Origin of the sequence: Paludisphaera mucosa, from assembly GCF_029589435.1 — a bacterium.
Lineage (GTDB): Bacteria > Planctomycetota > Planctomycetia > Isosphaerales > Isosphaeraceae > Paludisphaera > Paludisphaera mucosa.
On record NZ_JARRAG010000004.1, the window covers coordinates 1 to 57,671 of the forward strand.

At 69.1% G+C, this 57,671-nt stretch carries 37 protein-coding genes and 1 pseudogene (1 of these 38 running past the window's edge); 24 read left to right on the forward strand and 14 right to left on the reverse strand.

The features are described 5' to 3' along the window. The 4 genes and pseudogenes from PZE19_RS30990 to PZE19_RS31000 all read right to left on the reverse strand — a co-directional run. Positions 1-2,981 (reverse strand): tetratricopeptide repeat protein (locus PZE19_RS30990; protein WP_277864543.1); only part of this gene is annotated, 2,981 nt, incomplete at its 3' end. 90 nt (positions 2,982-3,071) lie between these two features. Beyond that, positions 3,072-3,353: pseudogene (locus PZE19_RS33310) on the reverse strand (hypothetical protein); the annotation flags it as partial. Positions 3,354-3,774: 421 nt separating this feature from the next. Further along, positions 3,775-7,149 (reverse strand): WD40 repeat domain-containing serine/threonine-protein kinase, encoded by a 3,375-nt coding sequence (locus PZE19_RS30995; protein WP_277864544.1) that lies wholly within the window; start codon positions 7,147-7,149, stop codon positions 3,775-3,777. Further along, positions 7,146-7,745, reverse strand: a complete 600-nt coding sequence (locus PZE19_RS31000) for a sigma-70 family RNA polymerase sigma factor (protein WP_277864545.1) — start codon at positions 7,743-7,745, stop codon at positions 7,146-7,148. The genes PZE19_RS30995 and PZE19_RS31000 overlap by 4 nt, the downstream gene beginning before the upstream one ends. Before the next feature lie 527 nt (positions 7,746-8,272). Here PZE19_RS31000 and PZE19_RS31005 point away from each other — a divergent pair. From PZE19_RS31005 to PZE19_RS31025, 5 genes are all read left to right on the forward strand, one after another. After that, complete coding sequence (locus PZE19_RS31005; protein ID WP_277864546.1) at positions 8,273-9,280, forward strand: DUF1559 domain-containing protein; 1,008 nt, start codon at positions 8,273-8,275, stop codon at positions 9,278-9,280. An 85-nt stretch (positions 9,281-9,365) separates the two neighbouring features. After that, the gene (locus tag PZE19_RS31010; RefSeq protein WP_277864547.1) at positions 9,366-9,869 is read left to right on the forward strand and encodes an Ig-like domain-containing protein; all 504 of its coding nucleotides are present in this window, start codon (positions 9,366-9,368) and stop codon (positions 9,867-9,869) included. Between the two features lie 196 nt (positions 9,870-10,065). After that, the gene (locus PZE19_RS31015) at positions 10,066-12,939 is read left to right on the forward strand and encodes a PSD1 and planctomycete cytochrome C domain-containing protein (RefSeq protein WP_277864548.1); all 2,874 of its coding nucleotides are present in this window, start codon (positions 10,066-10,068) and stop codon (positions 12,937-12,939) included. A gap of 38 nt (positions 12,940-12,977) precedes the next feature. Beyond that, positions 12,978-14,417 carry a DUF1501 domain-containing protein gene (locus tag PZE19_RS31020; RefSeq protein ID WP_277864549.1) on the forward strand — a complete coding sequence of 480 codons (1,440 nt, stop codon included), beginning with the start codon at positions 12,978-12,980 and terminating at the stop codon, positions 14,415-14,417. Between the two features lie 356 nt (positions 14,418-14,773). Beyond that, positions 14,774-19,399, forward strand: coding sequence for a neutral/alkaline non-lysosomal ceramidase N-terminal domain-containing protein (locus tag PZE19_RS31025; RefSeq protein ID WP_277864550.1), 4,626 nt, complete (start codon positions 14,774-14,776; stop codon positions 19,397-19,399). Between the two features lie 58 nt (positions 19,400-19,457). On the opposite strand, the gene PZE19_RS31030 is transcribed toward PZE19_RS31025, so the two are convergent. The 4 genes from PZE19_RS31030 to PZE19_RS31045 all read right to left on the reverse strand — a co-directional run bounded on the left by PZE19_RS31030 (position 19,458) and on the right by PZE19_RS31045 (position 22,405). Further along, entirely contained in the window at positions 19,458-19,802 is a 345-nt protein-coding gene (locus PZE19_RS31030; RefSeq protein ID WP_438270004.1) for a hypothetical protein, read from the reverse strand. A gap of 521 nt (positions 19,803-20,323) precedes the next feature. Continuing rightward, positions 20,324-20,824 (reverse strand): helix-turn-helix domain-containing protein, encoded by a 501-nt coding sequence (locus PZE19_RS31035; protein WP_277864551.1) that lies wholly within the window; start codon positions 20,822-20,824, stop codon positions 20,324-20,326. Then, positions 20,821-21,150, reverse strand: coding sequence for a type II toxin-antitoxin system HigB family toxin (locus tag PZE19_RS31040; protein ID WP_277864552.1), 330 nt, complete (start codon positions 21,148-21,150; stop codon positions 20,821-20,823). The genes PZE19_RS31035 and PZE19_RS31040 overlap by 4 nt, the downstream gene beginning before the upstream one ends. A 361-nt stretch (positions 21,151-21,511) precedes the next feature. Next, the gene (locus PZE19_RS31045) at positions 21,512-22,405 is read right to left on the reverse strand and encodes an ice-binding family protein (protein WP_277864553.1); all 894 of its coding nucleotides are present in this window, start codon (positions 22,403-22,405) and stop codon (positions 21,512-21,514) included. A gap of 425 nt (positions 22,406-22,830) precedes the next feature. Here PZE19_RS31045 and PZE19_RS31050 point away from each other — a divergent pair, with 425 nt between their 5' ends. Continuing rightward, positions 22,831-23,133 (forward strand): hypothetical protein, encoded by a 303-nt coding sequence (locus tag PZE19_RS31050; RefSeq protein WP_277864554.1) that lies wholly within the window; start codon positions 22,831-22,833, stop codon positions 23,131-23,133. Between the two features lie 110 nt (positions 23,134-23,243). Here PZE19_RS31050 and PZE19_RS31055 read toward each other — a convergent pair whose 3' ends face one another. After that, complete coding sequence (locus PZE19_RS31055) at positions 23,244-23,390, reverse strand: hypothetical protein (RefSeq protein WP_277864555.1); 147 nt, start codon at positions 23,388-23,390, stop codon at positions 23,244-23,246. Positions 23,391-23,595: 205 nt separating this feature from the next. On the opposite strand from PZE19_RS31055, the gene PZE19_RS31060 reads away from it, so the two are divergent. Beyond that, positions 23,596-24,372 carry a PEP-CTERM sorting domain-containing protein gene (locus PZE19_RS31060; protein WP_277864556.1) on the forward strand — a complete coding sequence of 259 codons (777 nt, stop codon included), beginning with the start codon at positions 23,596-23,598 and terminating at the stop codon, positions 24,370-24,372. Between the two features lie 226 nt (positions 24,373-24,598). On the opposite strand, the gene PZE19_RS31065 is transcribed toward PZE19_RS31060, so the two are convergent. After that, positions 24,599-24,844 (reverse strand): hypothetical protein, encoded by a 246-nt coding sequence (locus tag PZE19_RS31065; protein WP_277864557.1) that lies wholly within the window; start codon positions 24,842-24,844, stop codon positions 24,599-24,601. A gap of 636 nt (positions 24,845-25,480) precedes the next feature. Between PZE19_RS31065 and PZE19_RS31070 the strand changes: the two genes are divergently transcribed. Next, positions 25,481-29,395, forward strand: a complete 3,915-nt coding sequence (locus PZE19_RS31070; protein ID WP_277864558.1) for a 3-keto-alpha-glucoside-1,2-lyase-like domain-containing protein — start codon at positions 25,481-25,483, stop codon at positions 29,393-29,395. Positions 29,396-29,516: 121 nt separating this feature from the next. Next, the gene (locus PZE19_RS31075) at positions 29,517-30,164 is read left to right on the forward strand and encodes a 3-keto-disaccharide hydrolase (protein ID WP_277864559.1); all 648 of its coding nucleotides are present in this window, start codon (positions 29,517-29,519) and stop codon (positions 30,162-30,164) included. A gap of 24 nt (positions 30,165-30,188) precedes the next feature. On the opposite strand, the gene PZE19_RS31080 is transcribed toward PZE19_RS31075, so the two are convergent. After that, positions 30,189-30,395 (reverse strand): hypothetical protein, encoded by a 207-nt coding sequence (locus PZE19_RS31080; RefSeq protein WP_277864560.1) that lies wholly within the window; start codon positions 30,393-30,395, stop codon positions 30,189-30,191. 203 nt (positions 30,396-30,598) lie between these two features. On the opposite strand from PZE19_RS31080, the gene PZE19_RS31085 reads away from it, so the two are divergent. After that, a complete protein-coding gene (locus PZE19_RS31085) occupies positions 30,599-34,201 on the forward strand; it encodes a PAS domain-containing hybrid sensor histidine kinase/response regulator (protein WP_277864561.1) in 3,603 nt (1,200 codons plus the stop codon). An 88-nt stretch (positions 34,202-34,289) separates the two neighbouring features. Here the strand turns inward: PZE19_RS31085 and PZE19_RS31090 are convergent, their stop codons facing one another. The 3 genes from PZE19_RS31090 to PZE19_RS31100 form a co-directional block, all read right to left on the reverse strand. After that, positions 34,290-35,411: a Gfo/Idh/MocA family protein gene (locus PZE19_RS31090; RefSeq protein WP_277864562.1), complete on the reverse strand. Its 1,122-nt coding sequence runs from the start codon at positions 35,409-35,411 to the stop codon at positions 34,290-34,292. Between the two features lie 227 nt (positions 35,412-35,638). Beyond that, complete coding sequence (locus PZE19_RS31095; RefSeq protein ID WP_277864563.1) at positions 35,639-37,264, reverse strand: methyl-accepting chemotaxis protein; 1,626 nt, start codon at positions 37,262-37,264, stop codon at positions 35,639-35,641. A 182-nt stretch (positions 37,265-37,446) separates the two neighbouring features. Continuing rightward, positions 37,447-37,941 (reverse strand): hypothetical protein, encoded by a 495-nt coding sequence (locus tag PZE19_RS31100; protein ID WP_277864564.1) that lies wholly within the window; start codon positions 37,939-37,941, stop codon positions 37,447-37,449. Positions 37,942-38,241: 300 nt separating this feature from the next. Here PZE19_RS31100 and PZE19_RS31105 point away from each other — a divergent pair, with 300 nt between their 5' ends. From PZE19_RS31105 to PZE19_RS31170, 14 genes are all read left to right on the forward strand, one after another. Beyond that, a complete protein-coding gene (locus PZE19_RS31105) occupies positions 38,242-38,748 on the forward strand; it encodes a chemotaxis protein CheW (protein ID WP_277864565.1) in 507 nt (168 codons plus the stop codon). Positions 38,749-38,833: 85 nt separating this feature from the next. Continuing rightward, on the forward strand, positions 38,834-41,338 hold the full coding sequence (locus PZE19_RS31110; RefSeq protein WP_277864566.1) for a methyl-accepting chemotaxis protein: 2,505 nt from the start codon (positions 38,834-38,836) through the stop codon (positions 41,336-41,338). 57 nt (positions 41,339-41,395) lie between these two features. Continuing rightward, on the forward strand, positions 41,396-41,791 hold the full coding sequence (locus PZE19_RS31115) for an Imm10 family immunity protein (RefSeq protein ID WP_277864567.1): 396 nt from the start codon (positions 41,396-41,398) through the stop codon (positions 41,789-41,791). 34 nt (positions 41,792-41,825) lie between these two features. Then, positions 41,826-42,653, forward strand: coding sequence for a CheR family methyltransferase (locus PZE19_RS31120; protein WP_277864568.1), 828 nt, complete (start codon positions 41,826-41,828; stop codon positions 42,651-42,653). Positions 42,654-42,663: 10 nt separating this feature from the next. Beyond that, positions 42,664-44,973: a chemotaxis protein CheA gene (locus PZE19_RS31125; protein WP_277864569.1), complete on the forward strand. Its 2,310-nt coding sequence runs from the start codon at positions 42,664-42,666 to the stop codon at positions 44,971-44,973. Further along, complete coding sequence (locus tag PZE19_RS31130; protein ID WP_277864570.1) at positions 44,970-45,629, forward strand: chemotaxis protein CheC; 660 nt, start codon at positions 44,970-44,972, stop codon at positions 45,627-45,629. The genes PZE19_RS31125 and PZE19_RS31130 overlap by 4 nt, the downstream gene beginning before the upstream one ends. 20 nt (positions 45,630-45,649) lie before the next feature. Further along, entirely contained in the window at positions 45,650-46,162 is a 513-nt protein-coding gene (locus PZE19_RS31135) for a chemotaxis protein CheD (protein WP_277864571.1), read from the forward strand. A gap of 54 nt (positions 46,163-46,216) precedes the next feature. Beyond that, entirely contained in the window at positions 46,217-46,585 is a 369-nt protein-coding gene (locus PZE19_RS31140; protein ID WP_277864572.1) for a response regulator, read from the forward strand. Between the two features lie 37 nt (positions 46,586-46,622). Then, positions 46,623-47,714: a protein-glutamate methylesterase/protein-glutamine glutaminase gene (locus PZE19_RS31145; RefSeq protein WP_277864573.1), complete on the forward strand. Its 1,092-nt coding sequence runs from the start codon at positions 46,623-46,625 to the stop codon at positions 47,712-47,714. 433 nt (positions 47,715-48,147) lie between these two features. Next, positions 48,148-49,590 (forward strand): replication initiator protein A, encoded by a 1,443-nt coding sequence (locus PZE19_RS31150; RefSeq protein ID WP_277864574.1) that lies wholly within the window; start codon positions 48,148-48,150, stop codon positions 49,588-49,590. Positions 49,591-49,771: 181 nt separating this feature from the next. Continuing rightward, on the forward strand, positions 49,772-50,392 hold the full coding sequence (locus PZE19_RS31155; protein WP_277864575.1) for a hypothetical protein: 621 nt from the start codon (positions 49,772-49,774) through the stop codon (positions 50,390-50,392). Between the two features lies 1 nt (position 50,393). Further along, positions 50,394-52,892, forward strand: a complete 2,499-nt coding sequence (locus tag PZE19_RS31160) for a putative bifunctional diguanylate cyclase/phosphodiesterase (protein WP_277864576.1) — start codon at positions 50,394-50,396, stop codon at positions 52,890-52,892. Positions 52,893-53,221: 329 nt separating this feature from the next. Further along, the gene (locus PZE19_RS31165; RefSeq protein ID WP_277864577.1) at positions 53,222-53,896 is read left to right on the forward strand and encodes a FadR/GntR family transcriptional regulator; all 675 of its coding nucleotides are present in this window, start codon (positions 53,222-53,224) and stop codon (positions 53,894-53,896) included. Beyond that, on the forward strand, positions 53,893-57,671 hold the 5' portion of the coding sequence (locus PZE19_RS31170) for a DUF1592 domain-containing protein (RefSeq protein WP_277864578.1). It continues 301 nt past the right edge of the window; the window shows 3,779 of its 4,080 coding nt (coding positions 1-3,779); it begins with the start codon at positions 53,893-53,895; the stop codon falls past the right edge of the window. Before PZE19_RS31165 ends, PZE19_RS31170 begins: the two co-directional genes overlap by 4 nt.

Below are 57,671 nucleotides of genomic sequence, written 5' to 3' on the forward strand. Positions count from 1 at the left end.
GGCATCGGCGCCGTCGGAGCGTCGCGGCCGCCGAGGAGGTTGCGGTAGAACCGGGTCATCAGCAGGGCGGTGGCGTCGTCGTCGACCTTCCAGAGGCTCAGGACCAGACTCCGCGCCCCTCTGACCAGGAGCGGCTGGGCGAAGCCGAGCAACCCCTCCCCGCCCGCCGCCTTGCCGAGCCCGCTCTCGCAGGCCGAGAGGACCACGAGGTCGGCGTCGAGTTCCCAGGTCCGCGCGATCTGCTCGGCGGTGATCTCTCCGTCGGACTCGAAGGCCTCGGGATCATCAGGGCGGTCGGGGTCGGGGGCAAGGATCAGGGCGGTGCGGAAGGCCGAGCGGGGATCGGTGCGACCGTGGGCGGCCAGGTGGAGGAATCGGAAAGCCTTCAGCCGGCCGGAGCGGGCCATCGCCTGCACGGTCGACTCGCGGGCCTGGTCGCCCAGGATGGTGGTGGCCTCGGGGAACAGCGCAGCGATCGCGGCGACCTCGCGGCGAGTGCCCGGCAGGCGGACCTGGGGTTCGCCCCGCGTCCGGAGCACCTCGGCGGCCGCCCTCCGAGCCGCCACGGCCTGAGCGGCAGGCCTGTCGTCGAGCTGCACCCCGAGAGGCCCGGCGGAGAGCTCGATGGAGCGCACGTCGCCGTCCCTCCAAACCCGCGCCATCGGCCGCCCCGGGCCGCCATCGGGATCGACCAGCTTGATATCGGCCGGCGAATTCAGGGGCGTCCCGTTATACTCGAGGATCACGTCGCCGGCGCGGAGGCCGTGGAGGTCCGCATTGGCATCGGGCGTGACCGCCACCACCGCCAACCCGTGGGCAGGCGACGCCGCGGCCTTCGCGATGTGGGAATTTACCTCGGGGTATGCCGGATCGCCCAGCGCCAGCAGTGTTGCGGGCCGGCCCGGAGGCCGGGCCTTCGCGGCCAGGTGGGCGAGCATCGAGGCGGAGGGGGCGTAGCCGACCGACGGTGCCGATGTCGCGTCGCGGTTCCGGGCCGCGAAGAGCGACTCGACCGGCACTCCAGCCAGCCCCGGCGACGTGAGGACGATCACACGCAGCACCCCCCGGAGGTGAGGTTCGATTGGGGCCAGTCGCTGACGCGCCACCGCCTCGGCCAGCGGACGCCAGGCCTCATCGGAGGCTGGCGACGCCAGCGCCTCGCGGAGCCGGCCAGCGAGCCCATCGTCCTCGTCGGTCCACGCCCCGCCCTGGCCGCCGCCGGGGATCGGCACCCAGGCAGGTTCGCCCGCTTGTCGCACCACGCAGGCCCAGTGCCGTCGGCCGACGTCGACCCAACCGACCAGGGCCGTCGATCCGTTGAGCATGGCACGTACGACCTCGAGCGACGCCGGCCGGCCGGCGAGCGGCCCATACTTCGCCTCGAACCGCGTCTGCATCTCCAGCGACCGACGTCGGACATCGCTGCCCTCACGGCGAAGCGCCTCCAGCGTCCGCTCGACCTCTTCCGGTGGCAGGGAGCGGGCCAGCAGGCGGCCGATCCGGTCATCGACGGACTGGGCCCGAGCGAGCAATTCAGCCTCCTCCCGCCGCTCTTCGGGGGTCAACGGTCGGGCGGCGCGGCCCGCTACCTCGTCGAGTAGGGCCCGGCCCAGCCCGCGCTCCCAGCGGTCCCAGGCTTCGGCCGGCCGGCCGGCAGAGGCCAGCAGCGAACAGAGGAGAGGGGCGGGGGCGTTGAGGTGGTTCGTCGTAGCGTCCTCAAGTCCGCGGTGGCTTGGACGTCGGGTCCGGCCTGCCTCGGCCGCCTCCAAGGCCCGGATCGCCTCTTCGGGGCGGTCGAGGTCGGCGAGGATCGCCCCGAGTGTGCGATAACTCGACGCCGCGTAGGGGTGGCTCTCCCCTAGGACCGCGACGCGGATGGCCACGGCCTTACGGATCATCTCCTCGGCGCCGGCCGAGTCGCCGCGCTCGTGCAGCACCCAGGCGAGGGCGGTGTAGGTCTGGGTGGTGAGGGGATGGCGCTCGCCCAGGGCGGCGAGGCGGATGGCCAGTGCCTTGCGGTACATCGCCTCGGCGCCGGCCGAGTCGCCGCGCTCGTGCAGCACCCAGGCGAGGTCGGAGTCGCTGAGCGCGATGTCAGGGTGGCGTTCGCCCAGGGCGGCGAGGCGTATGGCCAGGCCCTTGCGGATGGTCTCCTCGGCGCCGGCCAGGTTTCCGCCTGCCGCGAGCGCGCAGCCGAGTATGTTGTAACTGGCGGCGGTGTCGGAGTGGCTCTCTCCCACGGTCGCGAGCCAGATGGCGAGTCCACGGCGGCTCATCGCCTCGGCAACGACCAGATCGCCACGGGCCTGCAACACCACGGAAAGGTTGTCGTAGAATATGGCGGTGTCGACGTGGCGCTCGCCGAGGGCCGCGAGCTGGATGGCCAGGGCCTTGCGTATCATCGCCTCGGCGCCCGCCAGATCCCCACGCACTCGTAGCAGCCTGCCGAGGATGTTGTAGCTCGTGGCCGTGTCGGGGTGGTTCTCGCCCAGGGCCGCGCGCCGGACCTCCAGGACCTTCCGGCCGATCGTCTCGGCGCCGGCCAGGTCCCCCCGCTCGTGCAGCAGAGCGGCGAGGTTGCTGTAGGTTATGGAGGTGTCGGGGTGGCGCTCGCCGAGGGCCGCGAGTCGGATGTCCAGGGCCTTGCGGTGCATCGCCTCGGCGCCGTCCAGGTCCCCGCGGACGCGCAGCACCTCTGCGAGGTTATTGTAGCTCTCGGCGACGTCGGGATGGCGCTCGCCCAGGGCCGCGAGTCGGATGGACAGGCCCTTGCGGTGCGTCGCGTCGGAACCCTGCGGATCGCCACGGGCGAGCAACACGGCGGCGATGTTGTTGTAGCTCGTGGCGGTGTCGGGGTGTCGCTCGCCCAGCCACCGCCTGCAGGCCTCCAGGACGCTGCGGAAGCCGTCCAGGGCCTCTTCATATCGCGCCTCCTCGTAGGCTGCACCGGCCGCCTCATCGGCGGCCGGGACGTCGGCCATGGCCGCTCGGCCTTCGGGGGACAGCCCGATGATCGTCCTGATGGTCTCCACTCGACGCCGATGATGTTCCGCCTGCCAATGGCCGACTCCCAGCATCTCCTCACAGATCGACGCCGCTTGGCGCTCCGGCTCGACCGCCTCCGCAAATCTGCCGGCCCGCCACAAGGCGTCGACTTTCGCCTCCAACTCCCTCACCCGCTTATCGTCCGCCTCGGTGAGCGCCTTTGGCAGGCTCGACGCCGCCGGAACCGTAGGGGCAGCGGAGGAGGCCTGGGAGCAGGCCTGGACGGAGTCCACCGGGGTCGAGGTCAACAGGGCCAACAGGGTCATGCCACGGATGAGGTAGTCGGGAGCTTCTGCGCGTCGCGACATGCGGCCTCCGATCGAAAGTGAGCGAGAGAATCGACCTCATGCCCCCCTCCGGGGAACGAGCGAACCGCCCGCGCGGTACCACCCGCCGGCGGAGGAGCGATGCGGCATCATGCGGCCTTCCCGGCGGCCTACATCCTAGCTGTGCCAGCCCGACCCAGCAGTATTCGGGCGCGGAATTCACTCATCAGGCATCCTGACTAAGTTTTGTGCAGGATAACCCCCCTGTATCCTACCGATAATCCGACGGTCAGCTTTTGAAAATAACCGCCATTATAGGACGCAGCGGCGGGGTGGGCACTTAAAAGCTCGGGGCCTATGTGAGGCGGCGACCCATAGGCTGAAAATTCTGACGCCCAGCATGGCCGGCTCGGCCGCTTGCCGCTTCGTGCGGAGCTGAGAGCTGATACCAGGCCGCGACGGCTCATCGCCGATCGGTGGTTGCATCTTCGGGGGAAGCGACGACCTCCGAGCTCAGGCCCATCGACTTGAGTCGCCGGCGGATACGCCGCAGGTCCCAATAGTTCACCGTCCTGGACAGGCCTGAGATCGCGACGAGCCTCGCGCCGTCGGTCGTGAATCCCAGCCATCGCGTCCGGTCCGAATGAGGCGCCTCGAGCCGCATCACGGTCCGACCCGTCGTGCCGTCGATCAGGTGAATGACGCCCGGCGACGACTCCAGGGCAGCGGTCCTGAGGTCCGGAGAGAACGCCACGTCGCTCGGAAAGGAGACGATGTCGCGGCCGATCCGCCGGACGACCTCGAAGGAGACCGAGTCGATGAGGTTGAACTCGTAGGCGTTGCTCACGACCAGCGTGCGACCGTCCATCGAGTACGCCGCGTGATTCATGCGGCCGAGGGGGAATTGCTTGACGCAGGCGCCCGACCGGACGTCCCACACCCTGGCGAACGGGGTATGCCAGCCGCTCGTCGTCGCCCAGCGGCCGTCGGGGCTCAGGGCCGCCCGGGTCAGCGCCGGATGGGGGCCCAGGACGCGTCGCCGCGACTCGTCGTCCAGGTCGATGACCAGGGCCTCTCCCGAGGCCTCGCACGCGACGACGATCTGGTTCGCGTTCTTGGCGACGTTCATGGTGCTCGGGACGAATGGAAGGTCGATCGTCCTGGGCTCTCCGAGCCTCAGACGTTCGCCGCCCGCCTCGCCCTCGACGATCGGCCATCGGCGAATCCCGCCGGCGCCGCACGTGAGCAGTTCAAGGCCCGAGCGCCCTCGGATGAATCGGGCCGACACCGTGTCGCCGATCGCGAATGAGGCCTCCACGCGGCCCGAGTCCAGGTCCCAGGCGCGGACGCCGTCGACGGTCCCGACGACGAGGAGCCCGTCCTCGTCGATGTCTCCTTCGGCCGGACCCTTCGGGACGTCGCAGATCGGCGTCCGGTAATCCCGCGCGTCGGAGGCTTCGATCAGCCGAGCCTCGCCGTCGATCACGGTGCACCCGCAGAGGGTCCCGTCGCGGCTGAAGCGGGCCCCGAAGATCGTGCTTGGCCAGAAGAGCAGCGGTCGCCCGGTCCTGACCTCCCAGATCCGCCCCGTCCCGTCCCAGGAGAGGGTCAGCAGGAGGTGACCCTCGGGGTGGAACACGACGCGTTCGACGTCTTGCGTATGCCCCTCCATGGTGGCGATCGGCCGGCCGGAGGCGACGTCCCAGACCTGCGCGACGTTCCGGGGCAGTCCGAAACCGATCGCCAGGAGTCGGCCTCCGGGGTCCCAGGCGATCCTGCGGATCGCCCAGCCGGCGTCGGTTTCGAATGAAGAGATCCGAGATCCGGTCTCGGAATCCCAGACGACGACCAGGCCGGATTCGCCGACGTCGGCCGCCGTCGCGAGCCGTCGGCCGTCCGGGTGGAATGCGATGAGGCGCGGGGGCCTCGCCGGCGATGGGAGGCGTCGCGCCTCGCTTCCGGACGGCAGGTCGTGGATCCTGATCGAGCCGTCCGCGGAGACGAAGGCGAAGCGCCCGCCGTCCTCGGAGAAGGCGAGGGTCGCGCCGGCGAGCGGCCCGGGGAAGAGCGGTCGCGCCGCATCGACGCCCCAGATCCTCAGCCCCTCGCCCGCCGACCCGATGGCGAGGAATCGGCCGTCCGGGCTGAACTGGAAGTCCACCAGCTCCCGTCCCAGGGGGGGGATCTTCAGGATTTCGGCGTCGTCCTCCATCCGACGGACGCTGGCGCCGCCCGCCTCGTCGAGTCGGGCGTAGCGATCGTACGAGGAGGGGAATTCGATCGTGCGGGTCCCGTCGGGCCATGGGATGGAGCGTCGACCCGGCCGGAGGTCGGGCAACGCCATGCAGGCGACGGCCTCGTCGCGGAGGGCCTCGAGGGTCTCGGCGGGCATATCCATCGCCTTGGCGATCCGGGTCGCTTCGGCGATGGCTTCCAGGCCTCCGAGCCGCTGCCCGGGCCTTCGGCCGTAGCGTCCCGCCTGGGCCCGTGCGAGCTGCGACTGGACGAGTTTCTCCAGCGCGTCGCGCTTGGCGTCGCGCTCGGCCTGCCGGGCCATGCCGGTCCGCTCCAGCTGGTCGTTCAGCCGCCCGGCCGAGAGGACCGCGCCCACGGCGACGAGCAGCAGCAAGGCGAGGGCGGAGGCGACGGCCGTCGATAGCGCGGGGTTCCGTCGGCAGGATCGCCAGGCCCGTTCGGGCGGCGTGGCCCGACGGGCCGCGATCGGCCGGTCCCCGAGGAATCGGCCCAGGTCGTCGCGGAGCTCCGAGGCCGACCTGTAGCGGCGACGCGGGTCCTTGGCGATCGCCTTCAGGATGATCGTCTCGAGGTCGCGGGGGATGGTCGGGATCAGCTTCCTCGGCCGCGGCGGCTCTTCGTCGAGGATACGCCGGACGAGCCGACCGCGAGGCCCCCCGGGAAAAGCCGGCCGCAGGGTGAGCAATTCGTACAGGGTCAGTCCCAGGCCGTAGACGTCGCTGCCGGGCTCGGTGCTCCCGTTGAGTCGCTCGGGGGCGAGGTATCGGACCGTCCCGACGAGGTCCCCCGACATGGTCAAGTCGGCGGCGTCCACGAGCTTGGCCAGGCCGAAGTCCGTCACCCATGCCGTCCCCTGGGCGTCGAGCAGCAAATTGGCGGGCTTGACGTCGCGGTGGAGCACGCCCTGCTGGTGGGCGTAGGCGAGCGCGTCCGCGACCTGGACCCCGATCCGAGCGACGTCGTGGTAGTAGCACGGCTTCCTTCCGGCCGCGGCGTCGACCTCGGGCCCGTCGCCGGAATCCGGCAGCAAGGCGTGCGGGGAGGCCTCGCCGGCCCGGAGGGCCTCGAGCAGCGACGCCAGGTTGCGTCCCTGGATGAACTGCATGGCGAAATAGTGGATGCCGTCCGACTCGCCGACGCCGAACACCGGGACGATGTTGGTGTGATGGAGCTGCGCGGCGATGCGGGCCTCGCGGCGGAATCGCTCGAGCGCCCGCGCGTCGAGAGTCAGTCGCATCGGCAGGACCTTCAGCGCGACGTGGCGGCCGAGCGATTCCTGCACCGCCTCGTATACGACGCCCATGCCCCCCTGGCCGATCTCGCGGACGATCCTGTACTCTCCCAGCCGACCGGGAGGAGGCGGAGGCACCAGGCGAGGGCCGCCGTCGAGATGGCGCTCCAGCAGGATCATCGCCGGGAACAGCTGGTGGATCCGCTCGGCCTCGTGGGGGAATCGCTCCGCAAATTCAGAGAGGGATGGTTGCTCGCCCCGGCGATGCCGCTCTGCGAACTCCCCCGCGAGCTCGATCAGCGGATCGGCCTCCGACCCCGCATCTCCGTCGTCGCGAGGAGCCGCGCTCAACTCCGGGGCCCCAGCAGGTCCCGCAAGCGGCCCAGGGCGCGTAGGTATCGCTTGCCGGCCGCAGCGGAAGAGATCCCGAGGATCTCGGCCACCTGGGCGTTGGTCATGTGGCCGAAATGGCGAAGGAGCAGGATTTCGCGTTCGGACGGTTCGAGGCGATCGAGCGCCCCATGCAAGGCTTCCCCTTCCTCGACCCGCATGGCCGCTTCGCTCGGCGTGCCGAGGCCGGGGACGACCGCAGCTTCGGGCCGATGGATGGGCACCTCCCGCCTCGGGTCGCGGGCCGAGGTCCCGAGGTGGAACCGTCGAAGCTCGAGGATCTTGTGAGAGGCGATCCCGAGCAGCCAGTAGACCAGCGGGCTCCGCGGCTCGCGGAGATAAGCCTCGAGGCTCCCCGACGCGGCGACGTGGGCCTCCTGAACGACGTCCGAGGGATCGATGCGGCCTCGCAGCCTGGCGTCGAGCCGATGGGCGATGAGGTGGCGCAGCGGCCCCCGATGCCTCGAGAGCAACTTCCCCAGGCTGGAAGCATCCCCTTCCCTACACAACCCCAGCAGCCGATTCGTCTCGCTCGAATTCTCGCCGGTCCTGGTCATGGAAGTCCTCACAGCGATCGGCCCGGCGGTGCGGCGCCGGGATGCGTGGTTCGCCTGGTTGCGACGCGAGCGGCCGGTGAGGGAGGGGGCTCGCCAGAGGCCTCGCCAAATTTTCCATCGATTCATGTCTTGGGGTCGGGGCGAACTGCAATTAGATACATGTAAACGAACCATCGACCTCGTTCAAGACACAAAGAGGCCCACCCGGAAAAGCACGCCTCGACGTTCGATGGAACCCATCTCGCCAAGGGAACCACTGACCTCGATCGCGACGGAACTCCGCCCCGAGATCGAACGGCCGTCGCCGTCGGTCCCGTCCGGCGTCGGCGATGGGTGCGCCCATCATCGCCCGCCGGAAGTCGATCACGTTCGCCTCCCCTTGCGACACGACAACGCCGGCCGTCGCCCCTCCGACGTCCACGGCGAGATCCAGCACGAAATCCAGGTCGAAGGCGAAATCGCCCTGGATCGCACGAACCTCTCGATCCTCATTTCCGAAACGTCGTCTCGTCGATTCGAGGTGCCCCATGAAACCGAAGTCCGGCTTCACGTTGATCGAGCTGCTGGTCGTAATCGCCATCATCGCGGTCCTGATCGCCCTGCTGCTGCCCGCGGTGCAGTCGGCCCGAGAGGCCGCCCGTCGCGCCCAGTGCGTGAACAACCTCAAGCAGATCGGGCTGGCCATGCACAATTACCACAGCGCGAACGACTCGTTCCCGCCGCCCAAGATCTACTCCGGGAGCTGCGCCGACCAGTCCAACGGCGGACAGGGGCTCGTCCTCAACACCACGGCGTTCGTGATGATCCTGGGGAATCTGGAGCAGACCCCGCTCATGAACGCCTACAATTTCAGCCAGGCCTCGAGCGACTCCGCATGGGGGGGGTACGCCGGCGTCAACGTAAACCTGCTCGGAGATGCGGCCGCGAACTCGACCGTCGTCGGTACGATGGTCGCCGGCTACACGTGTCCGTCCGACGAAGACCCGGAGGTCGTCACATACGAGCCTTCCAACCCCGCGGCGATCTACTCCCGCATGAACGCGCGGAGGAGCAACTACGGCCTGAGTTCCGCCGGGTACACCGACTACGAGTGCGGTCCGCCCAACACTTCCTGGCTGGGGGCCTTCTACGCCGAGAAGGCGTCGTCCATCGCCAAGCTCCAGGACGGCAGCTCCAATACCATCCTGACCGGCGAGATGCATCAACGGCACGCCCAGGACTGGTTCGGACCATACTGGGGATCCGGCACCCACACCTCGACGTTCGCCCGCGTCGCGCGCAGAGGGCAGTGGATGTGGCAGTTTTATTATCCCAATGCACCCTGGGGCGACAACGATTGCCCGGGGAACCGCGCGGCCTGCAACCCGCGGAACCTGACCTACGCATGGGTCTACGCCAGCCGCCATCCCGGGGGCGTCAACGTGGGGATGGGCGACGGCAGCGTGCGCTTCATCAAGAACACGATCAACTACGACACCTTCTACTCCCTCACGACCATCCAGGGCGGCGAGATCGTCAGCGCCGACGCATTCTGACGGAGCCCGGACCCGGGACGAACCCGGCCCATGGGCAAGACGGACGCAGGAAACAACCTTGACGATATCCACGGAGCATTCAGACGTGAGATTTTACAAGGCCGTCGTCGTCCTGGGGCTCGCGATCGTCGCCGGCTGCTCCGGAGGCGGGGGCGAGGAGGACTCCTACTCGCTCGTCCCCGTCGAGGGCAAGTTGACGCTCGACGGGAAGCCGCTGGAAGGGGCGTCGATCACGTTCAACGCCTCTCAGGGTAACAACCCGCCGACCGACGGGGGCGACGTGACCGGCGCCGACGGGACCTTCTCGGCGAAGTATCGCAACCGCTCCGGGCTCGCGCCGGGGACCTACAAGATCACGGTCCATCAGCCGAAGGCGGCCCTCCCGGGAAAGCCGGCGCCCCCCGATCTCGACCCGTTCATGATGAGCCTGGCGATCGACGCCGCCAACAAAAAGAAGGGTCCCAGGAAAACGGCCGCGATCGATCAGCCCTGGATCTACAGCGAAATCGACCGCACCCCGCTCTCCCACCAGGTCTCCGTGGGAGGCGACGTCGACCTCGTGTTCGACCTCAAATCGACTCTGAAGTGACGGCCCGCGGGACTCACCCGACGACGTCGACGGGTCGGGCGGCCATCCGTCCCCGCCCGCCGACGTCGCGGTGCGTCCTTTCGGCCGCCGGCCTGGGCGCTCGGGTCGGGGGGCGCGAAGGCCGATCGGGCTTCAGAATCACCACATGCGACGCAGGCCCTTTCGGCCCCCTAATCGACAGGGAAACGATACGCTCATGACTTCCGAACGATCGTCGTTCGCGGACGCTGAACGGGCCGCGTCGTCGATGAACGTCCTGTTCGCCCTCGGCGGATCGTCCTTGCAGGCGTCCTTCGTCATCGCCTTTCTGGCCCTCCTCGGCGCGGCCGTCCACGCGGGCGACGGCGCGGAGCGGGAAGCCTTCTTCGAGGCGAAGGTCCGGCCGATCCTGGCGGACCGCTGCTTCGGCTGCCACTCGGCGAAGGCGGGGAGGATCAAGGGCAACCTCGCGCTCGACTCGCTCGAAGGGCTTTTCAAAGGGGGAGACCTCGGGCCGGCCGTCCAGCCGGGGCGGCCCGAAGAAAGTCTCCTCGTCCAGGCGATCGGATATCAGGACGACTCGGTGAAGATGCCGCCGAAGCAGAAGCTGTCGGAGGAGGAGATCGCCGTCCTCCGACGATGGGTGGCCGAGGGCCCGACCTTCCCGAAGTCGGCCGCGTCGCCGGCCGCCAGGGCCCCGGGGATCGATTTCGCCAGGGCTCGAGGCCACTGGGCGTACCAACCCTTCAGCCGCCGAGAACCCCCGCCGGTCGAGGATGAAGCGTGGCCCTCGACCCCCGTCGACCCGTTCGTATTGGCGAAGCTGGAGGCCGCCGGCCTCTCCCCGTCGCCGCCGGCCGACCGCCGCACGCTCCTGCGACGGGCCTATTACGACCTGATCGGCCTGCCGCCGACCGCCGAGGAGATCGCCGCGTTCGAGGCCGACCGATCGGACGACGCCTTCGCGAAGGTCGTCGACCGGCTGCTGGCCTCGCCCCGCTACGGCGAGCGCTGGGGGCGGCACTGGCTGGACGTCGCCCGCTACGCCGACTCGAAGGACGGCGTGCTCATGTACGGCGACGACCGGATCCGGCCCTACGCCTACACCTATCGCGACTATGTCGTGCGGTCGTTCAACGAGGACGCGCCTTTCGATCGGATGATCCGCGAACAGCTCGCGGCCGACGCGGTCGCGCCCAAGGACGAGCCCTGGCGGCTCGCGGCGATGGGCTTCCTGACGCTGGGCCGGGCCTTCGACAACAACGTCCACGACCAGATCGACGACAAAATCGACGTCGTGAGCCGCGGCCTGCTCGGCCTGACGGTCGCCTGCGCCCGCTGCCACGACCACAAGTACGACCCGATCCCCACCGCCGATTACTATTCGCTCTACGGCGTCTTCGCCGGTGCCGAGGCCCCGCTCGAGCTTCCCGCGATCGACGACCCCGAGCGGACGCCCGACCGCAAGGCGTTCGAGGACTCGGCGAACGTCAAGCGCTCCGAGATCCGGAGGTTCCTCGACGATCAGTACGTGATGCTCTCCGAGGAGGCCGCCAGGCGGTCCGGCGACTATCTGATCCAGGCCGCGACCACGCCCCCCGACCCGCTGGAGACGGCCGTCTTCTTCATGTCCCTCGACCGCGAACAGCTCCGCCCGCCGCTCGTCGCCCGTTGGCGACGCCTCCTCAAGCGTCGCGCCGACCCGGCCGATCCCGTCTTCGGTCCGCTGTCGCAACTGATGAAGCTCGACGACGAGGCGGTCGCCGACCGATCGGCCGCGATCCTCGCGAGTTGGGCCGAACGACCCGCGGGGACCGGGCTCGACGCCCTCAATCCGCTCGTATCCTCGGCCCTGAAGGCCGGCCTGCTTCGATGCCGGTCCGACGTGGCCCGCGCCTACGCCGACCTCTTCCGCCGGACCTACGAGGAATCCAGGTCGGCGCCTGACGGCCTGGCCGACGACGCGGCTCGGCGGCAGATCCTCGACGTCATCCGCGGCTCGGAGAGCCCGTCCCACATCACGCGCGGCCAGACGGTGGCGTTCATGTCGCGCGTCGACATCGACGCTTACGGCCCCAAGATCGTCGAGCTGGATCGGATGACCGTGAAGGCGTCGGACCCCGCGCCGCGGGCGATGGTCCTGGTCGACGCCGAACAACCCTACGCGCCGAGGGTCTTCGTCCGGGGCAACCCCGCCCAGCCGGGCGACGCGGTGCCTCGGCGGTTCTTGCACATCCTCTCCGGCGACGATGCAAAGCCCTTCGCCCGCGGCGGCGGCCGGCTCGACCTCGCGGAGGCGATCGCCGACCCGAAGAATCCGCTCACGGGTCGCGTGATCGTCAATCGCGTCTGGATGCACCACTTCGGCGAGCCCCTCGTCTCCACCCCCAGCGACTTCGGCGAGCGCAGCACACCCCCGACCCACCCCGAACTCCTCGACGACCTCGCCGCGCGATTCGTCGAGGGGGGCTGGTCCGTCAAGTCCCTCCACCGCCTGATCGTGCTCTCCAGCACCTACCGGCAGTCGAGCGCCGATCGCCCCGAATGCCGGAAGGTCGACCCCGAGAACAGGCTCATGTGGCGTGCGAACCGCCGTCGGCTCGACTTCGAGGCCATGCGCGACACGCTCCTGGCCGTCTCGGGCCGGCTCGACGCCACGATGTACGGCCGGCCGGTCGACGTCGCGAACGACCCCGGGAACGCCCGCCGCTCGGTCTATGGTCTGATAGACCGCCAGAGTTTCCCGGCCGTCTTCCGCGCTTTCGACCTCGCCAGCCCCGACGTCTCCGCCGAGCGCCGGCCGATGACGACGGTCCCCCAGCAGGCCCTCTTCGGCATGAATGCGCCTCTGGTCGCCGAACAGGCGAAGGCCCTCGCCGCCCGACCCGAAATCGCCGCCGCGGATCCGCGCGACGCGGTCCGGGCCCTCTATCGGCTGATCCTCGCCCGCGCCGCAGGCGGCGACGAGGTCGAGTCGGCGGCCCGCTTCCTCCGCAGCCTGGACGACGATCCGGGCGAGCCGGGGCTCGCCCCCCTGGCCCAGCTCGCCCAGGTGCTCCTGATCTCGAACGAGGCCATGTTCGTCGATTGATTTATCAACGCCCTTTCTACCCCCGCGGGACGTACGCCATGAACGCCGACTACCGGCCCCCCCTATCGCGACGCCAGGCCATCCAGCGACTCGGGACCGGCTTCGGCATGCTCGGCCTGTCGGCGATGCTGGACGAGGCCGGGCTGATGGGCCTCACCGCGGCTCGCGCGTCGACGCCCGAGGCCCCTCGTACGCCGCTCGCCCCCAGGCCCCCCCACTTCGCCCCCAGGGCGAAGCGGGTGATCCACATCTACCTGAACGGCGGCCCGAGCCAAGTCGACACCTTCGACCCGAAGCCGACGCTCACGAGGTACGACGGCAGGCCGCTCCCGCAAGGCAACCTCTCCACCGAGCAGCGGACCGGGGCGGCGATGGGCTCGCCCTTCAAGTTCCGCAAGTACGGCGAGAGCGGACTCCCGATCAGCGAGATCTTCGAGCGCACCGCGGCGCACGCCGACGACCTCTGCGTCATCCGCTCGATGCAGGCCGACACGCCAAACCACGAGCAGTCGATGCGGCTGATGAACTGCGGGGACGAACGGCTGCCTCGGCCCAGCATGGGTTCCTGGTTGACGTACGGCCTCGGCTCGGAGAATGAGAACCTGCCGGCGTACGTCTCGATGTGCCCCGGCCTCCCCGTCGCCGACGTCTCGAACTGGCGGTCGGCCTTCCTGCCGGGCGTTTATCAGGGGACGTACGTCGACAGTCGCAAGGAGAAGGCCGAGGACCTGATCGAGGACATCCGCAACGCCCGCCTTTCCGCTCGCGAGCAGCGCCGGCAGCTCGATCTCCTGGCCGAAATGAATCGACGTCATCGGGAATCGCGCGCCGAGGATGATGCGCTCGACGCCCGGATCGCCAGCTTCGAACTGGCCTACCGAATGCAGATGGAAGCGACCGACGCCTTCGACGTCGAGCAGGAACCGCGACACGTCCGCGATATGTACGGCCCCGGCGTCCAAGCCCGCCAACTCCTTATCGCCCGCCGCTTGATCGAACGCGGCGTACGGTTCGTCCAGCTCTTCCACGGCGACGTCCAACCCTGGGACAACCACGACAAGCTCCCGGCCGGCCACCGAAAACTCGGCCTCGAATGCGACCAGGGGATCGCGGCCCTGCTGACCGACCTCAAGCGTCGCGGCCTGTTCGAAGACACGCTGGTCCTCTGCGGCGGCGAATTCGGCCGCACTCCGACGGTGGAGATGGTCAAGGGGAAGGCCGGGACGGGTCGCGACCACAATCACTGGGGCTTCTCGGTCTGGCTCGCCGGCGGCGGCGTCAAGGGTGGTCATATCCACGGCGCGACCGACGACGTCGGATACAAGGCCGTGGAATCCCCGGTCCACATCCATGACCTCCACGCCACGATCCTCCACCTTCTCGGCCTCGACCACACGCGGCTCACCTATCGCCACGCCGGCCGCGACTTCCGCCTGACCGACGTCCACGGGAGCGTCGTCGAAGGGATCCTGGCTTGACGGGGGTGACACCCGCCGCACCAGGTGCGGTCATCTCACGATGAGGCGACCGCGTCTGTCGTCGCGGCCGAAAGGCGAGACGATCAGGCTCTCGACCCGCAGCGCCCCGATCCCGGATCCCGAAGCGGCGCTCGTCGGAAAACCCATACCCCTCCGTTACAGCGACTTGTGGAGGTCCCCTCTTTCCGCGGAGGCGACCCCGACCGGGGGAGGTTCGACTTCGATCTCGAAGATCCGCTCCTCCCCACACCCCCCCGAGCCGGCCGCCACAGCGACCGTTCCACCTGAGGCCGCGCCGGAGCCGGCCTCCGCGACTCCCACCCCGCCCGCCGTCACACGCCGGAGAGGATCGCCCGATGCCCAAGACGCTCGAATCACGGAGTAGGCGGCTGCGGCCGCTCGTCGTCCTCATCGCTCTCGGGATCGCCGCGGGGGCCGACGACGACGGGGCTGCGGCCGAACTTCCGACGACCGACGTGGGCGCCGCGCGCGCGGACGTCACCCCCGACTACTCGATCCGTTTGAGCGGCTACGGGGCTCGGACGACGGGCTCGGTCGGGGTCGACCAGAAGATCTGGGCCAAGGCCCTGGCGATCGGCTCGGACGCGGAAGGGCCGAGGGTGCTCGTCTCGGTCGACAACCTGGGCGTCCCGGACGCCGTGGTCGAGGAGGTCGCCGGCAGACTGAGGCGTCATGCGGGCATCCCCCGCGAACGCTTCGTGGTCTCGTCGTCGCACACGCATAGCGCCCCTTGCGTCTCCGGCTGCGCCGACAACATCTTCTCCAGGGCCGTCCCCGACCACGAGCTGGCGACGATCCGCCGCTACACGGGAGAGCTGACCGACCGCATCGAGGAGGTCGCCGTCGCCGCGCTCGCGGCGCGGGCGCCGGCGCGGCTCGCTTGGTCGGAGGGACGCGCCGGATTCGCGCGCAATCGTCGGACGCGGGGAGGGCCCGTCGACCACGCCCTTCCGGTCTTGAAGGCGACCGGGAGGGACGGCAAAATCCTGGCGATCCTGCTCAACTACGCGTGCCACTGCACGACGGTCGTTCCGGCCGACAATACGATCCACGGCGACTGGGCCGGCGTCGCCCAGGAGGAGGTCGAGCGCGAGCTGCCCGGCGCGATGGCGCTGACGGTCATCGGCTGCGGCGCCGATTCCGACCCGTCGCCTCGCGAAACGCCCGGGGCTGTGGAGAAGCACGGACGAGAGATCGCCCAGGAGGTCAAACGCATGCTATCCGGGACCTGGATCGACCTGCCCGCGCCGCCCGAGGCCCGGTTCCGGCGGGTCAAGGTTCCCCTCGACGCGCCGCCCACCCGCGCGCAGCTCGAAGCGACCGTGAAGGCGGGCGGCCACGGGGCCTACAACGCCTCGACCCAACTGGCCCGGCTCGATCGCGGCGAGCCGCTCCAGGAGGCGCTCGACTACCCCGTCCAGACCTGGAGGTTCGGCGACCGGCTGGTCATGGTCTTCCTCGCGGGCGAGGTCGTCGTCGACTACGCCCTCCGGCTCAAGACCGAGCTGGACGCGAGCCGCGTCTGGGTCACGGCCTATTCCAACGACGTCCCGTGCTACATCCCGTCCGAGCGCGTGCTCCGGGAAGGGGGATACGAAGGGGGCGAGGCCATGGCCTACTACGGCCGGCCCGCCCGGCTGAAGGCGGGGGTCGAAGACCTGATCGTCTCGACCGCGCTCGGCCTCGTCCCCGAGGAGTTCCGGTCCGGGCGGAAGGTGGACGTCGAGGCCCCGCCGCCGATGTCGCCCCAGGACTCGTTGCGGTCGATCCGCGTCAAGCCGGGTCTCCGCGTGGAGCTCGTCGCTTGCGAGCCCCTGGTCGTGGCCCCCGTGGCGATCGACTTCGCGGCCGACGGCTCGCTCTGGGTCTGCGAGATGCGCGACTACCCGAGCGGGATGGACGGCAAGTACAAGCCGGGCGGCGTGATCAAGCGGCTTCGCGACTCCGACGGCGACGACCGCTACGACACGGCCGTGAACTTCCTCGAAAACGTCCCGTTCCCCACCGGGGTCATGGCGTGGCGCAATGGCGCCCTGATCTGTTCGGCGCCCGACGTGATCTACGCCGAGGACCTCGACGGCGACGGCAAGGCCGACCTGAAGAAGGTCCTCTTCACCGGCTTCGAGACGGGCAACTACCAGGGCCGAGTCAACGGCCTGTCGTACAACATGGACAACTGGATCTACGGCGCGAACGGGATCATCGGCGGCGTGATCAAGGGGGACGTCTCCGGGCGGATCGTCGACCTCGGCGTCCGCGACTTCCGACTCCGGCCCGACGACGGCCGGCTGGAGCTGGCCTCAGGGCAGTCGCAGAGCGGCCGCGTCCACGACGACTGGGGCGCCCAGTTCGGCAACAACAACGGCAACTGGCTTTTCCAGTTCCCCATGCCCGAGCACGCCGCTCGTCGCAATCCCTGGGTCGCCCCGCCGCCACCGCTCGTCGACGTCCCTCGTTACGACGAACGCCACCGGCTCTTCCCGATCAGTCGCACGCTGGAGCGCTTCAACGACCCCCAAACCGCCGATCACGCCACGTCCTCGTGCGGGCCGTGCATCTACCGCGACACCCTGCTCGGCGCCGAGTACGCGGGTGATGCGTTCGTCTGCGAGCCGGTGCACAACGTCGTCCATCGCGAGGTCCTCGATCCCGACGGCGTCCTGTTCGCGGGTCGGCGCGCCGACGACGAACAGGCCTCGGAGTTCCTCGCTTCGACCGACAACTGGTTCCGCCCCGTCCAGGCGCGCGCCGGGCCCGACGGCGCGCTCTACGTCGTCGACATGTACCGGTTCGTCATCGAGCACCCGCGATGGATCAGCCCCGACCGGCTCGCGAAGCTCGACGTGCGGGCCGGCGAGGACAGGGGCCGCATCTACCGCGTCGTCGTCGGCGCCAGGCGGCCCCGGCGCGTCCCCGACCTCGATCGGCTGGCGACCCCGGCGCTCGCCGAGGCCCTCGACTCGACCAACGGAACCCTGCGCGACCTCGTCCAGCGCGTCCTAGTCCACCGCGGCGACCGCTCGGCCGTGCCCGCGCTGGAGAAGATAGCCGCCGCGAGCGCGCGTCCCGAGGCCAGGGCCCAGGCCCTCTGGGCGCTTGACGGCCTGGGAGCCCTGACGCCGACGGCCGTCCGCGCCGCGCTGGCGGATGCGTGTCCGGCCGTCCGCGGCCAGGCCGTGCGACTCGCCGAACCCTGGCTGGGCAAGGACGAGGAATTGGCCCGGAAGGTCCTGGCGCTGGTGGACGACCCCGACGTCCTCATCCGGTTCCAGCTCGCGATGAGCCTCGGCGAGTGGGACGACCCGCGAGTCGGCGAGGCGCTCGGCCGGCTGGCGGTCGCGACGCCGGCGGACCTCTGGGTCGCGGCGGCGATCCTCAGTTCGGCCAAGGGGAAGAGCGCCCCGATCCTCGCGGCGCTCGTCTCGCCTGGGGCGGACGCCGGGGCCCGATCCTCGATGATCGGGCCGCTGATCGCCACCCTGGCGAACTCCGGCCCCCCCGCAGAGCTCGCCGAGGCGACGGCGGCGATCGCCCGCCCTGAGTCCGACGGAACCTACGCGCCGTGGCGGTTCGCGGCGCTGGCGGAGGTCCTCGACGCCGGCGGGAAGATCCCGGACGATCGCCGGGGCGGCCTCCTCCCCATCCTCGACGCCGCGCGTCGCACCGCCGACGATGCGGAGGCGGCCGCCGCGAGCCGGGCGACGGCCGTGCGGCTGATCGGACGCGACGCGGGCCGGCGCGGCGAGGATCGCGCGGCGTTGATCGCGCTGCTCGATCCGAGGAACCCGCGCGCGGTCCAGTCGGCGGCGGTCCGCGGACTGGCCGGGCTCGCCGACGCGGAGTCGGCCGAGGGGATCTTGAGGGAGTGGGATTCGCTCGACCCGACCCTCCGTTCGGAATGCCTCGACCTCCTGCTCAGCCGGCCCGTCCTGGTGGAGGTGGTCCTCTCGACGATCGAGCGAGGGGGCCTCGCGGCGTCCGAGATCGGCGCGACGCATCGCCAGCGGCTCCTCGAACACGAGGACCCTTCCGTGCGCGACCGTTCTTCACGCGTGCTCGCGAGGTCCCGGACGCGCCAGGACGTGGTGGACTCCGCCATGCCCGCCCTCGCGCGCCCCGGGGACGCCGCGCGGGGCCGGGAGGTGTTCGCACGCCTCTGCGCCGCCTGCCACAGGCTGGCGGGGAAGGGGCAGGAGGTCGGGCCGGACTTGGCGGCGCTGACGGACAAGAGCCTCTCGGCGCTGACCGTCGCGATCCTGGACCCGAACCGCGACGTCGAGGCCCGATACGTCAACGTCACCGCGGCGCTCCGGGACGGCCGCGTCCTGACCGGCCTGATCTCCTCGGCGAGCGGAGATGCGATCACGCTGAAGCGGCAGGACGGGCTCTCCGACGTCGTCCTCCGCTCCAACCTCGAATCGATCCGTTCCTCGGGCCGCTCGCTCATGCCCGAGGGGCTCGAGAACGACCTGAAGGGGACGGACTTGGCCGATCTCGCGGCCTTTATCGCCGGCCGGCCCAAGAACGTTGAAGGCAACCGACCCGAGATGGTCGCCCAGGAGGCGGACGGCTCGATCACCCTGACGGCCAAGACCTCCGAGATCCACGGCTCGTCCCTGACCTTCGAGACGCAGTTCGAGAACCTCGGCCTCTGGCACGGCGACGACGATTACGCCGCCTGGTCGATCCGGCTGGAGAAGCCGACGTCGTTCACCGTAGCGATGCAGTGGGCCTGCGCCGACGAGTCGGCGGGCGGCCGGTTCCGGATCGACGTGGGGGGCGAGAAGATCGAGGGATTCGTCGGCGGGACGGGCTCGCGGTCGTGGGCGAACTACCGCTCGATCTTCGTCGGCGAGGTCGACCTGCCGGCGGGCTTCCACACGCTCTCCATCCGGCCGGCGCGACCGCTCCACGGGGCCTTTCTAGACTTGAAGTCGATCGTGCTGAGCCCGAGGCCTTGAGCCTCGACCCCGGCCGGCCCGATCGGACGATACGCCGAAGCCTTCCCAGTCACCGCCCCTAGAAGCCCCGACACCATGAAGCCATAAGGATGTTGAAGTGGATCATTGCGCAGTCGATCGAGGGCCGAATTTCATGGATGTCCGCCCGGCGGTCGGTGCGGAATCGGAGGCGGCGGTGATGGGCGAGCCGTGAGAGCGAACGCTCGACGACCCAGCGGAACTCGCCCAGGCCGCTGCCGTGGGCCGTCCCGCGTCGGGCGATCCGAGGCCGGATGCCCCTCGCCCGCGGGCGGCCGCGGAAGGCCTTGGAATCGTAATCGCGGTCCGCGAGCAGTTCTTTCAGCCGCCGTCGCGGCTGGCCGGGACGGTCGCCGACCGGCGGCACGCGGCCGTCGACGACCACGTGGTGGTTGCTCCCCTCCCCTTCTTCCGCCGGTCGACCGGGCTCGGGCCGGTCCGCTCGCCGCTGTAGAGCTTCTCGGAAGTTCAGCGGCAGCGGTTCTGCCGAAACATAAAGCCGCTTATACGAATGATCCCTCGACTGCCTCGGCGGGGCACCCGAAGGGCGGATACGCCATAAGAATAATCGCCACATTTTAACGTCTGCAACCATTATTCACATCATCAGACCCGCTGACGATGTCGGCAGTGGAGAAAATCCGCGACGCTGTGATGGCACTCCCCTAATCTCGGAGGGCGGTCGAGGCTCAATAGACGGGCGTCACGAGGACAGCCCGCGAGTTCTCCGACCTACCGACGATACAATCCCACGAGCGACGAATACCGCGAACTACTGCGGGCGTACCTCGAGTTCCAGACGAGACCGATCACCGCCCCGAATTCTCGACGCCCGTTAGAATTACAGGACAGCGAGAATCGACGAGCCGCCTGCCTGGGGCGAGTCCGTCGGTTGCGGCTATTTCGTCATGTCCTCGGCAGGAAGACCGCCGGCGGGACGTTGAAGAAGCGAGCGAGGTCGACGACTTGGGACTTGGTGAGGTTTCGGGCGCCGCGAAGTACGGCGGAGACGGTGGACTGCGAGATGCCGACCTCGTCCCGGAGGACGGTCTGGCTGACCCCTTTTTGCTCCATCAACAAGCCGAGGACGTCGGCCTCGGAGGCGTCCGGGATCGGGCGCGTCCTGGCCTCGTAAGCCTCGACGAGGCCCGTGAGGACGGCCAGATACGATTCCGCGCCCTCGTCCAGGTCCCGACACATCAGAGTCTCGACCGTCGCCAACGCCTCGCCGAGGTGGGCGTCGTCCCGGATGGGTTGCAGCGGGAACTTCTTCACCAGGGCGAGATATTTCCGAAGGTGAACGAGGGGCGCGAGGGACGCCTTCGCCATCCCGCCGGACGAGGCTGGAAGAACGGCGGCCTCGTGCCCCTTCGGGACCTTGGCCCGTGATCCTTTCTTGACGGTCATCGTCTTCCACCTTTCTTAAGGGCCTTGCCACCAGGCTTATCTTTCGGCGACGCGGCCGCCCCCGCCTTGGATTTCCTGGGCGGGCCGGGCTCATGGCACCCGCATTGGTCGGGCCATAGATCCCTGTCGTATTCCTCGTGGTCCATCACCCGCTTGATGAACACGATGGATCGGGCGAAATCGACCTTGGCGATGATCCGATAGTGATTGCCGCCGACGTCGAAGACGAAGCAATCGCCGACCTTGTCGGCCGCGCGGAACGTCTGCTGGAGTTCCCCGAAGTCGGCCCAGACCATCGCCTCGGTGAGTTTGTACCAGGCTCTCATGCGGGACTCGGCCTGAGGATCCCCCGGCCGAGATCGCCAGAAGTCTCGCAGCGGCGCCAAGGTCATTACGTGCATATCGGTTTCCCGGAAGTCGCGGCGGCCCTGAGCCTACTATCGCAGGATGCGTTGACCGCGTCCAGGGCAAGTATCGCGTATTGCGATAGAATGGTCCTGTAATCGCCGGGGGTCGAAGGCCTGGAGGCCCGCCCGACGCAGTCCGGCGCGCATGCAAGCCGGGGCCTTGTCGCAACGTTGGGAGAGGGCGAAGCCGGGGTGGATCGGCTCAAGTCGAGCCGAACCAGTATAAAGCCCATTATCGGACCCAGCCGGCCGACGAAATTCCGGGAGATTCAAGTCCTGCTCAGGCCGAGCGTCGCCCCGCGCATGACGACGGCCGAGCCCGTCGATCGCGCGAGGAGCGCGGCCGCTTCGTCTTCGTCTTCGTCTTCGTCGGGTCGTCAGTCGGTGACGCTCTGCGTCGCCGGGGCACGACGCTCAGGACGCCGAGAGCCCCGACGCCCAGCATCGCCAGCGAGGCCGCCTCGGGGACGGCGGCGAGATCGACGCAGTCGACGATCATGTCGCTGTCGAGGGTGACGGCGCCGTTGCGGGCCAGCGCGCTCCCGTTGATGATGCTCGCATCGGTGTTCAGGGTGATGCTCGTCAGGGCGAGGATGTGGCCGGCGAAATCCGTGCCCGTGCCCAGCGTCGCCGAGCTGCCGACCTTCCAGAAGACGTTGGATCCAGGAGGCACGCTTCCTGCGTCGACCACCGACACCGACGAGCCGCTGGCCGTCGAGAGGGTGCTGCCCTTCTGGAAGACGAGCTGGACATTCGCTTCGCCCTGGGCGTCGAGCGTGTGGGTCCCCGTCAGCTGGGCCGACGACGACAAGAAGTAGACGCCCGGCAGGAGCACCAAGCCGCCCAGGTTCATGCTCGACAGGTCCTGCGTGGGCGCCAGCGCCGCCGCGGCGTTATAGGCCGTCGTCCGATCGAGCTGGTCCTGCGCCGCCACGGCGTCCCCGACGGGCTTCGTGTAGGGAGCCACCAGGCTCCCCGGCGGGAAGCGGTGACAGCCGCCCCAGGGCTGACGCCCAAGTCGCCGCCGTCGATGACGGAGGGCCCGGTGTCGGTCACCGTCGCGCCCGCCAGGACGGCGAAGTCCCCCCTCCGTCCCCAGGACGATGTCGGCCTGCGCCCGCGTCGAGACGTCGACGGCGGCCAGCGTCGGCAAGCTCATGGTCGTCGACTTCATGCAACCCATCGATTTTAAGGTGGTCGATACTTGGATGCGTCGGGATCGCTGCCGCCAGGCGATGCGAGGCCGCCTGAAGGTATGGACGCGCCGCCTTCTCAGGCGGGGCGTGCATTAATTAATTATGTGCTAATATATAGTCTAGAGAATATTGCGTTTCGCATCATCGTTTCCGGGTCCTCTTGATATTCGAGCCTCGCCGGCAGGAGGGCGGACGGGCGCGACTTGGGCGCCGCGGGCCCCTCCTTCCGGATCGAATGCGGTCCACGGCTCGACGCGATGGGGAGATCAGCACAAGCGAAGTCGAGACATCAAAATCTTGTAGATATAATTTATTTGCGTATCATTATGTAATAAAAATCTGATGATAGATATCACCGGATCTCCGGAAACCCAGCCCGGCCTTCATCCAAGGAGCTTTCTGCGTGATCTCTTCCGAGTTGAAGCAGGGCGACGCCGACCGCTTGGAGGAGATCCGGCGCGAGAAATCGGCGAAGGGCGCCCTCCGGCCCGTAAAGGCGATCGTTGACCGGCCCCCGGCCCCGCCGGCGAGCGAGCCGATTCGGGAAGCCCCCGCCCCCTGCGCCGCGGTCTCACCCCTCCACGCCCGCCGCAGGCGGGGCCGGCAGACGGGCCGATTGGACATCCCGGCGTTCGCCGTCGACGACGTCGGCGAGCGGTTGAAGGTGAAGCGGGACCGGAGATGGAAGGCCAAGGAAGGCGCCTGAGGAGATCCCGCTCTCACGCCGCGCAAGCTGAGGCCAAGACAACGTGACACTTGAGCACGGCCTCGGACCTGACCGCCTCCCTGCCGGCGTACCTGAGCCATTGCCTTTCCTTACTCGGTGAGCCTCGCCGCGGCCTCCTTGAGCTTGCCGGCGTCGACGAGGGCCTCCCCGGTCCTCGCGACCTTGCGCGGCTCGCCCTTCTCGGGCTTCGACTCGTCATCGGCCAGCGTCCCGTGACCTCGGCCTTGAGTACGCAAGGCTCACGGGTTCCGGCTGGGGATGGACGCAAACCGCCTGATGAACCCTGGGACACCCGGCGTCGCGTGTCTCATATCGGCACTTGATTGACCAGCGTCCCCGAGCCGGCTAACATGAGCCGCGGCACCTTTGACGAAAAGAGTGAGGAGGAGTGAGGAGGCGACGTCGCATTTCATCTACCTCGGTCCACCGGAGGTCAAACGCATGTCACGTCGAATGTTGCGCTTCGTTTTCTTTTGCGGCATCGCCGCTCGTCTCGCGGTCCCGGCCCACGCCGGATTCATGTCGGGGAAGATCATCGTCGACGCAACGGGCGTCGCCGGCATGGAAGAGTCGATCAGAGTCAAGTCGACGGTCGTCGCCCCCCCTCGGGGGTCATCAACCGAGCAAGTCAAATTCACACCGGCGGCCGCGGATGTCGCCAACGCCGCCGCCAAGGCCGCCTTCATCGCCGCCCAGATCAACGCCCAGTCCGTCAATCAGACCGCTGCGGCCGTAGCAGGCGTGGTGACTGTGACCCCGGTAGCTGGGAGGGAACTCGACAAGATCTCTTTCAACCCCGGCAAATCGGGGGAGGTCCTACGGATAAACCCTGAACAGCTGTCCGCGGGATTGGGCCTCAATTATGATCTCGAGTTGACCGGCGTGGCGACTCTGGGCTTCGCAGGGACCGCGACACTTTCGATCGGCGGCCCCGGCGGCGGCGATTTTTCGACTCTGACGAGCGGCCTGACTGCCAGCCAGATCCTTCTCGATCTCGAGACGCAAATCAACACCACGACCTCGCTCGGTGCCATGATCATCGGCAATAGCCTCATCCTGACCAATGTCACCACGAGCAACGACATTGCCGCGCTCGTGACCGACTCTGGTTTCTCCTATTCCTACGGCGTCACGGCGGTCCCCGAGCCCTCGACGCTCGCGATGGGCGCGACGGCCGCGCTGGCGGGCCTGGCGGCCCTGCGACGTCGCCGCGTCTGACACCCGCAGGCACCACTCGATGCGGAATCACCACCCCCGAGCCCCACGTGAGCAGGGACGGCGTGACGGGCTCCATCGCCCGCATCCGCTCCATCTGCTCGGTGAGGCCGGGGTTGTAGGCGGAGCCGAAGACCTGGGCCGCGATGGCGTCGAGTTTCTGGGCAAGCGTCGCGGCGGCCGCTTGCCCCTGATCCTGTTTCCCTCCGCTCGGGCGGGTCGGGGTGATCTACCGGCCGCGCCTCGGCAGCTCCTGCCATTGCAGTTGCTCGGCCTGCTGACGGTTCACAAACTGCATCAGCTGGAGAAGCCGAGCCTGCTGCTGGGCGAACGCTTGTAAGGCGGCCCCGACGCCGTCGCCGATCTGCTCCAGATCAGCCCTGATCTGGCGGTTCTCGGCGAGAACCCTCTGGAGTTCGGCCTCGCCGGCGCGTCCCTGGCGGGCCTGGAACTCGACCCGGTTGTCGCGGGCCAAGGCCTCGCCATCGACGGGGAGGAATCCACCGTTGTTGGCGCACGCGAAGTTCCGGTCTTCGAACGCGGCGGCTTCACGGGCTTGCTGCCTGCGGAAAGGAGCCGGGGCCCTCGCCGCAGTCGCGAAGATCTAGAGGTCGTTCGTGACGCTGTTGAGATTCGCCGCGAATCCGCCGCTCGTGCTCGTGACGTCCTGAATGGCGTAGCTGAGGTTGTAGACGCCCTGCCCCCGGTTCGCCGCCGAGGTCCCGCCGCCGGACGCCCGGTTGCCCCCAGCAACGACTCGTTTCGGGCCACGAGCGAATTGAGAATTCGCGGCGTCGTGAGCGCCGTATCTGATCTGCGACGGCCGCACAAAGGCTGATCGTTCGGGAGCACGGCCGAGGCGTGTCATGAGCGAGGCTGGAGGCTCGTTTCGACCCTTCGTCCCGGGGCGAGCGCCATCGCAACCGAGCGATCGGTTTCGGGGCGGATCTGCCAACCGGCCGTCGCTCCGGTGATTTTGCCGCGTAACTGTCGAAACCGAAAGGCGGGGCGGTCGCCGATTTTCGTCCGCCGCGAGGCGACATGTTCGATGGTAGCACTCGCATCAAGAGCCCTGGTCATGTATCGTCGAGGACCGATCAAGGAGATCCCCATGATGATCGAGTCATTCGACCTGAAAATTCCCGCCGTCGCGGCCCTCGTCCTGGTGGGGTTCCTCCCCATTTCCGCTCGGTCGCAAGAAGCCCCGTCACGGGCCGACGCCGACGCGAGGTTGGTCGGCTCGGAGGGCGTTCGCGAGCTCGACGAGGCGTCCGGCTATCGCTGGACGACGACCGTCGCGGCCAGCGACTCCGCCGCGCCGGGCCGAAACTCTGCGGGCTGGACGAGAAAGCATGGCTTCACTCGCGTCGCTCTTTCCGGCGAGCCGTCTCCCCTGGATTTCGTGACCCGGGGCGGCAAGTCGGCCGTCCTGCTCGACGGCTATTGGCGGGTTCCGAGCCGGCCGAGGTCGGGTGGCCAGGCCGGGGCGCCGGGCGGCGGAGAACTCCGGACGATCGCCGGATTTCGACCGCCCGTCGTCCAAGCGGAGGAACTGCTCGGCGCCGCTACCGAGGTGCGACATGAGGGCGACCGGGTGAAGGCCGTCCTGCCCCCCGAGTCCGCCGCCGCGCTCCTCGACCTGGAGGCGCCCACGCGGCGAGGCAGCCGACGCGTCGAAGCGCCGATCAAGGGCCCGCACGGATCCGTCGAGTTCCACATCGTGGACGGCCTCCTGACCGAGTACGCTTTGACGCTCGGCGGGTCGCGACGCATCGGCGACCGCGAGGTCGCTCTCGACCGGACGATCACCACGAGGATCGTCGACGTCGGCGTCGCGAAGGTTGACGTCCCGGAAGACGCCCGGGAGATCGTCGAGGCGCTCGTCGCCGGGCAGGAGCCGAAGGTTTTCGCCCCTGAGGACGGGTTCCGCAGGCTGTTCGACGGCCGCAGCCTCAGCGGATGGGAGGGCCGGCCGGGCTTCTGGTCGGTGGAGGACCACGCGATCGTCGGCCGGACCACGAAGGATCATCCGACGAAGGGGAACACGTTCCTCTTCGCGAAGTCGGCCGGTGCGAACCTCATCGTCGACGATTTCGAGTTGCGGCTGGCCTTCAAGATCACCGCCGACAACGCCACGGGCTTCGCCAACTCGGGGATCCAATATCGCAGCCGCGATCGCGGCGATTTCGTGGCCGCCGGTTACCAGGCCGACATGGAAGCCGGTCCGCGTTACTCGGGCATCCTCTATGACGAGGCGGGCGGCGCGGGCGGGCGCGGGATCATGGCCGATCGCGGCGAGAAGGTCACCTGGACCGCCGACGGCCGCAAGGACGTCACAGGTCGTCTGGGCACGTCCGAGGAGATCGGGGCCAAGATCAAGAAGGACGACTGGAACGAGTACGTCGTGATCGCACGAGGAAACCATCTCCAGCATTTCACCAACGGCGTCCCGACCGTGGACGTCTACGACGAGGACGCGGCGAAGCGGCTCGATTCGGGGATCCTCGCTCTCCAGCTCCACGCGGGCGAGCCGATGACGGTCCGGTTCAAGGACGTGCGCATCAAGTCGCTGCGATCGGCCTCGGAGTCGGCCGCCGGCAACGTGAGGGTCGCCAAGGGGTTCAAGCTCGACCAGATCTACTCGGTCCCGAAGGAGTCTCAGGGCTCGTGGGTGGCGCTCTGCGTCGACCAGAAGGGCCGACTGATCGCCGCCGACCAGCGGGGCAAACTCTACCGCATGACGACCCCACCCCTCGACCGCAGCTCCGAGGTCGAGCCCGAGGCGATCGGCGTCGACCTGGCGGGCGCGCACGGCCTGCTCTATGCCTTCGACAGCCTCTACGTGATGGTGAACGAGGCGGGGACGCACGGCCTTTACCGCGTCCGCGACACCGACGGCGACGACCGTTACGACGAGGTCAAGCTCCTCCGCGAGATCAAGGGGGGCGGCGAGCACGGCATGCACTCGATCCTCCTGTCGCCGGACGGCAAGTCGCTGTTCGTCGTCTGCGGCAATTCGACCGAGCTGACGAAAGTCGACACGTCGCGCCTGCCCCTCAACTGGGGCGAAGACAACCTGGCGACCCGCGTCCCGACCGGCTTCATGGACGACTCGCTCGCGCCCCAGGGCTGGATCGCCCGCACCGACCCGGACGGCAAATCATGGGAGCTGGTCGCGGCCGGCCTGAGGAACCCGTTCGACCTCGCCTTCAACCGTGAGGGCGAGCTGTTCACATACGACGCGGATATGGAGTGGGACATCGGCGAGCCCTGGTACCGGCCCACGCGCATCAACCACGTGATCAGCGGCGCCGAATACGGCTTCCGAAACGGGTCGGGCAAGTGGCCCGCCTACTACATCGACAGCTTCGGCGCGGTCGTCGACATCGGCCCGGGATCGCCCACGGGGATCACATTCGGCTACGGGGCGAAGTTCCCGAAGAAATACGAGGACGCCCTCTTCATCTGCGATTGGAGTTTCGGGAAGCTCCGCGCCGTGCACTTGCGGCCCGACGGCGCCAGTTACGCCGGCGAGGTCGAGGAGTTCATCAGCGGTCAGCCCCTGCCGGTGACCGACGTGGTGATCAACCCGAAGGACGGCGCGATGTACCTCGCCGTCGGGGGCCGCGGGGCCCAGTCGGCCCTCTACCGCGTGACCTACGTCGGCGGCGAGGTCCCGCAGCCGATCCCGGTCCAGCCGGGCTCCACGATGCGCGACCTGCGGCGCAAGCTCGAAGGCTACCACGGCCACGCCGACGCCGCCGCGATCGACGCCGCCTGGCCGTACCTCTCGGATCAGGATCGCGCCATCCGCTACGCCGCCCGCATTGCCCTGGAATGGCAGGACCCGGCGACCTGGCGGACGAAGGCCCTCAAGGAGTCCGACCCACGCAAGGCGATCGCGGCCCTCGTCGCCCTTTGCCGGGACAGCGGGAAGGACGAACCGCATCGCAAGGCGGACGATCCCAGACCGGATCCTGCGCTCCAGGGGGAGATCCTAAAAGCCCTGGATTCGATCGACTGGTCAAGCCTCGGCCGCATGGATCGCGTCGACCTGCTGCGCGCCTACGCCCTGGCGTTCACGCGCCTGGGCCGGCCCGACGAGGAGGCTGCCCGGCGGTTGGCCGCTCGGCTCGACGCTTTCTTCCCCTCGAAGGCCGTCGAATCCGATTACCTGCTGGCGGAAATCCTCTCCTATCTCCAGGCCCCGACGGCCGCCCCGAAGATCATGGCGGCCCTGCGCGACGCCCTGACGCAGGAGGAAAAGGTCCAGTACGCCCTGATTCTCCGCGGGCTCAAGGCCGGCTGGACGCGGCCGCTCCGCGAGGAGTATTTCCGCTGGTTCGTCACCGAGGCCGCGACCTTCCGCGGGGGCAACACCTTCGCGAGCTCGCTCCAGACGATCAAGAACCAGGCGATCGAGTCGCTTAGCGAGGAAGAGCGGACGGCTCTCAAGCCGATCCTGGACGCCCGCCCCTCGACGAAGTCGCCACGCGATCTGCTGGCGGCGCGGAAGACCGTCAAGGAGTGGACCCTCGCTGAGTTGGTCCCCATCGTCGAACGCGGCATGGGCGAGAAGCGCGACCTGGACCGCGGCCGGCGGCTCTTCGGCTCGGTGGCATGCGCCTCGTGTCATCGCTGCGGATCGGACGGCGGCGGGGTCGGCCCGGATCTCACGGCCGTTTCGGGCCGATTCAACGTCCATGACCTGCTCGAATCGATGGTCGAGCCGAGCAAGGTGATCAGCGACCAGTACGCCGCCGTCGTCATCGCCAAGACCGACGGCCAGGTGGTCACGGGCCGCGTGGGCAACGTCTTCGGCGACACCCTGAGCGTCGTCGAGGACATGTTCGACCCGGGCCACTTCACCAACGTGAAGCGTGCGGACATCGACGAGATGAAGGCGTCGCCGATCTCGCAGATGCCCGTCGGCCTGCTTTCGAGCCTCACGGAGGACGAGATCCAGGACCTCGTGGCGTTCCTCCTCGTCCGCAGCGATGCCCGGGGCGCTCCACCTCGGCCGTGAGTGCCCCGGCGCATCCGTCGCATGGGAGGGCTATAATCCGCGCTCAGGACCGGGGAATGTCCAACCCGGCCAGGAGCAAACGGCTCTGGCCCTCCTTCACGATCTCTTCGAGGATATCGCCATGAGATACGCCCTGGCGTCCGTCGCCGCGTTCGTCGCGCTGTCGCTCCCCGCTTCCGCCCAGGACCGGTCGCACCGGCTCTTCAACGGCCGCGACCTGTCGGGGTGGAAAGCGATCTCCGACAAGGAGAACGCCGACGCGGCCGCCACCTGGAGCGTCGTCGACGGCGTGCTCAAATGCACCGGCGAGCCGGCCGGGTATCTCAAGACCGACGACGAGTACAGCGACTACGTCCTGTCGCTGGAGTGGCGCTGGCCGAAGGGGAGCAAAGGGGGGAACAACGGGGTCCTCGTGCATACCTCCACCCCCCGGGCGCTCGGCGTCTGGCCCAAGTCGATCGAGGTGCAGCTCTATGCGGGCAACGCGGGCGACCTATGGGTGATCGGCACCGACCTCGACGTCCCCGACGAGGCGAGCCGCAAGGAGGATCGTCGGCACAAAAACCTGACCGACGGCTCCGAGAAGCCGATCGGCGAGTGGAATCGCATGGAGATCACCTGCGAGGGCTCCACGATGCGGGTGAAGGTGAACGGCGATCTGGTCAATGAGGCGACCAACTGCACCGTCTCGCGGGGCGCGATCAGCCTGCAGTCCGAAGGGACGCCGATCGAGTTCCGCAACATCGTGATCACCCCGTTGAAGCCCTGAAGGCGTTCGCGAGCGATCTCGACCTCAGGCCGCACCGTCCTCGTCGTCCTCTCGGGAAGACGATTCTCCGGTGCGGCCTTTCTTCGGGTCTTGATCCCGCGTCGAGGGAGCATCGCGATGGGGCGGGACCTGGCCGGCCGCCTCGACGACCATTCCCTCGTCGGCCGGTTCCATCCGCTGACCGCTGGCCCCCGCCATGCCGGTCTGACTGGTCTTCTCCTCGCTCGCCATCCTGCACCTCCTTTGCAATCGAGATCGCCTGAGTTCCCTGCTCGACCATGTGCGATTCGCGTGCCAGGGTGCATCGACGGAGTTTTCTCGAACCGCCTAGACGTTCGCGGGTTCGTCGGGTGTTCGCCAACCCGGCCGCGATTCCCTAGAATGAGGGTCGGAAGCGGGTCGTGGACGCTCGCGGCGCAGGGGCGAGACGAATCATGCAGCCGAACCAGGAAGAGAAGCCCTCCCCTCCCCCTCCCGGCGACGAAGAATGGACGCGAGATAGCGAGGAAGTCCGGACGAGCGAGGCTCGCTTCCGCAACCTGTTCCGCTCGATGGACCAGGCGTCCTGCGTCGTCGAGATCCTGTTCGACGGCTCCGGCAAGGCCGTTGATTTCCGGTTCCTCGAAGCCAACCCGGCGTTCGAGAGGCATACCGGACTCAAGGACGTGGTGGACCGGACGGTGCGGGAGCTGGCGCCGGGGCTCGAAGATTTTTGGTTCGAGACCTATGGTCGAGTCGCCGAGAGTGGCGAGCCGGCTCGGTTCGAGAGGATCTCGGAGCGACTGGGAGGCCGCTGGTTCCACGTCGACGCCTTCCGGCTCGGCGGCCCGGATTCCCGCCAGGTCGCCATCATGTTCAGCGACGTCAGCGACCGCAGGAGGGTCGAGGGAGAATTGCGGCAGAGCGAGGAGCGGCATCGGAGCATCCTCGAGAGCATCACCGACGGCTTCTTCGCCGTGGACCGGGATTGGCGGTTCACCTACGTCAACCCGCAGTTCGAGCGCATCCTCGACCAGTCCGCGGGCGACGTCCTGGGCGAGTCCCTCTGGGTCCTGTACCCGGGCCTCGCCGAGAGCGAATTCGGGGAGATCTATCGCCGGGTCGCGGCCACCCGCGTGGCCGAGTCGGCTACCGCGCACTACGCGGACTTCGACCGCTGGTTCGAGTTCAACGCCTACCCGGCGGTCGACGGCCTGTCCGTCTACTTCCGGGACGTCACCGACCGCATGCTGGCGGAGCAGGCGCTGCGAGCCAGCGAGCGACGATTCCGAGAATTGGCCGACGCCGCCCCGGCCATCCTCTGGGTGACCGAACCCGACGGCCGGTGCACGTTCCTCTCGCGCGGCTGGCACGAGCTCACCGGCCAGGCCGAGGAGGAGGCCCTGGGGATCGGGTGGGTCGACGCCTTGCATCCCGAAGACCAGGTCGCGTCGGGACGCGCCTTCCTCGCCGCCAACGAGCGGCGCCAGATGTTCCGGTGTGAGTATCGCGTCCGCCGCCCGGACGGGTCGTACCGCTGGGCCCTCGACGTCGGCCGCCCGCGGTTCGCGTCGGACGGCTCGTTCCTCGGGTTCGTGGGATCGGTCATCGACGTCCACGAACGGAAGCTGGCCGAGGAGGAGACGCGGCGGCTCGACGCCCGGGTCAACCTGGCTCTCGACTCCGCCCGGCTGGGCACCTGGAACATCGATCCCGCCACGGAAGCGTTGGAGACCGACGACCGGTTCCGGGCCATCTTCGGCGTTGCCGGCGACCATTGTTCATACCAGGACGCCGTCGCCATCGTCCACCCGGACGACCGGGCTCGGGTCCTCGAGGCGATCCTGGCCTCGACGCGCCCCGACGACCCGCAGCCGTACTCGCTCGAATATCGGGTCGTCCACGCCGACGGCTCGGTCCGGTGGGTCTACGTCGAGGGCCGCTCTAATTTCACGGGCGAGGGGTCGGGCCGACGGCTCGCGAGCTTCGACGGCACGATCGCCGACGTCACGGAAAAGAAACGCGCCGAGGACGAGCGCCGAGAGCTGACGGCCCGGATCGGGCTCCAGGCGCGGATCTTCGACACCGCCCTCTCGAACTCGCCCGACTTCATCTACACCTTCGATCTGGCCGGCCGGTTCACCTACATCAACCGAGCCCTGCTGGCCCTCTGGGGCAAGACTTCCGACGAGGCCGTCGGCAAGAACTTTTTCGACCTGGATTACCCGATCGACCTTGCCGCGAGACTCCAGCGGCAGATTCAGCAGGTCGTCGCCACCAGGGCCCACGTGCGGGACGAAACGCCTTATACGAGCGCGGCGGGAGAGCGGCGCTACGACTACATCTTCGTTCCGGTCCTCGCCCCGGACGGGACGGTGGAAGCCGTCGCGGGCTCGACGCGCGACGTCACCGAGCGGACCCAGGCCGAGGAAGCGACCCGGAAACGGGCGCTCCAGCTCCAGAAGCTCGCCGAGATCGCCACGCGCGTGAACGCGGCCCACGACGTGAGTTCGGTCGTGGGCGTGGTGACCGAGGAGGCCAGGCTCCTGATCGGGGCCCGGCAGGCGGCGACGTGCATGGTGCTGGGCACGCACCACCCCTACCCTCTCAACGTCGTCTCGACGGCGACGAATCGGTCCTACGCGGCCGAAGAGCCCGGCATCCTCGGCGCCGACCTCTACATGGTGGTGAACGCCGAGAATCGGCCCGTCCGGCTGACGCAGGACGAACTGGAGCACGACGCGCGGTGGCGAATCCTCCAAAAGGTCGCGCTGGTGAAGCCCAGCGGAGGCGGCTGGCTGGCCGCTCCGCTATTGGGCCGGAACGGGAGGAACCTGGGGCTGCTCCAGCTCGCGGACAAGCTCGACGGCGAGTTCACCGCCGACGACGAGGCCATGCTCGTGCAGCTCTCGCGACTCGCGGCCATCGCCGTCGAGAACGCCCGGCTCTATCAGGAACTCCGCAGCAACGACGCCCGCAAGGACGAGTTCCTGGCGATGCTCGCCCACGAGTTGCGGAACCCGCTCGCGGCCATCGGCAATGCGGTGAAGGTGACCACGAAGAGCGGCCTCAAGGAGCACATCGACTGGTCGATGGAAGTCATCACGCGGCAGATGCAGCACCTCTCGCGGCTCATCGACGACCTCATGGACGTGTCCCGCATCACCCGAGGCAAGATCGAGCTGCGCCGCTCCGTCATGGAGATCACCCCGATCCTGGAGAGCGCGGCCGCCACGGTCCGGACGCTCGTCGACGAGCGGAAGCACACCCTCGAACTCGACGTCGAGCGGGCCGGACTCTGGGCCGACGTCGACCCGACCCGTATGGAACAGGTGGTGGTGAACCTGCTGAACAACGCCGCCAAGTACAGCGACGACGGCGGCCGCATCCGGCTCTCGGCTCGGTCCGAACTGGACGAGGTCGTCGTCGCCGTCACGGACCGAGGCGTGGGCATCCCGCCGGAGAAGATCCCCGAGATGTTCGAGCTGTTCGCCCAGGGCGACCGTTCCCTGGCCCGCTCCGAGGGGGGGTTGGGCATCGGGCTAACCGTGGTGAAGAAGCTCGTCGAGATGCACGGCGGCACGGTCACGGCCCACAGCGCGGGGGCCGGCGAGGGGAGCGAATTCGTCATCCGCCTGCCCCGTGCTAGGTGGACGCCCGAAGCGTCGCGATCCGCCGACGCCGCGAGGGCGGAGACCGGTCGGAAGGTCCGCATCCTCGTGGTCGACGACAACGTGGACACGGCCTGGGGCATGGCGATGCTGCTGGAACTTTTGGGGCACCAGGTGGCGACGGCCCACAGCGGCCCTGCCGCCATCGAGGCGGCGACGGCGACCCCCCCGGACTTCATCCTCCTCGACATCGGCCTCCCGGGCATGAGCGGCTACGAGGTCGCCTCGCGGCTGCGGCGGGAGGCGTGCTGCAAGGACGTCGTCATCGTCGCCGTATCCGGCTACGGCCAGGACGAAGACCGCCGACGTTCGAAAGCCGCCGGCTTCGATCACCACCTGACAAAGCCCCTGGACCACGACGCCCTGCTCGCCTTACTCGCCGATTGACGACCTTCGGGATCGGGAGCGAGTTCGTCGGTCGGGGAAGAAGGCGGACTCCCGCCCGCCTTCTTCGAGGATCGAGGTTTCGTCTCGGTCAGGCGACCTGGTCCATCGTCACGGCCGACTTGGCGTCGACGGAGGCGCGAACGAGCAGGCACGAGAGGACCGCCGCGCGGCCGTGCTCGACGGTGCAGACGGGCTCGCTGCGGGTGCGCACCGAGTTGACGAAGGCCTTGAGCGCGAGCAGCGTGTTATTCGTCTCGGGGCCGCCCAGGACCTGGTCGGCCTTCTTCAGGTCGGGCCGGTACGAGAACGTGCCCGTGCCGAAGTCGACCCCCCCCTTGACGCCGATCAGGCGGGTGAACTCCTCGTTGAACTTGGTCGGCGCGACCCAGCTGTGGATGATGTTCACGAACACGTTGCCGGGGTATTCGACGACGCCCGCGTAATAGTCGTGGACGTCGCGGTCGGCCTGGCGGTCGCGGAAGAGGTCGTCGCGGCCCATCGCCATGGCGCGTACCGGCGGGGCGTTCACGGCCCAGTTGAGGACGTCCCAATTGTGCACGGCCTGCTCGACGATCCAGTCGCCCGAGCGCCTGCGCTGGCCGAACCAGCCGAGCAGCGGTCCCCACGAGTTCGACCAGAGGATCCGCCCCTCGACGAGGTCGCCGATCTCGCCGCGGTGCACGGCGGCGATCGGCTCGATGAAGTGGGGGTCGGCCCGGCGCTGGTGGCCGACCTGGACGATCTGCTTGCTCTCCCGCGCCGCCTTGACCACGGCGTCCAGGTCGGAGCGGCTGAGGCACATCGGCTTCTCGCCATACAGGTCCTTGCCGGCGGCGATGGCGTCGAGATAGCAGCGGGCGTGCAGGTCGCACGGGATGGCGCTGACGATGGCGTCGAGGCCGTCCTTCGCGAGCAGCTCCTTCCAGGTGCCGTCGGTGGTGCCGGCCGGGCGTTTCTGGCCGGCGTTCTCGACGGCCTTGAGTCCCCGTTCCAGGCGCTCGCCGTCCACGTCGCAGATCGCTCGGACGGAGACGCCCGGGATCTGCAGAAGGTTCTGCAGCAGCACCGAGCCCCGATTGCCCACGCCGATCAGGCCGACGCCGATCGTGTCGCCCGCGCCGCGGGCGGCCGCCGCAGCCCCGAGGAGGGGCGCCGACGTGAGGGCTCCGGCGGTCGCGCCGAGGAAGGTTCGTCTCGGGATGCTCATCATCGCAGGTTCTCCCGCCGAGACGGCCCGCACGCGAGCCTCCCGAAGCGCGGGACGGCCTCGTCGGCGCTCGTCCGACCGCCGTATTCGACCCGATCCGCCGGCGCGTCGCAAGATGATACCGGGCCGCGACGGCGCCCTCCCCGCTCCGCAGGGTTCTCGCCGACTTGTCGTCAAACCGGTGGACGACACGCGAGAGACCGCCGCGAACCGCGGCCATGCCGTGCCGATCAGAAGCGGGTGAAGTTCCGATCGTGGGCCTGTTCCTGGTCCTCGTCGAGCTGGATGACGACGCCCGCGCCGGGGGAGTCGGGCGGGGCGGCGGGCTCGGCGTCGCGATCCTGGGCCGGCGTCTCGCGACGTCGGGGCGGGCCGGGCTGTCGGACGAGGGTCGACGGTCGAGCCGGCGCACGGCGTTGCTGCGTCGCGTCCTGAGTGGTCGGAGCGGGTCGTCGATCCGCCTCGACCGAGCCGAGCATCTCCTTGAGCGCGGCGGCCTGGCCCGCCATCGAGGTGGCCGCCGCCGCCAGGTCGACGCTGGCGCCGGCGTTGAGCTGGACGACCTCGTCGAGCTGGCTGACGCCGATGTTGATCTCGTGGGTCGAGGTGCGTTGCTGCTGGGACTCGGCGGCGATCTCCTGCACCAGCTCGGCGGTCCGGCGGATCTTGGGGACGACCTGATCGAGCAGCCGGCCCGCGTCCTCGGCGATCTTCACGCTCGTCACGGCGATGTGGTCGATCTGGAGCGCCGCGAGCTTGCTCTGGTCGGCCAGCTTGTTGACCTCGCTGGCCACGACGGCGAATCCCGCCCCATGCTCGCCGGCGCGGGCCGACTCGATGGCCGCGTTGAGGGCGAGCAGGTTCGTCTGCGACGCGATGCCCTCGATGATCCGGATCTGCTCGGCGATCTGCATGATCGCCTTGACGGTCTCCTTGACGGCCTTGCCGCCGATCTCGGCCATGGCTCGGGCGTCGTCGGCCGACTGGGACGTCTGGCGGGCGTGGTCGGCGTTCCGCTTCACGGCGGCGTCGACCGACTTCAAGCTGCCCGCGATCTGCTCGATCGTCCCCGCCTGCTCCGTCGCCCCCTGGGCGAGCTGTTCGGCACGGATCTCGAGCTGCGTGCTCGTCTCCAGCAACGAGCCCGACGCCGACTGGATGTTGGACACGATCCGGATCAGCCGCCGTCCGAACGCGAAGTAGAGGAGGCCGATCAACGTCAGTGAGCCCAGCCCGACCGCCAGGGTCAAGCTCTGCAGGTTGTAGATCGCGTCGTAGGCGTCGGCCCTGGGGACCACGACGAGGCAGGTGTAGGCGCTGGCCTGGTCGCCCTCCTCGCGGAACTCGCCCTGGGTATAGCCCACCACTTCCGCACCCACGTGACCTTCGACCTCGATCACTCCAGTCGCCCCCCGCTTCGCCGCCTCGGCCGAAGGGGAGCGCAACGGCTCGATGCTCTCGACGTAGAGCGCGTCCACCTCGCGCCCCTCGACCAGCCCCAGGCCCTCGCTCAAGCCCGACCGCGCCACGATCACCTTGTGGTCGGGGCCGACCAACGCCATGCGGGCCGTCGGGGGCAGCTCATACTCGCGCAGGATGCGATCGAACATCCGGCCGATCAGCTCGATCGGCGGCTTGGCTCGATCAAAGGTCACCGGCGTGGCTTCCTTGCCCACGTCCAGGGGCGACCGCTCGAGCGCGGCCAGCACGAACATCGACGCCCGCCGGATCGCACGCGCCTGGCGAAACTTCATCGTCTCGCTCGCCCGATAGGCCACCCACATCGTGGCCAGCAGCGGCAATGCACCGAAGATCAGGAAGGCCAGCAACAGCTTGAAACGCAGGGGCAATCTCACGGAGAACCTCTCGATTCGATCCGACAGCTTCGTCGAACACGACCATCGCCGATCTTGATAAATTGGGCGGCCTGCGTCGATTATACCATGAACTTTTGAGCGAAGAATTGATCCTCGTGACTCCGTCGTCATGCGCGAAGAACGATCCGACCGGATTCCATCCATCAGCCGCGCCGCCGGGATTACGGGCGGACCTGGAAGCGCCGATAGTGCGACCAGGCGACGTGGGTCTCGGCTTCGCCGTCGACGCGGCTCACGACGAGCGTGGTCGCGGCGTCGACCTGGTTGGCGACGAAGACGCGGATCTTGACCGATCGACCCTGGGAGTCTTCCAGCCTCGAGACCGCGCCCGCGTCGCGTCTGGCCGCATCGGCCTTGCCGGGCTCCGGCTCGGTCGTCCCGAGCTTCTCGGCGTAGAAGGCCGCCACCTTATCGAAGGGATCGGGAGTCACGAGGACCGTCGTGCATTTGATGGACTGGACCTTCGGGTCGCCGCCGTCACTCATCGTCGCACCGTCGACCATCCGGGAGCCAGGATACTGCCACTCGGAAAGCACTCCCAGGAGCGTGATATCGCCCGGCGGGGCGGCGTTCAGCGATCTCGCCTGATGAAGCGCCGGGACACCGAGGGCCAGGAGTGCGAGCGCCGACCCGACCAGTCGCCGATGGTTCTTCATCGCAGAAGGCCTCCAGAATTGGTGGACGAGTCGTGGCGAATGAGGACACCGCCCCGTTTAGACTGACGACGTTCCTTAGCCCGATTTCTTAGCATCGCGGCGCGACGAATTCGAGTCCGCAAGCCACAAGTCTCCCCGCCAATTTCGATTCCTGGTTCTCCGGGATATCGCGATTGCGCCGATCGCGCAAAGGTGGGGATGAAAGGATGTACGGATTTCGTGGGAAAAACGGGACGGAATCGATTCGAGTGATACAATCCTCGTTAGATCGACCACCTGGAGCGACGCATCGAGGCCGCAATGAGCCAGCAAACCGGACCATCCCCCAAAGTGGCGCGAAGCGATAACCCGGTCTTGCAGTTCGTCGGGTTCCGCCTCGGCGAAGAGGACTACGCGATCGCGATCACGAAGATCCAGGAGATCATCCTGATGAAGCCGATCACGCGGCTCCCTCAGGCGCCCCACTTCATCGAAGGGCTGATCAACTTGCGGGGCTCGGTGATCCCGGTCGTCAGCCTGCGCAAGCGGTTCGGCCAGCCGGCCCGCGACTTCGACGAGGAGACGCGGACGATCGTGGTGAACGTCCAGGACAAGACGGTCGGCTGCATCGTCGACGCGGTCACCCAGGTCATGCGGATCAACCGCGAGCAGATCCAGCCCTCGCCGCTGGTCTCGGCCGACGACTCGTGCCGGTACGTCTCGGGCCTGGCCCGGCTGGACGATCGACTGCTGATCATGCTCGACGTCGAGCGTCTCTTCCAGTTCGAGGAGCCGGTCGTCCCTTCGGCCGTCGGACCGACCTCCTAAGCGCAGCCGCGAACGACGGGCGACGTCCGCCCGTCGGGCCCAGCCTCCCCCCCATGTCTCGCGTATGGCGAGGTTGCAGATCCCCATGAAGCCCGAATCGCCCCATCACGACGCCGACGACCGCGCCCCGACCCCCGCGAATGGCGCCGAGGCGACCGCCCCCGAACTGAGAGCGAAGCCGGCGCCGCGTCCGACGCCGCCGCGGGCGACGGTTTCGAAGACGCGCCGGGCGATGGCCGCGGCCGCCCCCGCCGAGGCCGTCCATGCCGAAATCGTCGAGGAGCTGCGGGCCGACGCCCGGGCCCTGACCGCGACGCTCGCGGCCCTGGCGGGGGCCGAGACGATCGACGAGTCGGTCCGAGCGGTCCTCGACGTGGTCCGCGAGAAATTCGGCTGGACCTACGCGTCGTACTGGAAGCTCGACGCGACGGGACGGACGCTCGTTTATGAGTTCGACTCGGGGAGGATCTCCGAGGAGTTCGCCCGGCACTCGCGGTCGGCCCGGTTCCGCGAGGGGGAAGGGCTCATCGGCCAGGCCTGGCAGGCGCGCGACGTGGTGGTGATCGACGACCCGGCGGCGGCCCGCGACTGCGGCCGTTGCACGCTGGCCGCCCGCTCCGGGATCCGCACGGCGCTCGCCGTCCCCGTCGTGGTCGAGGGCCGCGTCGTCGCGACGATCGACTTCCTGACCACCCAGACGGCGGCGATCGGGCCCGAGCGTCGCGAGGTGATCCGGGCCATCGGCTGGATCGCGTCCGACAAGATCGCCAAGCTCGGCAAGCAGATGGAGCTGGTGCGCATCCGCCAGATGGTCGAGAACGCGCCGGTCAACATGATGTACGCCGACGCCGAGATGAACATCCAGTACATGAATCCGTGCGCCCGCAAGACGCTGGAGAAGCTGGAAGCGTATCTGCCGGTCAAGGTCGACCAGATGATCGGGGCCTCGATCGACGTTTTCCACAAAGACCCTTCGCACCAGCGTCGGATCCTTTCCGACGGCGCGACGCTTCCTCGGACCCGAACGATCAACGTCGGCCCGGAGCTGTTCGAGCTGCTGGTGACGCCCATGAAGGACCATGAAGGGCGCTACATGTTCCCGATGGTGACCTGGGAAGTCGTCACCGAGAAGGTGCGGAGCCAGGTGCGCGAGGCCGAGCTGCAGGCCGACGCCTCGGCGATGGTGCAGCTCCTCACCGCGCTGGGCGGCGCGACCACGGTCTCGGAGGCGGCCGAGGTGGCTCTGCGGACGGTCCGCGAGGCGTTCGGCTGGTGGTACGGCTCGTTCTGGGAGGTCGACCATTCCGACGGCCGGCTGCGCTGGGTCGCCGATTCCGGGTCGGTCGACGAGGAGTTCCGACGGGTCAGCACGGCGTCGCGATTCCGCGAGGGCGAGGGGTTCAACGGCCAGGCCTGGCAGACCCGCGACCTCGTCTTCGTGTCCGACCTCGGCGAGATGCGGGGCTGCTCGCGGGCCCCGGTGGCGAAGCGGAACGGGCTGAAGTCGGGCGTCTGCTTCCCGATTCTGGTCGACGGTCGGGTGATCGGCACCATGGACTTCTTCACCAAGGAAGAGGTCCAGCTCTCGACGAATCGGCTGGAGACCCTGCGGGGCGTCGGCCGGCAGGTCTCGATCTCGGTGGAACGGGTCGACAGGCAGGCCCAGATCGACCGCAGCAAGCGCGACCTGGAAGAGAAGGTCGGCCGCCTGATGGCGGCGGCCCGCGCCGCCGCCGAGGGCGACTTGACGACCACCATCGACGTCCAGGGGGACGACGACCTCGGCAGGCTGGGTCGGGCCCTGGCGCAGATGATCGCCGACCTCAAGGAGGTCATCGGCCAGGTCGTCGAGTCGGCGAGCCAGTTCGGGGAGGGATCGCGGGTGGTGGCCGAGAGCGCCAATTACCTCAGCGAATCGGCCCAGAACCAGGCGGCGACCGTCGAGGAGATGTCGGCCTCGGTCCAGCAGCTCTCGCAGGCGATCAACGATATCGACAAGAACGCGGTCGCGGCGGCCGGCCTGGCCGACAAGACGTCGCACCTGGCCAAGCAGGGCGGCGAGTCGGTCGAGCAGGCGATCGAGGCCATGGTCCTGATCAAGAAGTCGAGCGAGCAGGTCAGCGACATCATCCAGGTCATCAGCGAGATCGCCAGCCAGACGAACCTTCTCGCCCTCAACGCGGCGATCGAGGCGGCCCGGGCCGGCGAGCACGGCCTGGGGTTCGCCGTCGTGGCCGACGAGGTCCGCAAGCTCGCCGAGCGCTCCAGCGCCGCGGCCAAGGAGATCACCGCCCTGATCAAGGAGTCGACCCGACGCGTCGCCGACGGCGCCAGCCTGTCCGAGAAGGCCGGCGAGTCTCTGGCCCGGATCGTCCAGGGGGTCGAGGAGACCGCCGGCAGCATCGCCAAGATCGCCGGCGCCACGCGCGAGCAGTCGGAGGCGTCGAGCGAAGTCGAGAAGGCCATCCAGAACGTCTCCAGCCTCACCGAGACCAACGCCTCCAGCTCCGAGGAACTCTCTGCGAGCGCCGAAGAGCTGGGCGCGCAGGCGGCCTCGCTGAAGCAAGTTATCTCGGGGTTCAAGGTCTGAGCCGCCCCCGGAACGCCGTCCCCGCGAACCTTAGGTGCCTCCGATGGGAGTGGGATCATGCGGATCGCGTTCCGGGCCGTCCAGGGCTCCTTCGAAGACGACGGCGAGACCCTCGTCGCGGGCGTCGCCACGGGGGATGACTGTTTTGACGACGAAGGGTCCTATATCACCTTTCAGCGTGGTGCGGACTCGGCCCGGAGCCTCGAGGACTGGGAAGAGGACGGCCTCTATTTCGAGTACAAGGACCAGCTCTACGGCGGATACGGCCTGGTCGACGCGTGCCGGCTCGGCCGCGACCGACTGGCCATCGACCTGGCGACGCCGATGTCCGAGCTGGAGAACGTCGTCGGCTTCGACGTGGAGCTGGCGATCAACGACGAGAGTTACGAGAGTCTTCGCGACGGCCTGCTTCGGATCATCGAAGGGACCCGCGCGCGACTGATGGTCGAATGACGACGACGCCCGACCTTACCGGCATCTCAACCCCATGAATCTGATCGAGTTGACCGACGCCGAGTTCGCCAAGTATCGCGACCTGATCTACCGCGTGTCGGGGATCCGGATCGGCGAGAACAAGCGCGTCCTGATCTCGAATCGCGTCCGCCGCCGCCTGCGGGCCACCGGGATCGCCGGCTACTCCGCGTATTTCGACTTCATCCGCTCGGCGGCCGGCCAGGTCGAGATGCAGCCGTTCCTCGACGCCGTGACCACGAACGAGACCTACTTCTTCCGCGACGCCGCTCACTACCAGTGGCTCGCCGACGAGTTCCTCCCCGGGATGGTCCGCGAGGCCGCGGCGCGGCGACGGCCGCGCACGCTGCGGTTCTGGTCGGCCGCCTGCAGCACGGGCGAGGAGCCCTACTCGATGGCCCTGAAGGTCGCCGGCCGCAAGGGCGAGTTCGCCGGCTGGCGGGTGGAGATCGTGGGGACCGACCTGAGCGCCTCGGCCCTGACCGCCGCCCGCGCCGCGGTGTACGACGAGCGGGCCCTGCACCGCGTCGACCCGGCAGACCGCAAGGCTTTCTTCGACGAGGCGCCTGCGGGGCGCTGGACCGTGAAGCCCGAGGTCCGGGCCATGGCCTCCTTCCGCTCGCACAACCTGCTCTTCCCGACCGGCGGCGAGCCGTTCGACTGCATCTTCCTGAAGAACGTGCTGATCTACTTCGACGCGGTCAGCAAGCAGAAGGTCGTCGACGTCATCCTCGCCGCGCTGGCGAAGGGGGGCAGCCTGGTCATCGGGCCGACCGAGGGGATCCATGGCATGCTCGGCGGGCTCGAGAAGTTGAAGCCCTGGCTGTACCGGAAGGGGAGCTGAAGGCCCGGCGATGTCCGATTTCAACCTGAGCGAACTCCTGCCCTTCTATCTCGACGAGACCGACGAGAACATCGCGGCCCTCAACGACGCCCTCCTGCGCCTGGAGCAAGACCCGGCCGACGCCAAGGCGCTGGCCGAGGCCTTCCGGATGTTCCACAGCATCAAGGGCGCGTCGGTCGTCATGGGCTTCGAGTCGGTCAACCGGCTGACCCACGTCCTGGAGAGCCTGTTCGACCAGCTCCGGACCAAGAAGCGCGAGCTGGACCGGCCGGTGCTCGACCTGACCTTCCGCTGCCTGGACGAGCTTCGCGACTATCACCGCGAGCTGCGCTCCGAAGGCCGTAGCGATCGCGACCTCGCCGGCCTCACCCGCGAGGTCGATGCGGCCCTCACGACCCCCTCGACGGCCGTCCCCAGGCCCCCCGCCCCGGCCCCGGAACCCTCGCCTCAGCCCGTCCCCGCCGTCGCGCCTGCGGCCCCGACCGTCATCGCGCTGGCCGACGACGTGCAGGGGACGGTCCGCCTGGTCGTGGAGTTCGAGCCCGGGCTGCAACTGGCCGACATGAAGGCCCGCCTCGTCGTCGAGCGGCTCGGTGCGCGGGGAAGGATCACCGTTACGGATCCGCCGCTGGAGAAGCTCGACGAGGTCGAGTCCCTGGCGCGAATCACCATCTGGATGACGACCTCCGGCGACCTGGAAGGGCTTCGAACCCTGGCCGACGTCGACGGCGTGCTGCGAGTCACGGTCGACCCCGTCGAGGCCGAGGTCGACATGACGGCGCCCGCGTCCGAGCCGGCCGCCGAGGCCGCGCCGGTCGTCGCGGCGGAGCCCGTCGAAGCCCCGACCGCTCCTGCAGCCCCGTCTGCTCCGCAACTTGCCGGCAAGCGGGCGAAGGTGGCCGAGACGATACGGGTCGACAGCGACCGGCTCGACAACCTGATGAACCTGGCCGGAGAGCTGGTGATCAACAAGGCCCGTTTCATCGACGTCGCCAAAGGGCTCGACGAGGTGCTGCGAGGCTCCGACGCCCGCAGTCTGGCCGTGGAGACCGAAGAACGGCTGGATACGATCATGCGGGGGCTCGACCACGTGGTCGGCGGCGCGGGCGCCCGCGCCGGCGACGGGGCCGTCGATCGCTGGGCGGGGCACGTCCGCCGGCTCCGCGAAGACTTCCGCGCGATCCGCGGCGAGCTGGACCGCCTCCGCCAGGGTCGCGAGCGGCTCAAGACGCTGGGCGACGCCATCCACAGCCTGGGCCGCGTGGCCGACGGCCTTCAGAAGGGCGTCCTCGAAACCCGGATGGTGCCGATCGGCCCCCTCTTCGAGCGGTTCCGGCGCGTGATCCGCGACCTGAGCCTGGCGTCCGGCAAGGAGGTCGCGCTCAGGATCGCCGGCGAGAAGACCGAGCTCGACAAGCGGATGATCGACGAGCTGAGCGACCCGCTCATCCACATGGTCCGCAACTCGGTCGACCACGGACTGGAGCCGCCGGACGTCCGCGAGGCCGGCGGCAAGCCCAGGGCCGGGACCGTGGCGTTGCAGGCCTCGCACCGGGGCAACAGCGTGGTCATCACCGTGGGCGACGACGGCCGGGGGATCGACTGCGAGCGCATCCGCCGCAAGATCGTCTCCAAGGGGCTCGTCGGGCGTGACGAGGCCGCCGAGATGACCGACCGCGAGCTGGTGCCTTTCATCTGGCACCCCGGCCTGAGCACCGCCGAAACCGTCACCGAGATCTCCGGGCGCGGCGTGGGGATGGACATCGTCAAGGATCGGATCGACAACCTCAGCGGCAGCGTCGACGTCCGGACGTCGCTCGGCCAGGGGACCGTCTTCACGATCCGCCTGCCGCTCACGCTGGCCATCATGTCGAGCCTGCTGGTGCGGATCTACGACGAGGTCTACGCCCTGCCCCTCGACCACATCGACGAGATCGTCGAGATCCGCGGCGATCGGATCGCTTCGGTGCAGGGCCGGCCGACGATCGAGATCCGGGGCAAGTTCCTGGCCCTCGCGACGCTGGGCGACCTGTTCCACTGGGGGGGCCGCCCCCATCCCTCGGCCCCCGAGCCCTCGCGGTTCGGCGACCATTCCGAGTCGTACCACGTCGTCATCGTCCAGGACGGCGAGACCACGATCGGCCTGGTCGTCGACCAGCTCATCGGCATGCAGGAGGTCGTCTTGAAGTCGTTGGAGCGGAACTTCCGGCCCGTGCCCGGCCTCTCGGGCGCCAGCATCCTGGGCGACGGCCGCGTCTCCCTGATCCTCGACGTCGACGCCCTGGTCGACGCCGCCGCCCGCCGCCGAGGCCGCGCATGACCATCCTGACCGAGGTGCAACGTCGGCTGCTTCGAACGATCCTCGAACGCGGGGCCGAGGGGGCGTCGCAGGCGCTTTCGCGATGGCTGGGCGAGGAGGTCCGGCTCGTCCTGGGCGAGGTGGAACAGATCGAGCTGGAAGAGGCGGCGGAAGCACTCGGGCCTCCCGAGAGCCTGGTGGCCGCCTGCCGGATGGGCCTGGTCGGGCCGATCGGCGGGTCGCTCCTCCTGTGCTTCGAGGACCACGCGGGGCTGGCCCTGGTCGACCTGCTCCTGCACCAGCCCGTCGGGACGACGACGGAATGGGGCGAGGTCGAGCAGTCGGCGGCGATGGAGACGACCAACATCGTCGGCTGCGCATATCTCAACGCCCTGGCGTCGCATCTGCCGTCGAGCCTGGGCGCCGGCTCTTCGGCGATGTCCACGGCCGGCGAGCTGGCGCCCACGCCCCCGGTCTTCTTCCACGAGTTCGCCGGCAGCCTGCTGCAGTTCGCCCTGATGGACCAGGCCCAGGAGCTGGACCGGGTCCTGCTTGTGCGGACGAACTTCGAGCTGGGCGGCGACGGCGCCGGGCTCGACTGGACCCTGCTCTTCGTCCCCGACGCGCCTTCGCTCGCGGCGATGGCCTCGGCCCTCACCGACGGGAACGCTTCTTGACCTCGCGGAGGCCGGTCGACGTGGCCCAGGAATCGGACGCTTCCAACGTGGTCTCGGTGGCGATCGGCCGGTGGGCGGTGGCCGCCTCGCCGTCGCGGCTGCGCACCTTGCTGGGCTCGTGCGTGGGGGTGGTCCTCCACGACCGTGCCGCTAAGCTGGGCGGGCTCGCGCACGTCGTCCTGCCCGACTCGCGGGGGGCCGTCGAGCACCCGGGCAAGTACGCGGACACGGCCATCCCCGCGCTGATCGCCGAGCTGGAACAGGCGATGCGGGGCAAGGCGGCCGGCCGGCTGGTCGCCAAGCTGGCCGGCGGCGCCAGCATGTTCCAGGTCGGCGCGACGTCGACGACGGCCCCGGCCGCGAAGAATATCGGCCGGATGAATCAGGAGGCCGTCGAGGCGATCCTCGCCAGCCTTCGAATCCCGATCCTGGGCCGCGACCTGGGCGGCGACGGCGGTCGCAACCTGATGTTCGACCCCGCCAGCGGCCGGGTCCAGATCCGCAGCCCCGGCGGCGGCGAGCGCGAGATCTAGGCCGGCGGTGGTAGACTGGAACGCGGGACTGGCCCGAGGCTTTGGAGGTCGTGGATGAAACGGCTGCTGGTGGTGGATGACGCCCTGTTCATGCGGCGGCTGATCGGCACGGTCGCACGCGAGGCGGGCTGGGAGGTCGCGGGCGAGGCGGCCGACGGCTCGCAGGCGGTGGCCATGTATCCGGAGCTGCGCCCCGACCTCGTGACGATGGACCTGGTCATGCCCGTGATGGGGGGGCTCGAGGCCCTCAAGAAGATCCGCGAGCTGGATCCCGAGGCGAAGGTCGTCGTCATCACGGCCGTCGACCAGAAGCAGTCGGTGATGGACGCGATCCGCCTGGGCGCGATCGACTTCGTCGTGAAGCCGTTCGACCGGGCCCGCGTGACGGCCCTGCTCCGCAAGGCGGCCGTCGCCTCTTCGTGAACCGCCCGTTTGAACGGCGGCAAGGACCGCGCCAGCCATGTCCGATGATCGCCCCGACGACCCGTCCTCACGCCGCATCCGAGCCCTGGTCGTCGACGACTCCGCCCTGATGCGCCGGCTGCTCACGGACGTCCTCAACGGGTCGGGCCGGATCGAGGTCGTGGGCGTGGCGCGCGACGGCCGCGAGGCGGTCGCGCAGGTGGCGAAGCTCCAGCCCGACGTCGTCACGCTGGACATCGAGATGCCCGAGGTCTCCGGCCTCGACGCCCTGCCCGCCATCCTGGCCATCCGCGAAGTCCCCATCGTCATGGTCAGCGCCCTGACGCAGGAGGGGGCCGACGTGACCCTCAAGGCCCTGGAGCTGGGCGCGGTCGACTTCCACCCCAAGCCGACCCGGAACCAGCTGGCCGAGATGCGCGCCGAGGGCGAGCTGCTCGTCGCCAAGGTCCTCGGCGCCGCCCAGGGACGCGTGTTCCGTCCGCGGAAGTCCGCCCCGGCGTCCCCCCCGCGGTCGACCCCGCCGTCCCTGGCGGGCGAGACGCTCGTCGGTTGCGTGGCGATCGGCATCTCCACGGGAGGCCCCCAGGCCCTCGCGCGGGTCATCCCCCTGCTCCGGCCGCCGACGCCGCCGATCCTGATCGTCCAGCACATGCCGGCCCAGTTCACCGGGGTGTTCGCCGACCGTCTCAACCGGACGTCGACCCTGGAAGTCAAGGAGGCTGCCGAGGGCGACCTGGCGACTCCCAACCGGGTCCTCGTCGCCCCCGGCGGACGTCATCTCACGCTGTCGGGCCGCCCTCCCCTCGCCCGCGCGGTGCTGTCCTCGCCCGAGGATCCTCCGGTCAGCGGCCACAGGCCGTCGGTCGACGTCCTCTTCCGCTCGGTCGCCCGCATGTACCACGGCGCGGCCGTCGGGATCCTGATGACCGGCATGGGTCGGGACGGAGTCGAGGGCTGCCGGGCCATCCTCGACGCGGGCGGCCTGACCCTGGGCCAGGACGAGGCCACGTCCGTCGTCTACGGCATGAACAAGGCCGCTTTCCTCGAAGGCGTCGTCAAGCATCAGTTCGGCCTCGACGACCTCCCCACGCTCCTCCATAGCCTCTCCTCGCGGGGCCACGGCGCGTAACGCAGGACCGACCGAGGCCTACCATAGGCGGGCGGATCGACCGATGGCCCGGGGAGGAATTTCCCCCGCCGCCGCCCCCCCCACGTGGCACGTCCGATCCAACCAGGCTCCTGGGCGAATCTGGCCACCTGCACTTCCGATCGATAGCCCAATTCGGGCGATATCCCGGGGAGGAACCGCCGATTACACGGGGAGGAACCACCGATAGCCCGGGGAGGAACCACCGATTACGCGGGGAGGAACCACCGATAGCCCGGGGAGGAACCACCGATTACGCGGGGAGGAAGTTCTACGTAAACCGTTATGGCGTCGCACTCTTTTTTTTGCTAACAGTATAACCTAGTAACCATGTGAAACCTGCAACAACAAGCGGGGGCGGTGTTGTTGCTCTCCTTGGGGGCTGGGGATGGAACGACCTCAGGATGCAGAGGGCTTGCGAGCGACCCCGGAGTCGGTCCCGGACGAGCGGTTGTTCGGCAAGGACGAGATGAACCTGGCCGAATTTCCGATCACGCTCCTCGCCGATCGCAAGGACGTCAACCTGATCATCCGCGAGGTCCCGGTCCGCGACGAGTCGACGGGCCTGATGATCCTCCGCAAGGTGACCGTGACCGGCTCCGACCTGTACGGCCTCCCCTCATCGCAGGACAACCTGATCCTCCTGGGCCTGATCTACCTGACGAAGCGGGCGAACAACTTCCGGGAGCGGCGGGTCGGGTTCAGCCGCAGCGAGGTGATCAAGGTGCTGGGCTGGGCCGACTCGGGCCAGTCGTACGCCCGGATCGAGCTGTCGCTCAAGCGCTGGGCGAACGTCTTCGTGCTCTACGAGAACGCCTGGTGGGACAAGCCCAGGCAGACGTATTCCTCGAAGGGCTTCGGGATCATCGACGACTTCGAGATCAACGACGGCTCGGCGTCCCGCCAGGCGACCCTGCTCAGGTCGAACATCGCCTGGAACGAGATCTTCTTCCAGAGCCTGGAGGCGGGGTTCGTCCGCACCATCGACCTGAAGCTGTTGCTGCGCCTGCGTCACCCCAGCTCGCAGCAGATGTACCGGTTCCTGGGCAAGCATTTCTACCACTCGCCTTCGCTCACGCTGGACTTGCGGACCTTCGCTTGCGAGCACGTCGGGCTTGACCGCGGCTACAAGGACAACGGCAAGCTCAAGGAGAAGCTCCAGCCGGCGATCGACGAGCTGGAGCAGATCGGCTTCCTGGAGCCGATGGAGAAGGAGCGGCGGTACGCGAAGGTCGGCCCCAAGCAGTGGACCATCACCCTGAGGCGTCGGGCCGATTTGGAGCTGGTCGAGGAGACCCTCGACGCGGGGTCTCCCCTGGCCGGCCCGGAGCCGACCGAGCAGGAGAAGGGGCTCGTCGCCCGGGGCGTCACGGCGACGGTCGCCGCCGAGCTGGCGCTCAACCATCCGGCCGACAGCATCCAGGGCAAGATCGAGGTGTTCGACTGGCTGGTCGAGCGCCGGGACAAGCGAGTCTCGAAGAACCCCGCGGGCTACCTCGCGGAGTCCATCCGCAAGGACTACACGGCGCCCCGCGGCTTCGAGTCCGAGGCCCAGCGGCGCGAGCGGCTCGCGGCCCTCGACGAGCAGCGCCGCAAGGTCGAGGACGCCCGGCGACGGGTCGCCGAGGAACAGCGGGCGAAGGAGCAGGCGGACCAGGCCCGGATCCAGGGCCACTGGGCGAAGCTCTCCGAGGCCGAGCGAACTCGCCTGCAGGACGACGCCCTCGCTTCGCCCGGCCTCGCGTTCCTGGTCAAACGCTACCGTGCCCAGGCCGACCCCGAGCTGGCGGCCCGCACGCTCAAGATGATCCTCGACGGCCACATCCTCGGCTTGCTCGACGACCGGCCGAGGCGATGATCCTCCTCCGCGAGCCATTCACGCCGAGGTCGCGTCGGGCGAATCGCCGCCGGGGCGGCTCGACGGGGGCATGGGATCAAAACATGACCTAGATTTGAGAGGGTTGATCCAGCGGTCGCCCCGCGATCGGACCACGTCTACTTGCGGTCGACGAAGACCCAGGCCCGGGCCCGGAGGCGCGATGATCCATCTGCTCAGACGATTCGACTGGTTCGCGACGGCCGGGATCGCATGGGTCGTCGCGGTCTGCGCGGGGTTCATCCTCCTCGCGTCGTACACTTCGACGCCCGGCGCGGTCGGCGACCCGGCGGGACGATGGCCGGCGAGCAGCCGCGTCGTCCCCGAGCCGGGACGCGCCAATCTGGTGATGGCGGTGCACCCACTCTGCCCCTGCACGCGGGCCTCCATCGCCGAACTCAGCCGGATCGCGGCCCGTTGCGGGGACGCGGTCTCCGTGCACGTCCTGTTCCTCCGGCCGGACGGGGTCGACCAGGCCTGGGAAGAGTCGGACCTCTGGACGGCCGCCGCCGCGATCCCGGGGACGCGGGTCCATGTCGACCGGGGGGGGCTGGACGCCGCCCGCTTCGGCGCGGCCACGTCCGGGCACGTCGTGCTCTACGACGCGAACGGGACCCTGCTCTACAGCGGCGGCATCACCGGGTCTCGAGGCCACGAGGGGGACAATCGGGGCCGCGAGGCGGTGATCTCGTTTCTGACCACGGGGCGGGCGCATCAGGACTGCGGGCCGGTCTTCGGCTGTCCCCTGACGGCCCCCCCCGCCGACTCTTCCGGGGACTCCTGAAGTGCAGCCAAGCGCTCCGCCCGCGACCTTGGGCCGAGAGCGGATCGATCAGCTGGCCGAATCCCTCTTCCGGGAGCATCGGATCGCGATCTTCCGCGAGGTCGACCGCCTGTTCGCGGCCCTCCTGACGTTCCAGTGGTTGGCCGGGATCGTCGTCGCGCTCCTGGTCTCGCCCCGCGCCTGGGCGGGGGCGGAGAGCCAGGTCCATCCGCACGTCTGGGCCTCGGCCTTCCTGGGCGGGGCGATCGTGGCCATGCCGGTCGCGTTGACCCGCCTCCGGCCCGGGTGGGCCTCGACGCGCCACGTCGTCGCGGCGGCCCAGGCGCTGATGGGAGCCCTGCTGATCCACCTGTCCGGCGGCCGGATCGAGACCCACTTCCACATCTTCGGCTCGCTCGCCTTTTTGGCCTTCTACCGCGACTGGCGGGTGCTCCTGACGTTCTCGGTCGTGGTCGCCCTGGACCATTCCTTCCGCGGCGTGTTCTGGCCGTACTCGATCTACGGGGTCCTCACGGTGCAGCCCTGGCGATGGGTCGAGCATACCGGCTGGGTGGTCTTCGAGGACGTCTTCCTGATCCGCTCGTGCGTCCAGTGGGTGCGGGAGATGCACGCCGTCGCCGAGCGCGAGGCGGAACTCGAAGTCACCCGCGACGGGATCGAGGTCGAGGTCCGGGAACGGACCGCCGAACTCCAGGAGGCCAACCGCAGCCTGGCCGAGGAGAACGCCGAGAGGGCCCGCGTCGGGGCGGACTTACGCCGGATGGCGTCGATCGTCGAGTCTTCCGACGAGATCATCATCTCGAAGGACCTCGACGGCCTGATCACCAGCTGGAACAGGGGCGCCGAGCGCGTGCTGGGGTACACGGCGGACGAGGTGATCGGCCGCCACATCGCGATGCTGATGCCGCCCGACCTGGTCGACGACGTGCGGACGATCCTCGACCGCACCTGCCGGGACGAGCACCTCGACCACTACCAAACTCGCCGCCGCTGCAAGGACGGCACGGTCATCGACGTATCGCTGACGGTCTCGCCGATCCGCGACGTCGACGGCGCGATCGTCGGAGCCTCCAACGTCGGCCGCGACATCACCGAACAGAAGCGGGCCGAGGCGATGCTGGCGCACCAGGCCACGCACGACGGGCTGACCGGGCTCCCCAACCGCACCCTCCTGCTCCAGCACCTGGAGCGGTTCACCTCATCGCTCTGGGGGCAGGAGACGCGAGGGGCCCTGCTGCTGATCGACCTGGACCGGTTCAAGCAGATCAACGACACCTTCGGCCACGACTTCGGCGACGAGCTCCTCAAGCGGCTCAACCCCATCCTCGTCGGCGCCGTCCGGGTCGGGGACCTGGTCGCCCGGCTGGGGGGGGACGAGTTCGGCATCCTGCTGGAGGGCGTCGCGGCATCGGAGGCCCTGGAAATCGCCGACCGGATCCTGGCCTCCCTGGCGACGCCGATCGTGGTGAAGGGGCAATTGCTCGACATCGGCGCCAGCATCGGGGTCGCCCTCTATCCGGACCATGGCGGCGACGCCGCATCGCTCATGCAACGGGCGGACGTCGCGATGTACGCGGCGAAGCGGAGGCGCGCCGGCAAGGTCGTCTACACGCCGGGGCTGTCCGACTGCACGCCTCAACGCCTCGGCCTCGTCGCCGAGTTTCGCCGGGGGATCGAGGAGGGCCAACTCCGGCTCCACTATCAGCCGAAAGTCGACCTGGCGACGGGGGGAGCCGCCGGGGTCGAAGCCCTCGTCCGCTGGCAACACCCGCGCGAGGGCCTGATGCCGCCGGGGCGGTTCATCACCATGGCCGAGGAGACGGGGTTGATCCGGCCGATGGGCCTTTGGACGCTCGAAGCGGCGATCCGCCAGAGTCGGGCTTGGCACGACGTCGGGCTCGACGCCGACGTCGCGGTGAACCTCTCCGTCGACAACCTGCACGACGAAGGGCTCACGGAGACGCTCCGCAAGCTGCTGGAGACCGAGCAGGCGCAGCCCGGCTGGTTGACCATCGAGGTCACCGAGACGGCCATGATGAAGCATCCCAAGCAGGCGAAACGAATCCTCGAATCCCTGCACGAGCTGGGCGTCCGGATCTCCATCGACGATTTCGGCACCGGCTATTCCTCGCTCGCCTACCTGAAGGAACTGCCGGTGGACGAGGTCAAGGTGGACCGGTCCTTCGTCAAGGACATGTTGGTCGACGACCGCGGCGCGTGCATCGTGCGGACGGTGATCGACCTCGGACACAACCTGGGCCTCAAGGTGGTGGCCGAAGGCGTCGAGGACCTGGCGAGCGCCGAGCGGCTCGCCGCCTGGGGATGCGACTCGGTCCAGGGCTTTGTCCTCAGCCGGCCAATGCCGAGCCCGGAAGCGACCACCTGGCTGGCCGCCCGGGAGACGCCCGCATCGGCGGCGTGCGGCCGCCGACACCTCCCGTCGCGACGGGAAGAGCCTTGCGTCGTCGCCTCGGGCCGACGTCGTGCCGGGAGCAAATGAAGGCGCTCGGCTCTTCGATGCCTTTCGGACGGTGCCCCCCAGGGAAGCGGAATCGCTCGATCGGATCGGTGATCGCAAGCCCGAGCGATCGACCTTCTCCCACGGAGGGGCGAAGGACGGTCCGCACGGCTCTCGTGCTGGGATTCGGATGGAGCCGTTCGAAGTCACGGCCCGTCGCCGGAGTCGAATGCGGCGCACCGGAATCCCCATTCCTTGTGCTGAAGGTGGTACTCGGCGTCCCTCGCCGGAGGATCAAAAGATTGTTTGATCTTCGAAGATCATCTGATAAACTCCGACGATCGCAGGAACCCTCCCCAGGACCCACCTTGATGAACACCGCGCCTCGGATCAAGCTTCGGGACGTCGTGGCCGGTCGGCTCAAGTCGTACATCGTCGACGGCGACCTCAGGCCGGGGGATCGCCTGCCCACCGAGGCCGACCTGGCGAAGCGGTTCGGGGTCAGCCGGCTGAGCCTCCGCGAGGCGACGAAGTCGCTGGAGTTCCTGGGCATCCTGGAGGCCCGGCCGGGTCGCGGCCTGAGCGTCGGCCAGGTGGACATGGACCGCGTGACGGAGTACCTCGGCTTCCACCCGGCCCTGCACGACGTCGCGCCCGAGGTGCTCATCGACACCCGGGTGATCCTGGAGGCCGGGGTGCTGCCCCACGTCGCGCGGCGGATGGAGCGGAACCCCTTGCTCTACGAGTCGCTCGCCGAGACCAATTCACGACTCGGACGGGTCGAGGATATCGCGGAAGGCGTCGTGCTCGACCGGGCCTTCCACCACCAGTTGATCGCCGCCTCCGGGCTGTCGCCGTTGATGGCCTTCGGGGACCTGCTCGCGGTGTTCTTCCGGCGCTTCGGCAAGCACCTTGACGTGGCCGCCGCGGTGCGCGGGCATCAGGTCGTCCTCGACGCCCTGAAGTCGGGCGACCTCGCCGAGGCCGACCGCGAGATCCGGGTCCACATCGAGTTCTATCGCACCCTGCTGGAGACCCCCTCATGAGCCGACCCACCACCTTCCGAGGGCTGCGAAGCCTCGGCTTCGTCGTCCTGCTGGCCTTCGCGCCGGCCGCGACGACGTGGGCCGCGCCCCCCGATTCGTTCGAGTCGCTGGCGAGGGAGTACGGCGGCCAGGTCCGGCCCATGCTCGCGAAGTTCTGCCTCGACTGCCACTCGACGGAGGACAAGGAGGGGGACCTCGACCTGGAGGCCTTCGCCAGGCTCGACGACGTCCGCCACGCCCCCGCGACCTGGCAGAAGGTCGCCGAGATGCTCGACAACGGCGAGATGCCGCCCAAGGAATCGCCGAAGCCCGAGCCCGCCGAACGGGCGGCGATCCGCGGCTGGGTCGGCCGCTACCTGCGGGCCGAGGCCTTCGCCGACGCCGGCGACCCCGGGCCCGTCGTGCTCCGGCGGCTCAACAACGCCCAGTACACCTACACCCTCCGCGACCTCACCGGCTTCGACTTCCAGCCGGCCCGCGAGTTCCCCGCCGACAGCGCCGCGGGCGAGGGATTCACCAACACGGGCGACGCCCTGGTGATGTCCCCCGCCCTGCTCGGCAAGTACCTCGACGCCGCGAAGAAGGTCGCCGCCCACGCCGTCCTCCTCCCCGACGGCATGCGGTTCGCCCCCGGCGAGACCCGCCGCGACTGGGCCGAGGAACTGCTGGTCGCGATCCGCTCGCTGTACGCCCGCCACGCCGACGGCGAAGGCAAGATCGCGTTCGACAAGTACCTGACCGCCGGCCTGGAAGAGCGCGACGCGATCGCCGCGGGCCGGGAGACGTACGACTCGGTCGCACAGCGACGCGGCCTCAACGCGCGATATTTGAAGGCCCTCGCGGGCGTGCTCGCCGGCGGCGAGCCCTCGCCGGTGCTCGACCCCCTTCGCGCCCGCTGGAAGGCCGCGAAGCCGGGCGACGTCCCGGCGCTCCTGGCCGAGATCACGGCCTGGCAGGCGGCGCTGACGAAGTTCCAGACGGTGGGGCACATGAAGTCGTGGGTCGCGGCGATCGACCCCGTGGTCGCGCGTCAGGACCTCCGCTTCAAGCTGCCGGACGTCGGCGACGCCCGCGAGGTCGTCGTCAACCTGGCGGCGGGCGGCGTCGAGCGGTCGAGCGTCGTGGTCTGGGAGAACCTGCGGATCGCCAGGGCCGGCCGGCCCGACGTGGCGATCCGCGACCTGCGGGCCATCGCCGAGGGGATGGCGGCCCGCCGCGAGCAGGTCGTCGCCTCGGCCGCGAAGTGCCTCGAAGCCGCGGCCGAAGCGCTGGCGGCGCCCGCGACCGCCGATCGTGACGCGCTCGCGCGGAAGCACGAGGTCGACCCCGAGATCCTCGGCGCGTGGCTCGCCTGCCTGGGGATCGGCCCGAACGCCCCGACCAAGCTCGAGCTGTTCACGGAGCGCATGCAGGACGTCGGCGGCTTCGACTTCGTCAAGGGCTGGGGTTCGTCCGAGACGCCCCTCGCGGTCGCCAACGCCTCGAAAGAGACCGTGCACATCCCCGGCGAGCTGAAGGGCCGCGGCGTGGCCGTGCACCCCTCGCCGACCCTCCGCGCCGGGGCGGGCTGGGCCTGTCCGGTCGCCGGCGAATATCGGATCAACGCTCAGATCCAGCACGTCCACCCCGCCTGCGGCAACGGCACCACCTGGCGGCTGGAATTGCGCCGGGGCGCTGTGCGGATCGCCCTCGCGGACGGCGTCGCGGTGGGACCGACGCCGGCGAAGGCCGGTCCGTTCGGGCCCATCGCGTTGAACCCCGGCGACCTGATCGCGCTGGCGGTCAGCCCTCGCGACGGCAACCATTCGTGCGACCTGACGGCCGTCGACCTGACCGTGACGGCCGCCGGCGAGGGAGGACGGAAGTGGGACCTGGCGGCGGACGTCTCGGGCGACGCCATGGCGGCCAACCCGCACGCCGACGGCTTCGGCAACGCCGCCGTCTGGTCGTTCTTCCGCGAGCCCGACGCCGACTCCGGCGGCCTGGCCTTGCCGGCCGGCTCGCTCCTGGCCCGCTGGCTGGCGACCCCCGAGCCGACCGAGCGTGCGGCGATCGCCGGGCGGCTCCAGAAGCTCCTGGCCTCCGGTCCCGCCGGGGCCGCCGCCGCCGATGTGGCCCTCTACCGCGGCTTGACGACGCCCGGCGGCCCGATCATCCCTGCGCAGCCGTCGGGCGGCCCCATCCCCGCCGACTCGACCTGGGGCCTCGACCCCGCGACGTTTGGACCGACCGCCGTCGCGGCCGGGATCGGCGTCGGGGACCTGGCCGTGCGCAGCCCGTCGACCGTGGCGATCCGGATTCCCGCCGAGCTGGCCGCGGGCGCCGAGCTGATGGGCTCGGCGGTGGCCCGGCCCGTTGAGGGGGGCGACGATTTCGTCCAGCTTCGGATCACGACCGGCGCGCCGGCGAACGTCCCCGGGCTGCGGCCCGACGCCCCCGTCCTGGTCGTCCCCGGGGGCACGGCCGAGACCCGGCTGAAGGCCGCCTTCGCCGAGTTCCGCGCCTGGTTCCCGCCCGCCGTCTGCTACGAGAAGATCGTCCCCGTCGACGAGGTCGTGACCCTGACCCTCTTCCACCGCGAGGACGAGCCCCTGCGCCGGCTGCTGCTCGACGACGCCGAGGCCGCGCGGCTCGATCGCCTCTGGGTCGAGTTGCACTTCGTCACCCAGGACGCCCTGACCCAGGTCGGCGCCTTCAACCAGCTCATGGAGTATGCGACGCAGGACAGCGACCCGCGGCTGTTTGAGCCCTTCCGCAAGCCGATCCACGAACGCGCCGAGGCCTTCCGCAAGGAGCTGATCGCCGCCGAGCCCCGCCAGCTCGACGCCCTGATCGCGTTCGCGTCGCAGGCCTATCGCCGGCCGACGACCGACCGCGAGGCGCAGGAACTTCGCGAGCTGTACGCCCGCCTTCGGGCCGAGGAACTCCCGCACGACGAGGCCTTCCGCCTGACCCTGGCCCGCATCTTGATGGCCCCGAACTTCCTGTACCGACTGGAAAAGGCCCCCGTCGGCGTCAAGTCGGCGTCGGCCTCCGACTGGGAGCTGGCCAGCCGCCTGAGCTACTTCCTCACCTCGTCGGCCCCCGACGCCGCGCTTCGCGAGGCTGCCGCGGCCGGGAAGCTCCGCGACCCCGACGTCCTTGCGGCCCAGGCGAAGCGCCTGATGCAATCGCCCGACGTGCGTCGCCTGGCCGAGGAGTTCGCCTGCCAGTGGCTGCACATCTACGACTTCGACACCCTGGACGAGAAGAGCGAGCGGCACTTCCCGACGTTCGCCGCCCTCAAGGGGGCGATGTACGAGGAGGCGATCCTCTTCTTCGCCGACCTCTTCCGCAACGACGCCCCGGTGCTCTCGATCTACGACGCCGATCACACGTTCCTGAACCAGGCGCTCGCCGAGCATTACCAGATCCCGGGCGTGACGGGCCCCGAATGGCGGCGCGTCGACGGCGTCCGGAAGCACGGCCGGGGCGGGATCCTGGGGCTAGCCGCGACGCTCGCCCAGCAGTCGGGGGCCTCGCGGACCAGCCCGATCCTCCGCGGAAACTGGGTGACGGAGGTTCTCCTCGGCGAGCGCACGCCCAAGCCCCCGAAGAACGTGCCGATCCTTCCCGACGACGAGGCCTCGGGCGGCGGGCTCTCGGTCCGCCAGCTCGTCGAGAAGCACACGAAGGACATCCGCTGCGCCGGGTGCCACGCCAAGATGGACCCCTACGGCTTCTCGCTCGAGGCCTACGACGCCATCGGCCGGTTCCGCGACAAGGACGCCGCCGG

Coding starts and splice junctions, on each gene's coding strand:
- PZE19_RS31000 (WP_277864545.1), bottom strand. CDS start 7,745: ATGACCAGGACCGGCGAGAATTCGAGCGAGACGAATCGGCTGCTGGGG.
- PZE19_RS31005 (WP_277864546.1), top strand. CDS start 8,273: ATGAAACCGAAGTCCGGCTTCACGTTGATCGAGCTGCTGGTCGTAATC.
- PZE19_RS31015 (WP_277864548.1), top strand. CDS start 10,066: ATGACTTCCGAACGATCGTCGTTCGCGGACGCTGAACGGGCCGCGTCG.
- PZE19_RS31020 (WP_277864549.1), top strand. CDS start 12,978: ATGAACGCCGACTACCGGCCCCCCCTATCGCGACGCCAGGCCATCCAG.
- PZE19_RS31025 (WP_277864550.1), top strand. CDS start 14,774: ATGCCCAAGACGCTCGAATCACGGAGTAGGCGGCTGCGGCCGCTCGTC.
- PZE19_RS31035 (WP_277864551.1), bottom strand. CDS start 20,824: ATGACCGTCAAGAAAGGATCACGGGCCAAGGTCCCGAAGGGGCACGAG.
- PZE19_RS31040 (WP_277864552.1), bottom strand. CDS start 21,150: ATGAGAGCCTGGTACAAACTCACCGAGGCGATGGTCTGGGCCGACTTC.
- PZE19_RS31045 (WP_277864553.1), bottom strand. CDS start 22,405: ATGAAGTCGACGACCATGAGCTTGCCGACGCTGGCCGCCGTCGACGTC.
- PZE19_RS31060 (WP_277864556.1), top strand. CDS start 23,596: ATGTCACGTCGAATGTTGCGCTTCGTTTTCTTTTGCGGCATCGCCGCT.
- PZE19_RS31070 (WP_277864558.1), top strand. CDS start 25,481: ATGATGATCGAGTCATTCGACCTGAAAATTCCCGCCGTCGCGGCCCTC.
- PZE19_RS31075 (WP_277864559.1), top strand. CDS start 29,517: ATGAGATACGCCCTGGCGTCCGTCGCCGCGTTCGTCGCGCTGTCGCTC.
- PZE19_RS31080 (WP_277864560.1), bottom strand. CDS start 30,395: ATGGCGAGCGAGGAGAAGACCAGTCAGACCGGCATGGCGGGGGCCAGC.
- PZE19_RS31085 (WP_277864561.1), top strand. CDS start 30,599: ATGCAGCCGAACCAGGAAGAGAAGCCCTCCCCTCCCCCTCCCGGCGAC.
- PZE19_RS31090 (WP_277864562.1), bottom strand. CDS start 35,411: ATGATGAGCATCCCGAGACGAACCTTCCTCGGCGCGACCGCCGGAGCC.
- PZE19_RS31100 (WP_277864564.1), bottom strand. CDS start 37,941: ATGAAGAACCATCGGCGACTGGTCGGGTCGGCGCTCGCACTCCTGGCC.
- PZE19_RS31105 (WP_277864565.1), top strand. CDS start 38,242: ATGAGCCAGCAAACCGGACCATCCCCCAAAGTGGCGCGAAGCGATAAC.
- PZE19_RS31110 (WP_277864566.1), top strand. CDS start 38,834: ATGAAGCCCGAATCGCCCCATCACGACGCCGACGACCGCGCCCCGACC.
- PZE19_RS31115 (WP_277864567.1), top strand. CDS start 41,396: ATGCGGATCGCGTTCCGGGCCGTCCAGGGCTCCTTCGAAGACGACGGC.
- PZE19_RS31120 (WP_277864568.1), top strand. CDS start 41,826: ATGAATCTGATCGAGTTGACCGACGCCGAGTTCGCCAAGTATCGCGAC.
- PZE19_RS31125 (WP_277864569.1), top strand. CDS start 42,664: ATGTCCGATTTCAACCTGAGCGAACTCCTGCCCTTCTATCTCGACGAG.
- PZE19_RS31130 (WP_277864570.1), top strand. CDS start 44,970: ATGACCATCCTGACCGAGGTGCAACGTCGGCTGCTTCGAACGATCCTC.
- PZE19_RS31140 (WP_277864572.1), top strand. CDS start 46,217: ATGAAACGGCTGCTGGTGGTGGATGACGCCCTGTTCATGCGGCGGCTG.
- PZE19_RS31145 (WP_277864573.1), top strand. CDS start 46,623: ATGTCCGATGATCGCCCCGACGACCCGTCCTCACGCCGCATCCGAGCC.
- PZE19_RS31155 (WP_277864575.1), top strand. CDS start 49,772: ATGATCCATCTGCTCAGACGATTCGACTGGTTCGCGACGGCCGGGATC.
- PZE19_RS31165 (WP_277864577.1), top strand. CDS start 53,222: ATGAACACCGCGCCTCGGATCAAGCTTCGGGACGTCGTGGCCGGTCGG.